Annotated in this window: 39 protein-coding genes and 1 tRNA gene (1 of these 40 running past the window's edge); 17 read left to right on the top strand and 23 right to left on the bottom strand. The window is 50.4% G+C overall.

Annotated elements, in window-relative coordinates:
• Nucleotides 1–398 precede the first annotated feature (398 nt).
• On the bottom strand, nt 399–2,846 hold the full coding sequence (locus tag AAC022_RS24115) for a family 10 glycosylhydrolase (protein ID WP_339735304.1): 2,448 nt from the start codon (nt 2,844–2,846) through the stop codon (nt 399–401).
• Between the two features lie 281 nt (nt 2,847–3,127).
• Between AAC022_RS24115 and AAC022_RS24120 the strand changes: the two genes are divergently transcribed.
• Nucleotides 3,128–4,681: a TrkA C-terminal domain-containing protein gene (locus AAC022_RS24120; RefSeq protein ID WP_339735305.1), complete on the top strand. Its 1,554-nt coding sequence runs from the start codon at nt 3,128–3,130 to the stop codon at nt 4,679–4,681.
• A gap of 87 nt (nt 4,682–4,768) precedes the next feature.
• Here AAC022_RS24120 and AAC022_RS24125 read toward each other — a convergent pair whose 3' ends face one another.
• Genes AAC022_RS24125 through AAC022_RS24135 form a run of 3 tightly spaced genes read right to left on the bottom strand, consistent with a single transcriptional unit; the run spans nt 4,769 to nt 8,667 of the window.
• A complete protein-coding gene (locus AAC022_RS24125; protein ID WP_339735307.1) occupies nt 4,769–5,773 on the bottom strand; it encodes a sialidase family protein in 1,005 nt (334 codons plus the stop codon).
• Between the two features lie 33 nt (nt 5,774–5,806).
• Nucleotides 5,807–7,492 carry a M14 family zinc carboxypeptidase gene (locus tag AAC022_RS24130; RefSeq protein WP_339735309.1) on the bottom strand — a complete coding sequence of 562 codons (1,686 nt, stop codon included), beginning with the start codon at nt 7,490–7,492 and terminating at the stop codon, nt 5,807–5,809.
• A gap of 47 nt (nt 7,493–7,539) precedes the next feature.
• Complete coding sequence (locus AAC022_RS24135; protein WP_339735311.1) at nt 7,540–8,667, bottom strand: GntR family transcriptional regulator; 1,128 nt, start codon at nt 8,665–8,667, stop codon at nt 7,540–7,542.
• Nucleotides 8,668–8,896: 229 nt separating this feature from the next.
• Between AAC022_RS24135 and AAC022_RS24140 the strand changes: the two genes are divergently transcribed.
• The 4 genes from AAC022_RS24140 to AAC022_RS24155 all read left to right on the top strand — a co-directional run bounded on the left by AAC022_RS24140 (nt 8,897) and on the right by AAC022_RS24155 (nt 14,114).
• Complete coding sequence (locus tag AAC022_RS24140) at nt 8,897–10,372, top strand: hypothetical protein (protein ID WP_339735313.1); 1,476 nt, start codon at nt 8,897–8,899, stop codon at nt 10,370–10,372.
• Nucleotides 10,373–10,505: 133 nt separating this feature from the next.
• Entirely contained in the window at nt 10,506–11,519 is a 1,014-nt protein-coding gene (locus AAC022_RS24145) for a Gfo/Idh/MocA family oxidoreductase (protein WP_339735315.1), read from the top strand.
• Between the two features lie 19 nt (nt 11,520–11,538).
• A complete protein-coding gene (locus AAC022_RS24150) occupies nt 11,539–12,342 on the top strand; it encodes an SDR family oxidoreductase (protein ID WP_339735317.1) in 804 nt (267 codons plus the stop codon).
• A 119-nt stretch (nt 12,343–12,461) separates the two neighbouring features.
• A complete protein-coding gene (locus AAC022_RS24155; protein WP_339735319.1) occupies nt 12,462–14,114 on the top strand; it encodes a Na/Pi symporter in 1,653 nt (550 codons plus the stop codon).
• A gap of 91 nt (nt 14,115–14,205) precedes the next feature.
• Here AAC022_RS24155 and AAC022_RS24160 read toward each other — a convergent pair whose 3' ends face one another.
• The 4 genes from AAC022_RS24160 to AAC022_RS24175 form a co-directional block, all read right to left on the bottom strand.
• Entirely contained in the window at nt 14,206–14,664 is a 459-nt protein-coding gene (locus AAC022_RS24160; protein WP_339735321.1) for a hypothetical protein, read from the bottom strand.
• Nucleotides 14,665–14,729: 65 nt separating this feature from the next.
• Complete coding sequence (locus tag AAC022_RS24165) at nt 14,730–15,758, bottom strand: DUF1559 domain-containing protein (protein ID WP_339735323.1); 1,029 nt, start codon at nt 15,756–15,758, stop codon at nt 14,730–14,732.
• Nucleotides 15,759–15,814: 56 nt separating this feature from the next.
• Complete coding sequence (locus AAC022_RS24170; protein ID WP_339735325.1) at nt 15,815–17,443, bottom strand: LamG-like jellyroll fold domain-containing protein; 1,629 nt, start codon at nt 17,441–17,443, stop codon at nt 15,815–15,817.
• On the bottom strand, nt 17,443–17,973 hold the full coding sequence (locus AAC022_RS24175) for a sigma-70 family RNA polymerase sigma factor (protein ID WP_339735327.1): 531 nt from the start codon (nt 17,971–17,973) through the stop codon (nt 17,443–17,445). The genes AAC022_RS24170 and AAC022_RS24175 overlap by 1 nt, the downstream gene beginning before the upstream one ends.
• A gap of 228 nt (nt 17,974–18,201) precedes the next feature.
• Between AAC022_RS24175 and AAC022_RS24180 the strand changes: the two genes are divergently transcribed.
• The gene (locus AAC022_RS24180; protein ID WP_339735329.1) at nt 18,202–18,639 is read left to right on the top strand and encodes a GNAT family N-acetyltransferase; all 438 of its coding nucleotides are present in this window, start codon (nt 18,202–18,204) and stop codon (nt 18,637–18,639) included.
• A 7-nt stretch (nt 18,640–18,646) separates the two neighbouring features.
• On the opposite strand, the gene AAC022_RS24185 is transcribed toward AAC022_RS24180, so the two are convergent.
• Both AAC022_RS24185 and AAC022_RS24190 read right to left on the bottom strand, forming a co-directional pair.
• Nucleotides 18,647–20,068: a DUF1501 domain-containing protein gene (locus AAC022_RS24185; RefSeq protein ID WP_339735331.1), complete on the bottom strand. Its 1,422-nt coding sequence runs from the start codon at nt 20,066–20,068 to the stop codon at nt 18,647–18,649.
• A gap of 7 nt (nt 20,069–20,075) precedes the next feature.
• Entirely contained in the window at nt 20,076–22,892 is a 2,817-nt protein-coding gene (locus AAC022_RS24190) for a PSD1 and planctomycete cytochrome C domain-containing protein (RefSeq protein WP_339735333.1), read from the bottom strand.
• A 266-nt stretch (nt 22,893–23,158) separates the two neighbouring features.
• Here AAC022_RS24190 and AAC022_RS24195 point away from each other — a divergent pair, with 266 nt between their 5' ends.
• The 3 genes from AAC022_RS24195 to AAC022_RS24205 all read left to right on the top strand — a co-directional run bounded on the left by AAC022_RS24195 (nt 23,159) and on the right by AAC022_RS24205 (nt 29,769).
• Nucleotides 23,159–23,989 carry a DUF1080 domain-containing protein gene (locus tag AAC022_RS24195; protein WP_339735335.1) on the top strand — a complete coding sequence of 277 codons (831 nt, stop codon included), beginning with the start codon at nt 23,159–23,161 and terminating at the stop codon, nt 23,987–23,989.
• Nucleotides 23,990–24,120: 131 nt separating this feature from the next.
• Nucleotides 24,121–27,636, top strand: coding sequence for a PVC-type heme-binding CxxCH protein (locus AAC022_RS24200; protein ID WP_339735337.1), 3,516 nt, complete (start codon nt 24,121–24,123; stop codon nt 27,634–27,636).
• A 57-nt stretch (nt 27,637–27,693) separates the two neighbouring features.
• The gene (locus tag AAC022_RS24205; RefSeq protein WP_339735339.1) at nt 27,694–29,769 is read left to right on the top strand and encodes a CehA/McbA family metallohydrolase; all 2,076 of its coding nucleotides are present in this window, start codon (nt 27,694–27,696) and stop codon (nt 29,767–29,769) included.
• Here AAC022_RS24205 and AAC022_RS24210 read toward each other — a convergent pair.
• On the bottom strand, nt 29,766–30,857 hold the full coding sequence (locus AAC022_RS24210) for a sialidase family protein (protein WP_339735341.1): 1,092 nt from the start codon (nt 30,855–30,857) through the stop codon (nt 29,766–29,768). The genes AAC022_RS24205 and AAC022_RS24210 overlap by 4 nt on opposite strands.
• 269 nt (nt 30,858–31,126) lie before the next feature.
• Between AAC022_RS24210 and AAC022_RS24215 the strand changes: the two genes are divergently transcribed.
• Nucleotides 31,127–31,200, top strand: a tRNA-Ile gene (locus AAC022_RS24215).
• Nucleotides 31,201–31,393: 193 nt separating this feature from the next.
• Here AAC022_RS24215 and AAC022_RS24220 read toward each other — a convergent pair.
• From AAC022_RS24220 to AAC022_RS24250, 7 genes are all read right to left on the bottom strand, one after another.
• Complete coding sequence (locus AAC022_RS24220) at nt 31,394–32,695, bottom strand: GAF domain-containing protein (RefSeq protein WP_339735343.1); 1,302 nt, start codon at nt 32,693–32,695, stop codon at nt 31,394–31,396.
• A 400-nt stretch (nt 32,696–33,095) separates the two neighbouring features.
• Entirely contained in the window at nt 33,096–33,653 is a 558-nt protein-coding gene (locus AAC022_RS24225; protein ID WP_339735345.1) for a hypothetical protein, read from the bottom strand.
• A 23-nt stretch (nt 33,654–33,676) separates the two neighbouring features.
• The gene (locus tag AAC022_RS24230; protein ID WP_339735347.1) at nt 33,677–34,042 is read right to left on the bottom strand and encodes a hypothetical protein; all 366 of its coding nucleotides are present in this window, start codon (nt 34,040–34,042) and stop codon (nt 33,677–33,679) included.
• Nucleotides 34,043–34,147: 105 nt separating this feature from the next.
• Nucleotides 34,148–36,739, bottom strand: a complete 2,592-nt coding sequence (locus AAC022_RS24235; protein WP_339735350.1) for a hypothetical protein — start codon at nt 36,737–36,739, stop codon at nt 34,148–34,150.
• Nucleotides 36,729–38,270 (bottom strand): hypothetical protein, encoded by a 1,542-nt coding sequence (locus AAC022_RS24240; RefSeq protein ID WP_339735352.1) that lies wholly within the window; start codon nt 38,268–38,270, stop codon nt 36,729–36,731. The genes AAC022_RS24235 and AAC022_RS24240 overlap by 11 nt, the downstream gene beginning before the upstream one ends.
• Before the next feature lie 258 nt (nt 38,271–38,528).
• Nucleotides 38,529–39,278 carry a peptide-methionine (S)-S-oxide reductase MsrA gene (gene msrA / locus AAC022_RS24245; protein WP_339735353.1) on the bottom strand — a complete coding sequence of 250 codons (750 nt, stop codon included), beginning with the start codon at nt 39,276–39,278 and terminating at the stop codon, nt 38,529–38,531.
• A 123-nt stretch (nt 39,279–39,401) separates the two neighbouring features.
• Entirely contained in the window at nt 39,402–40,592 is a 1,191-nt protein-coding gene (locus tag AAC022_RS24250; RefSeq protein WP_339735355.1) for an acyltransferase family protein, read from the bottom strand.
• Between the two features lie 485 nt (nt 40,593–41,077).
• On the opposite strand from AAC022_RS24250, the gene AAC022_RS24255 reads away from it, so the two are divergent.
• A complete protein-coding gene (locus AAC022_RS24255) occupies nt 41,078–42,100 on the top strand; it encodes a ferrochelatase (RefSeq protein ID WP_339735357.1) in 1,023 nt (340 codons plus the stop codon).
• Nucleotides 42,101–42,192: 92 nt separating this feature from the next.
• Here AAC022_RS24255 and AAC022_RS24260 read toward each other — a convergent pair whose 3' ends face one another.
• Together AAC022_RS24260 and AAC022_RS24265 are read right to left on the bottom strand one after the other, a co-directional pair.
• Nucleotides 42,193–42,426: a hypothetical protein gene (locus tag AAC022_RS24260; RefSeq protein WP_339735358.1), complete on the bottom strand. Its 234-nt coding sequence runs from the start codon at nt 42,424–42,426 to the stop codon at nt 42,193–42,195.
• Entirely contained in the window at nt 42,426–43,772 is a 1,347-nt protein-coding gene (locus tag AAC022_RS24265; protein WP_339735360.1) for a DEAD/DEAH box helicase, read from the bottom strand. The genes AAC022_RS24260 and AAC022_RS24265 overlap by 1 nt, the downstream gene beginning before the upstream one ends.
• An 859-nt stretch (nt 43,773–44,631) precedes the next feature.
• Between AAC022_RS24265 and AAC022_RS24270 the strand changes: the two genes are divergently transcribed.
• The gene (locus AAC022_RS24270) at nt 44,632–46,005 is read left to right on the top strand and encodes a DUF1501 domain-containing protein (protein ID WP_339735362.1); all 1,374 of its coding nucleotides are present in this window, start codon (nt 44,632–44,634) and stop codon (nt 46,003–46,005) included.
• Between the two features lie 1,267 nt (nt 46,006–47,272).
• Nucleotides 47,273–47,425, top strand: a complete 153-nt coding sequence (locus AAC022_RS24275; protein ID WP_339735365.1) for a hypothetical protein — start codon at nt 47,273–47,275, stop codon at nt 47,423–47,425.
• Nucleotides 47,426–47,592: 167 nt separating this feature from the next.
• Here AAC022_RS24275 and AAC022_RS24280 read toward each other — a convergent pair whose 3' ends face one another.
• Nucleotides 47,593–48,306: an SGNH/GDSL hydrolase family protein gene (locus tag AAC022_RS24280; RefSeq protein ID WP_339735367.1), complete on the bottom strand. Its 714-nt coding sequence runs from the start codon at nt 48,304–48,306 to the stop codon at nt 47,593–47,595.
• 203 nt (nt 48,307–48,509) lie between these two features.
• Here AAC022_RS24280 and AAC022_RS24285 point away from each other — a divergent pair, with 203 nt between their 5' ends.
• Both AAC022_RS24285 and AAC022_RS24290 read left to right on the top strand, forming a co-directional pair.
• Entirely contained in the window at nt 48,510–48,698 is a 189-nt protein-coding gene (locus tag AAC022_RS24285) for a DUF6435 family protein (protein WP_339735369.1), read from the top strand.
• 435 nt (nt 48,699–49,133) lie between these two features.
• A complete protein-coding gene (locus AAC022_RS24290) occupies nt 49,134–50,147 on the top strand; it encodes a transporter substrate-binding domain-containing protein (protein WP_339735371.1) in 1,014 nt (337 codons plus the stop codon).
• A gap of 743 nt (nt 50,148–50,890) precedes the next feature.
• Here AAC022_RS24290 and AAC022_RS24295 read toward each other — a convergent pair.
• Both AAC022_RS24295 and AAC022_RS24300 read right to left on the bottom strand, forming a co-directional pair.
• Nucleotides 50,891–51,736 carry a sterol desaturase family protein gene (locus tag AAC022_RS24295; RefSeq protein WP_339735373.1) on the bottom strand — a complete coding sequence of 282 codons (846 nt, stop codon included), beginning with the start codon at nt 51,734–51,736 and terminating at the stop codon, nt 50,891–50,893.
• Nucleotides 51,737–51,875: 139 nt separating this feature from the next.
• Nucleotides 51,876–53,690 (bottom strand): flagellar basal body P-ring protein FlgI, encoded by a 1,815-nt coding sequence (locus AAC022_RS24300; protein WP_339735375.1) that lies wholly within the window; start codon nt 53,688–53,690, stop codon nt 51,876–51,878.
• A 326-nt stretch (nt 53,691–54,016) separates the two neighbouring features.
• Here AAC022_RS24300 and AAC022_RS24305 point away from each other — a divergent pair, with 326 nt between their 5' ends.
• Together AAC022_RS24305 and AAC022_RS24310 are read left to right on the top strand one after the other, a co-directional pair.
• Nucleotides 54,017–55,279 carry a glycosyltransferase family 39 protein gene (locus AAC022_RS24305; RefSeq protein ID WP_339735377.1) on the top strand — a complete coding sequence of 421 codons (1,263 nt, stop codon included), beginning with the start codon at nt 54,017–54,019 and terminating at the stop codon, nt 55,277–55,279.
• Between the two features lie 30 nt (nt 55,280–55,309).
• Nucleotides 55,310–57,671, top strand: partial view of a hypothetical protein gene (locus AAC022_RS24310; RefSeq protein WP_339735379.1) — the 5' portion only. Its footprint extends 953 nt past the window's final position; only the first 2,362 of its 3,315 coding nucleotides appear in the window; it begins with the start codon at nt 55,310–55,312; its stop codon lies beyond the right edge, outside the window.

Below are 57,671 nucleotides of genomic sequence, written 5' to 3' on the forward strand. Positions count from 1 at the left end.
TATCACAGAATGGATTGTTCTCTTCAGTATTTGATTTCTCTATCAATTTCCTGCTTGCTGCGCTCGGCCCGAATTACATTCGGGCTTACCCGGTTTCGAAAACGGCGGCTCGCGCCGAACCGCTCATACTAAGGGATAATTATCTCTGTGTGTAGGGATATCGGGTCGCACCGAATGCAATTCGGTGTTGTCGTAAGGCAACGGGAAACTGTCAGAGCACTCGTACGATTATCAAGAAACTCAGCCATCCCATTTTTAATTTATCACAGAATGGATTGTTCTCTTCAGTATTTGATTTCTCTATCAATTTCCTGCTCGCTGCGCTCGGCCCGAATTACATTCGGGCCTACCCGGTTTCGAAAACGGCGGCTCGCGCCGAACCGCTCATGATGACGCGCTCATTTTCTTTTTCTGTGTGTGGGGACAGCTTTGACTTTGCCGGCGCTGCGTTTGAAATCGGGGACAATGCTGGAGAGGGTTTGCGGATTGAGACTGAAAATGGTGAAACCGCCTGCATTGAGCTGTCGAGTGACATCAATTTGTCCCAGAACACGGTCGCTGCTTAAAGACGCTTCTGTGGAGAGGGCACCGATTCCGGGGTAGATGGGAATGCGGCCGGCGAGGTGTTTCTGCTGGTCTTCAATCCAGATTTTAAACTGCGTGTCGTTGTCGGTGTAGTCCATGGGGCAGATGAAATCCAGGTAGCCATTCTTGGCCCAGAGTGGCCAATCTTGCGCGACCCATTCGCGGCAGTCGGGGTATTCGCGGAAGACGGCTGCGGAGATTTTAATGCCCGGACGAATCTTGCGTGCTTCGCGCTGGACCGTTTCGACGAGTCGCGTAATTTGGGCGGCCCGCCAGTCGCGGTATTGGCTTTTTAATTTGCCGTTGTAGCAGTCGCCGGGCCAGTTCTGAACTTTGATGCCGGTATCGGCTTCGAATTTATAGCGACTATAATCACTGTAGCAGTGCCGGTTATTCGGATAGCGGATGTAATCGAAGTGAATGCCGTCGACGGGGTATTTCTTGACGACTTCCAGCATGCTGTCGACTTCCAGTTGAAAGTTTTCCGGATGGGCCGGGTTAAGCCAGTCAGACGGTTCTCCTTTGACGCTGACTTGGGTACGGCCTGCGTCACGCATTTTTTTGACGAACGAGGCGGGGGCGGTCGACAGATTGTGATTCACTTTCCAGACATGGACCTCGAGACCGTGTTGATGCGCGGCTTTCAGGCATTGTTCAATCTGATCGCCATATTTTTCATATGTCTGGCTGCGAGGCAATACATCGCTGGGGTAATGCGCGAGTCCTCCCCAGAGCATGTTGGGGATAATCATATTAAAGCCGGCGTCAGATAGTTCTTTGCAGGTTCGATTCCAGTCGCCCGGATAAGGTCCCGTGGGAGAATGATCCCAGACCGCACGGGCTTCCCGGGGAGGGCTGGCGCGAGTCAGTAGATAAATATTGACCCGTTGTTCACGGCATTTGCGGGCAAAGGGAATCGACTGAAAGGCCTGCTTCTGTTGCAGCAGGCGTTTGGCTTGGTTGAGTGCAGCCGTGGTATTGTCGAGATCGCGGACCGCTAAGTCGCGGCTTGTTTGAGGCGTTACTGTTGAAATGATGTGACGTCTTAAGTCGGCGAAAGTTTGGAAGGGGCCGACCTGATTGGCCTGTTCAATCGTGGCAGCGGCGATGGAATCCCAGAGCTTCGGCTGGAAGTGGCCCATGATGGCGGTGAGCAGTGCCTGCTTTTGGATTGGGTCATCGGCTAAAATGAGATGGCTGAAATAGGCACCGCGGTTGCTGACAATGAGCGCCGGTTTCCGGGCTGGTTGCCCCTTTTCATCAACCCAGACGCCAACCACGCGGGCGCCGTGTCCTGAAGGAATTCCTGTGACGAGATTCCAGGAAGCCTGTTTGACTTCAGGCGGAAGTCCCTGGATTTTAGCGTCTTTGAGGCGAATGGCTGAGAGCGTCCCTGGTGTCTCCGGCTTGAAGTAGCTCCCTTTTTTGATTCCCAGGTTCTTTTCGAGGGCCGGCGGAATATGGAAATTCAGAAAGACTTTGCCTCCCTGTTCCATAAACTTGTTTAAGGTTGCACAGGCTTTGGTTGAGATGTTGGGATTAAACGGAAGAATGGCGACAGACCGTTTGCCGAGTGACTGAGTGGTCAGTTCCGGTTCACTGATGCGGTCGCATTGAATGCCCGCGGTCTGCAGAAAGTTTTCGATGCGATCTGCTGCTGAGAATGTGATCGCCTCTTTTTTTTGTAAATTGAGATCCGGCACCACAAGCACAATCTCATTAGTTGAGGCTTTCAGGTTGCGCAACTGGAAGCGCGCATCGGGTTCCGAATCGGATTCCCGCCAGATGACCAGCCGGATTGCTTCGATCTTGTCCCAGCCGGTTGGTTTATCTTCAGCGCGAAAATCACTTTTGGGGAAACGGAGCGTGTGCCAATCGTTGCCTTTGACTCGGGCGGCGGCCGAATACCAGCCGGGACCACTTTTGAAGTACAAACTGACCTGGTGATTGCTGTCGGACGCATCCGGTTTGACATCGAGTGTAAAGGTGCCCGGAGTTGTAAGGTCGAGGCTCGCACGCTTGTCCATACCTGCACGAGACATCTCGGGATTTGATGAAAACGGAGCAGAGATTAATAAAACGTTTTTTCCGTCCGACTGTTGCATGGCGAGCGGAAGCGTTCCTTTGAGTTCGGTCCATGATTTTCTGACTTCGGAGGACGTGGTGTAATGAAAATCATCGAGAACGGTTTCTGTACCGGTTTCTGTACCGGTAGAGAAACTGACTGTAAGGAGAATGAGATACGGGATTTGAGGGAGCATTATATACCTGACAATGGGATAGAAAACGAGCGTGATATCATACCGCTAGTTTTATCTGTTCGGAGAGCCAGTGACAAGTTTACTTTGAATTTGATTACAGATCTCCCCGTAGTATGTAAAACACTTGATCCTTTCTCTTCGGAGGTGCCTTCTTGAAAATATCATGTTAAGTTCATCCCCTTGCACGTAGCACTGATGCGGCTCGTTGATTATCTTACTCTGGTTCAGAAATGCGTTCTGGAGTTAAGATAAGGTATAGATCAATCGAAGATATTGTTGCGTTGTTTGCCATTATTGGGTTCGGACTGATTTTGGGCAAAATTTCGATTCGAGGCGTTTCTCTCGGATCATCAGGCGTTGTGTTTGTCGCGTTGTTGGCCGGTCACTGGGGTTACCAGATTGCGCCGGAAGTGGGGCTGGCGGGTGTGGTGCTGTTTATTTATTGTCTGGGGATCGGCGCCGGGCCAAGCTTTCTGAGGATGTTTGTCAGCCGCGGGAAAGCGCTGGCGATTCTGGCTGTCACGATGATGGGAGCCGCGGGGCTTACGACATGGATTCTGGCACGGCTGTTTCAGTTGAGTCCGGATCTGGCCAGTGGGTTGCTGGCGGGCGCGTTAACGAGCACTCCGGCTCTAGCGGCTGCATCGGAGAAACTTCCTCTGGGTTCCGATGTCGCGGTCGGTTTTGGGATTGCCTATCCTTTTGGTGTCGTGGGGGTGATCTTTTTTATCCAGTTATTGCCTCGATTGTTTTCCGGTGTCAGTAGTGAATCCGAAACCACATCGGCGGACGGGCTGGGCAAGATTGTTCGCGAACTGATCGAGGTGAAAAACCAAAGCATGGTCGGGAAGCGTTTACGGGACCTGTCTGTACTGGCGCGATCGAATTGTCAGGTCTCCCGGATTATTATCGAGGGGCAACCCCGGCCGATTCCCGCCGCCTTTCAACTGGCTCTGGGACAGCAACTCTTAATCGTAGGACGTGTCGGACAGATCGAAACTGTGATCGAAGCGATTGGCGAACGTTGCCCGGAAACGCAATATGTGCTCGATGTGGAACGACAGCGGCGGCAGATCGTGGTGACCGCGAAAGAACTGGTGGGGCACACACTGAAAGAGCTGCACTTGCTCTCTCGTTTTGGCGTCACGATTTCGCGGATTACCCGGCAGGATATCGAATTTGTTCCCGGGCCGGACGAGACGATTCACTTTGGTGATTTACTCCGGGCGGTTGGCGAATCAGAAAACCTCGAAAAGTTTGCTGCATCCGCAGGACATCGGGCACGCACTGCCGAGGAAACCGATTTCATTACCTTAGCGGGCGGCTTGGTCCTGGGGATGATTCTGGGAAGCATCAAGTTTTCACTGGGGGGCGAATCGCTTTCACTGGGAATGGCGGGGGGGCCGCTCATCGTAGGGCTGATTCTGGGGCACTTTGGACAGTTCGGGGCGATCACAGTCAGAATGCCACGCGCCGGTCGGTTGCTACTGGCAGAGTTGGGGCTGACTGTATTTCTTGCGCAGGCAGGGTGTCAGGCGGGTGATCAGTTTGTCTCGGTTGTGCAACAAAATGGCTGGACGTTATGTCTGGTGGCGTCGATTGTCGTTTTGGTGCCTCTGTTAGCGGGCTTTCTGGTGGCTCGGTTTTTCTTGCGGCTCGATCTGTCGGAAACAGCTGGTGGGATCTGCGGGGCGATGACCTCGACGCCAGGACTGGGGGCAGTCACGTCGGCCATTGATTCGAGTGTGCCCGCGACCAGCTATGCGACCGTCTATCCGGTTGCTCTGGTTCTGATTACACTGTTGGCGCCGCTCGTCATTATGGCGGTTTCATGAAGAGGTCAGGTTGAAATAAAACAGGGATCTGTAAAATCGATTCACAGACCCCTGTCTTTCGTGCAGGCCCTCAGCACGTCGTCAGAATTATTTGTAGCTGACTTTCGCAAAGTAGATCGATGTTTTTTTATTTTCGTGGCTGGAATAGTAGCTGACGTTTAACAGGCCGTCATGCAGGACCATGTTGGCGTAGCTGGTATCGCCGCCACTGGGGAGTTCCAGTAGTTCGGTAAGCGTCCCTTTGTCGATATCTATCTGGCAGATCGATGTATGCTGTTTCGGCGAATACAGACGGACGGTTGCCAGAAAGCGGCCATCAGGGAGCTGGAACAGTTCAGGGCCACCAATGCGCACGCCGAGGTCTTTCCACTGCCAGTCAGTGTAAGGCGGTTTTGAGATGCCGAGTAATCCGGTGTTGTCGCCTGTGGTGTCTCGACGTTGCAGGCAGTAGCAGGTTTTATCTTTCGTAAAGACGAGCGAACTTTCGTTGACGTAACCTTTGACGATGAGTTTATCAACGACGGTTTCATATTGTTTGCCATCGCTGCTTTTATACAGGCGGGTAAATTTCGGGACGTTTCTTCCAGTGCGATAGCCAATGCTGTAAACGTTTCCGTCGTTCCACTTCATGCCCCAGAGCCACATGTTGGGATCGCCGATTTTATGACCTTTCGACCAGTGTGTGCCATCATCCGAGAACCAGGTCATCGACTGGTGCGTTACGGGATTGGGCTGATGCAGGGCGGCAGCGCCACTCAACATGAGTTGTCCCTGGGGAGTGACGGCGATTTTGGCATCGCGCAAGTCGGCAGTGTCGGATGTGATGCGGGCAACCGGTTTCCAGGTTTTGCCGTCTTTAGACGAGAGAACCTGTAAAGCGCCGTCAGGAGAGACATGCGCTTTACCGGTGCGGAAGACGCAGAACCATTGGTCTTTGAAACGAGTGAGTCCCGTGAAGGCGTTGTGCGGGTCCTGGTCCCAGATCTTTTGCACGCTTTCCAGTTTCAGCTTAACTGGTTTCGCAGCTTCGAGGAGCATGGATGAATTGAGAATCAGCATGAGTGCTGCCATTAGCGGCGCGGCTTTTTTCATGGTCAGTTCCTTTGTGTTGTGATTTAGTTTGTGTCAGTCTGTTTTCTGTTTGATGCTTTCCATGACTTCCTGCGGTGGCTTCCAGCCGTACGATCGTTGTTCGCGTGGATTGTAGAGGCAGCTGATAATGTAGAGGTCGTTGACTTTCGATTTATCGGGTGGGATATTGACTTGCACGTGTGTGAATCCGTCTCCGTACCAGGCGAGATAACCATCAGTCGCACTTTTTTCCAGCAGGTGGCCATTCAGGCGGATGTCGACCAGATCGGGGTTGCGATAAGGAATACGCAGTTGAAAGGAGATACCGTTTTCAATGGACGTTTCATTTTCTATCGAGGTATGGCCTTTACTGACGGCCATTTTGATTTCCGGGCCGGCATCAATAATTACTTTCAAGGCACTCTGATCGACTGAGGGAATCAGTTTGATATTTTCGAGAAATTCCGAAGTGTCTGCTGACAACAGCGCGGCGCTTTTCGCGGAGGTCGCGATGAAGTAAGTGTCCCTGCCGGCGGTTTGCGGGTAGAGGATTGCTTGCGAAAAATAAGGTTGTTTCTGCCAGAGTTCGACGCGGCTTTGTCGACGAGTTTGAGGAGTGGTTCCCCAGGCGCTGACGAAGTGACCGATATAACCCTGCAATCGATTGACGGGATAGCCGGGAAAGTACTCGCTTTTCCATTTCGTGTTGCCGATTTGCATTAAGCCTTTGAGTCGCGCCAGGCCGCTTTGTTCCCAGCCGACTTCAAACGCCATGACCATCGTATGGTAGCGAGCATATCCATAATGGGCCGTATAGAATTGCGATCGACCCAGCCAGAGTTTTTTGGACAGCGCCGCCAGTTGACTTCCCCAGTAGAGCCGTTGGGCGTCTGCTTCGAAGCGATCATATCCATAGCCTGCTTTGGTGCCAGCTTCGTTGATGGCTTCGGTAATTCGCCAGTCCCAGGGACGGAGTGAGACATTCGAATAAGCGGAACCGGTGACTTCAAACATGGTTTGTCCGCGATAGCGTTCGCGCGAGCCGAGTTGATCGGGCGCGTATTCCTGAAGTCCGGTTCCATGCACGTCCACGTGGATGTCCGGCTGGAATTGATCTACCACAGAGAGGACCGCCATCACTTCGGGAGATTTTTCCGGGTGTTTGAATTTGAGTGTTTTCAAGTCCCAGTTCTTAGTGCCTCCGCCGGTATAGGGATCGATTTTTTGTGAATTGCCGAAGCGGTCGGTTTCAAAATAGGCATAAGGGTTGATGATGGGGATAATCAACAGTAGTTGGTTTTTTCGTGTTTCCACGGCCGCCGGATCATTGCTGGTGAGCCATTCGATAAAGTGCATGACGGCTGTCGTGCCACTGCGTTCGGGGCCGCCATGCAGGGCGGTCATCAGGCAGATCTGTTTCTGTTTGTCGTCGATTTTCTGATCGGTGATTTTCAGCAGCGGGATCGGAATTCCTTCCAGAGTGACGCCGATGCGATCGACCTGAACCCAGTCGGGGTAGGTTGCTTCCCAGTATTTCAGGGTTTCTTTATACTCTTTGAGTGTTAGCCGATGCAGCTTTTCCTGCCAGGGTTGAGGCAGGGCGGCCAGTTTTTGTTTAAGCGTTTTTTGTTCTTCCGCTTGCAAAACGGGAGGAGACAGCGCGCAAGCAGAGCACAGCAATAACAGTAGGAACAGCGATTTTTTATAAATGGTATTTTTCGGAGGAAATATAAGTGTCATGGTGTTGATCCTGCATCGTTGTTGAGTTCAGGCAGTGACTAATCGTGTTATTGCTGCGGCGGAGGAGCCAGAGTTTGCCCGATGCTGGCATTGATGGGCATCGGAAAGACTTCTGCGGTGTCGATGGGGAGTGTTCCCTGTTTCATCAACGTCAGCAGTTCGGCGGCTTTCTGGCCGATGGCGATTTCATCAACGGTAATTGAGGAGAGTCGGCTTTGAATCGCGCCGTGGCGTACGGTGCCTCCGAAACCAATCAGGGAGACATCTTCGGGCACACGCAGTCCCAGTTTTCCCAGCAGCAGATAAATTAATTCGGCCAGGGAATCGAAGGTGGCAAAGATCGCGGTCGGAGGATCAGGCCTTTGGAACATGTCTTCTAAGGTCGCCAGCAGATCCTGTTCGTAGTCAATGGGATGTAGTTGCGCGCTGGGTCCATGAAAAATAAACGGTTCAGGGCAGGGGGTTTCATGCGACTCCAGCGCCTCGCGCAGGCCCGCTTCGTATTCGATGGACGCTGTCGCCCGATGCGGAGAGAACATCGCCACGGATCGATGCCCCTGTTTGAGCAGGGTTTGGCCTGCCAGTAGGCCGACTTCGTGAAAGGGAATTGAAAGCAGCGGTGCCTGGACTCCTTCGACTTGCCGGTGACAGAAGACAACGGGGATGCCATGCTGCTGTAGTTGACGAATCTGATAAGCGGGAGTCGCAGGAACGGTGGCTGGGACCAGCGCGACGCCGGCGACGTTTTTGTCAATCAGTTGCAGGATTGTGTTGCCTTGCATGTCGACTTTATTTTCGGTGCAGCAGACGAGAACCTGATTTTGTGTTAACGCGGCTGCCTGTTCGAAACTGCGTTGTAGTGAAGGATAATATCCCGTGCGTGTTTCAGGGAGAACGAAGGCAAAAATATCAAGTGGTTTCGAGACGGGGAGTGGCGGGTTGGTGCTGACAAACGACCCTTTGCCATGAATGCGCGTGATCCAACCCTGTTCTTCCAACAGTTGCATGGCGTTGCGGACCGTGGTTCGAGCCAGTTGATAGGTGTTGCAGAGTTGATGCTCGGAAGGCAGGGCCTCTCCCGGGCGAATTTCTCCCGCGGTCACTTTTTGAATCAATTGATCGACCAGCAGCATGTATTTAGGACGCTGTTTGCCGGATTGTGCGAGTAAAGGCATTGAGTTCCCCTGTAGTCTGGCAGGAGTGCGTGAATTCATATTGGAAAGAAATCAGATTTGGGTTGAAATCTGGCTCAAAGTGCGTTACTTGTATTTAAATATGATACAAGTTGTTTACCTGTTGTCAATCGATTAGTATCACTGATTCAGGCGTTATAGTCTGATTTGGTGTCATCGTAATAATTAGATGAGTACAAGATGTCTTTCGTAACATTCAGAGGGGATTCAAATGAAACAACTGATGCTGGTGCTACTTGCGTTAATCGGAATTCTGGAAGCGCTCCCCCCTCTGCAGGCGGGGGATACTAAGCCACTTGAGATTGGTGAAAAGCGGGAATTATTTGTTGATGACTATCTGATCGATGAGCTAAAGGGGGCCGAACTGCGATTACATCATCCTGTGGATGAAGGCATCGTTATCAAGTTTGACAAACCCTGGGAGGGGTTGTTCTGTGGCTATTGTACAATCATTAAAGACGGCGATTTGTATCGCGCTTACTATCGCGGGCGACCAAGTGCAGGTAAAGACGGCGATGTCGGGGAAGTTTATTGCTATGCGGAATCGAAAGATGGTGTGAACTGGACCAAGCCCGAATTTTCGCTGTTTGAAAAGGCGGGTTTCAAAAAGAATAACATTGTCTTCGCTGATGCGGCACCGATGACGCATAATTTCTCGCCGTTTCTGGATACCCGTCCTGATGTTCCCAAGGCAGAACGTTATAAGGCATTGGGCGGTACGATGAAAAGTGGTCTGGTCGCGTTTACGTCACCCGATGGGATTCACTGGAAACAGCATCCCGCCGGTGCGGTTATTCCTAAAAAAATGGTGCCGTTTCCTTACATGTTTGATTCGCAGAATGTGGCGTTCTGGTCTCCGGTTAAGAAAAAGTACATCAGCTATTTCCGAGTATTTAAAGATAAGATCCGTCGGATTGCCCGCACGGAAAGCGATGATTTCATTCACTGGTCTCCCCCCGTCTTGATGGAATATACATCTCGTGGCGAAGCGGCACCCGTTGAGCATCTTTATACGAATCAGACGCATCCTTATTTCCGTGCCCCTCACATCTATCTGGCGGTTGCGGCGCGATTTATGCCGGGGCGTCAGGTATTGACGGATGAGCAAGCGAAGGAAATTGGCGTTCATCCGCGGTATTTTAAAGATACATCGGATGCGATTCTGATGACGACCCGTGGCGATAATACGTACCAGCGAACTTTTTTGAGCGGATATATCACGGGGGGCATCGGTGCGCAAAACTGGGTTTCGCGCACCAATTATCCCGCGTTGAATGTGGTGCAAACCGGTCCCAGTGAGATGTCGGTCTATGTGAATCAGGATTATGCCCAGCCGACGGCTCATTTACGGCGTTACTCTTTGCGTCTGGATGGTTTTGCTTCTGTGCGAGCCGACTATGGCGGCGGTGAGTTAGTAACGAAGCCGCTCATTTTTGATGGTTCTGAATTGTCGATTAATTTCTCGACTTCGGCGGCGGGTGGCATCAAAGTGGAAATTCAGGATGAGGCCGGCAAGCCGATCCCAGGTTTTACGCTCGCTGATTCTCGCGAGCAAATTGGCAACGAAGTGAATCGGATTGTTTCCTGGAAGGGGGGCAAAGATTTGAAGTCCCTCAGCGGCAAACCGGTTCGTTTGCGATTTGTGATGAAAGACGCCGACCTGTATTCATTGCAGTTCACGAAATAAGTGATAAAAGCGGTTTAAAAAGATTCTCCGGAAAGAGACAGTTCATGATAGACTGGTCTTTCCGGAGTTTTTTTCATAGTCTTCAGGATCAGAGGTATTTTGTTTTCCATCATTAGCAGAAGAATAGCAAGGTATGACGGACCGAAAACGATTACTGGTGGTGGGCGTTGGTTCCATCGGCGAGCGGCATTTACGCTGTTTTCAGGCGACGAATCGTGTTGATGTTTCAATCTGTGAATTGAATGACGACTTGTGCGAGAAGGTTGCCGCAGAGTATGGCGTGGAAAGACAGTACGCCGATCTTGAGACTGCTCTGGCCGATCCGCATGATTGTGCAGTGATCGCGACGCCCGCGCATTTGCATATCGAAATTTCGAAACGTGCGGTTCAGGCGGGGTTGGATCTGTTTATTGAAAAACCTTTGAGTACGAATTTTCAAGGTATCAATGAACTGCAATCTCTGCTTCAGGAAAAACAGAAGAAAGCGGCGATCGCTTATGTGTATCGGGCACACCCGGCACTGGCTGCGATGAAGGCAGCCTTAGACTCAGGCAAATTTGGCAAGCCGGTTCAACTGGTGGTCGTTTCGGGGCAGCATTTCCCTACGTATCGACCGGCTTATCGAGACATTTATTACAAATCTCGGGAGACCGGCGGTGGCGCCGTTCAGGATGCACTCACGCATTCGATGAATGCGGGCGAGTATCTGGTCGGCCCGGTGGAATCTCTGGTGGCCGACTTTTCACATCAGGTGCTGGAAGGCGTGGATGTGGAAGATACCGTGCATGTCATCACCAGGCAGGGGGGCGTGTTGGGAAGTTTCAGTCTGAATCAGCATCAGCCGGCGAATGAGTCGAGAATAACGGTGATCTGTGAGCGCGGGATGTTACGGTTTGAATTTCAAAAAAGCTGGTATCGTTGGATTACCGAACCCGATTCGGAGTGGCAGGTAGGGTATCAGGAAACACTCGAACGGGATACGCTCTTTCAAAGACAGGCGACTGCATTTCTGGATTATCTGGACGGACTCTGTCCGCCGCTCTGCACACTGGAAGAGGGAGCGCAGACGCTGGCCGTGAATCTGTCTATTCTGGATTCCGTGGAACACCGATCCTGGATCGAACCGGCACAGTTTATTTCAACCTGAATAATTGGCAGACGAACAAATGAAACCGACAGACGAACCAACGGTCCAGCAGCTATTTGATCTCACCGGCAAAACCGTACTCATTTCGGGGGCCAGTGGTTATCTGGGGGGCGCGATGGCGCGCGGTCTGGCGGAAGCAGGCGCACGTCTGGTCGTCAGCAGCCGTGATGCACAACGGGCAGAGCAGACTGCCAGCGAGATGCCGGACCCGCATCAGGTCGGTCATATCGGCGTTGCGCTGGATCATATGGAAGAAGCGTCGATTGAAGAGGGATTTGAAACTGCAGTCAAAGAGGCGGGGCAGATTGACGTGCTGGTCAACAACGGAAATGCTGCGGTAGGTGAGGACTGGCGAAATGCGACCGCCGAGGCGTTTTCCCGTCATCTGCAAAATGCCACGGGGTATTTTTTATTAGCGCGGAAGTTACGGGATCATGTTGTAGAACATGCAGCAGCCGGTAGTGTGATTATGATTGGTTCGATGTATGGCGTGGTGGGTTCTTATCCCGACGCTTATGAAGGGATTTGCAATGCCAGCCCGGTTGCGTATCACACGATGAAGGGGGGGCTGATTCATCAGACCCGGCATCTGGCCGTTTACTGGGCCAAGGACAATGTACGCGTTAATTGCCTAAGTCCGGGACCGTTTCCTTCTGAAGCGGCTCCAGCCGGTTTGGCCGAGCGATTGAGCGAGCATAGCCCGATGGGACGGATGGGTAAGCCATCTGAATTGAAAGGGGCTGCCGTATTTCTGGCCAGTGATGCCAGCAGTTATATCACCGGGCAGAATTTGCTGGTGGATGGTGGCTGGACCTCATGGTAGGTTTAAGTCACATGGAAACAGTATCAATCATTTGACTTTGTGTTAGAATGAAAGCTGTTTGCTGTCAGATGGTTACGCCTCTGATTCTTTGACTGAGATATAGCACCTGCGGATGATTCATGGATTCTGGGATACTTAATTCGATCGGTGGCCTGGGGCTGTTCTTGCTGGGCATGGTCGTGATGACCAGTGGCCTGAAAGAGCTTGCCGGCGATACGATTCGACGTATGATCGCACGATTTACCACAAGCCTCCCTTCGGGCATCGCAACGGGGGCTGTCGTGACAGCGATTCTGCAATCATCGAGCGCCACGACGGTGACCGCCGTCGGTTTTGCAGGAGCGGGCTTGCTGACGCTGTCGCAATCGTTGGGGATTGTTTTCGGCGCGAATCTGGGAACGACGATTACCGGCTGGGTCGTCGCCATATTTGGCTTTCAATTCAAACTGGGTTTACTCGCTTATCCTGTGGTCCTGTTCGGGGTCATTTTAAATCTGTTTGCCCGGAAGCGGATTGCAGCAGCCGGTCTGGCTTTGGCTGGCTTTGGTTTGATTTTTATTGGCATCGACAGTCTGCAAGGAGGGATGGCGGGTCTTGCCAATGGGGTGACGCCAGAATCCTTTCCTCAGGATACCTGGCTGGGACGCTTGCTGCTGATTTTTATCGGCGTGGGGATTACTGTGGTGACTCAGTCTTCCAGTGCCGGCGTGGCGATGGCGCTGACTGCTGTTAGTACAGGAACCATCTCGCTGGCGCAGGCGGGCGCGATGGTGATTGGCTTTGATGTGGGAACGACGTTCACCGCATTGATCGCGTCGTTTGGTGGTTCGGTGGCTGCCCGGCGTACTGGTTTTGCGCATGTGTTTTATAATGTTGTGACGGCGATCGGAGCTTATTTTCTATTACCGGTTTATATCTGGGTCTGGAATGACTATCTCAATCAAGAGAATGATCTCTCGCCGGAAATCGCACTGGTCGCCTTTCATACTCTGTTCAATTTTCTGGGTGTGCTGCTGATTATTCCGTTCACCGGGCAGTTTGCGCGTTTAATTACCCGCATGATTCCAGAAGCCGAAAATGATCAGGCGGAACGGCTGGAAGAGTCATTGATTCAGAATCCGAACGTGGCGATTGAAGCATCTCGCTCGACGCTCGTTGATGTCTTTCAGCGAGTTCTGGCTGTGCTACATCGTTTGTTTACGTCGGAATTTGATGCAGAAGAGATTCAGGAAGAACTGGAGCAGTATCATGCGACGCTGGAAACCACGTCCGATTATTTGAGGCGGATTAACGTTTCAGAAGCGGACGCTGAGACACTGCGCTGTTATCAGGAAGTGGTATTGGCGCTCGATCATCTTCAACGTTTGATGAGACGTTGTCAGGATTTGGAGCGTCTGGAAGCGACTCGCGAAGTAAAACAACTCAGTGAAATTGCTGATCAACTGACGGCTCTGGTCGCTCGAACAGAAGCTGCTTTGCAGGACCGTTCTGTTGAGTTGGATGAACGGCCACTGGAAGAGTTCTGGCAGGCGCTGGAGAAGAATCAGAAATCAACCCGGCGGCAATTTACTGAGGCAGCAGCCAGGACCGGCGCTGATTTCGATGTACTGTTGGGGCAGTTAGACGCGTATCGCTGGCTGAGCCGAATTAGTTATCATCTCTGGCGCGGCGTGCATCATTTACAGGATGCTCGGATTATCGCCAGTGTTGGCAATCCAGAACCCGCGGCAGAATTGCAGCCGGATGATTCTTCTAGTGAGCCGTCTGCGTGACGTCTTGAATGTAAAAAACTCGGTCCCTGACATGTTGTCGTCAGAGACCGAGTTCGAACAGATGTTGAAATCAGATTGTCTCGTGTGAATCCTATTTTTTCTTTTCCAGTTCAAACGTGAATTGATTCTCCTGGTCGGAGCCCACAGTCGCGGTGAGTCCGGATTTTTTGGGATCGCCGTACTTTTTAGGAATCAGAGAGATCTCCTTGATAATAACATTTGCCTCATCGAGGTTGGTGCCTTCCGGTGGTCCTTCTGTTTTGACGCAGGTAATGGAAACACTGTGTTCGCCGGCAATCGCCCCGTCGCCGTCTTCAAACGTGCGTAGTTGGAACTTTCCTGCTTGATCCGAACGTCCGACAGCTGCTTGAGGTTGCCCGCTGTTGGAGCGGAAGATGATCGTGGCGCCCTCCAGTGGCTGTCCCTCAAAAGTTACCGTGCCACTGGCGGGAAATGTTTGAGGCCGTTGCTTCGTCCATTTATCTTCACTAGAACTAGAGCAGGCTGTGCTTGTGATCGTTATCAATAAAAGAATCAATAAGTTGCGCATAAATGATTTTTCTTTCAGCCGTATGATAGGGAATAATGAATTACTGATTGCAGCAGCAGGCGTGTCTAGAATTCGCCCAGTGGTTCGCCGCCGTTTTTCGATCCCAGTGCGCCCCAGATTCCATACGGACTTTGGCCTGTAGCGACTTGAGAGGCACTGATATCGCCTGTATCGATGTTTTCGCTGACAAAACGCACGGCACCATCCGCCAGGAGAACATGCACACCACCGACATGACGGCTGCTCGGTGGTTGTATTCCCTGAGTGGTCTGACCGTTGCAGACGGGGGCATTGGGAGGCAGAACCGTATTGAAATTAATGTACCCGGATCGTCCATCAGCCCAGCGCGTTCCCAGAGAACGGTTCCGATCCAGTGGAGAAATTCCGGATGTGAAGACTCCGTTGACAAAACTGGCAGCACAAGCGGATGGGTTTGATGAATTATTGATAGCGTTCATTCCAAAACCGTTCGTCGGTGTATTCCCTGAACCGGGAGGACGAATGCATTCTGAAATCATCAGGGTATTACTTGTGCCATCGATAATATCTCGCATGCGTACGCTGGACTGGAAACCAAAAATTCCGCGCAGGTTTCCCGGTGAAGTGGACTGAAAGTTGGTGTATTGATCACCGATACAAAACAGATAGTTATGCTGGCCCAGAGGTGTGATACCATCTGTATTGATATCAGAAGGGCAAGTGATAATGGGGAGTTTGGTTTTGTAGGCAGTGAATCCTATATTCCAGACATAGGAAGTCGATCCCAGGTTGCCCGTAATTTCGTTATAGAGCGGCGCCTGATCGATATAAGGGAGCAGAGGGATATACGTACTGAATCTCGAATCAAGTCCACAGGTAGTGCAGGTACTTTCATAAGGTCCAATGCGGCTGGCGGGGAACGTGCCATAGGTGGAGTGGTAATTGTGTAGCCCCAGTCCCATTTGTTTCAGATTATTCTTACAGGTGCTGCGTCGAGCCGCCTCGCGTGCCTGTTGTACGGCGGGAAGTAAGAGAGCGATTAGAATGGCGATGATGGCAATCACGACTAATAATTCAATCAGTGTGAAGCCCCGTTTGTATGTTTGTTGTCTCATTGGATTTCTACTTTTAATAAAAAGAATGAAAGGGTCTCGGGAACCGTTCCCGAGGATCAGTTATGTATTCCCTGGCGGGATTTCAGATGAATGTTGGCATGCCTGTCTGGAATGCCATTGATAAAGCGGACATCGGCTATATCGCCTCCCCAATGTCGGGAAATATCGGTGAGTGTTGAGCCGCCAATTGCCAGAATGCCTCCTGGGACCAGCGGAGCAATGTCTTCGATCTTGGTGAAAGTTTGCTGTATGTCGGGCTCTGAGGCATACTCGGGGGTGCGAGTATAAGTGACGATACTATCGTGGGACGCAGATGTGTTTGCATCGTAAGTGAAAACAATGTGATACCAGCAGTCCTTCTGCCATTTGGTCGCTTTGTCCAAAAGGTGCGAGACGTATTTTCCGTTTGTGGTTAAAAAACCGAAACCAAGCCGGCCGGAATGATCGTTAGCAAAGAGATTGAATTGTGAGGTCGTATGTTGTTCGACATTTCGATAATGGAATAAGGTATCTGAATCTCCCTGGCGGTCGTTGTTAGGATTACGCGCCCAGAGTTCGATTGTGAAGCGGTCCATGTGAAACAGCCCGGCTTCTGCCGCAGACAGCCGACGATACAGTTTATAGAGTTGCGAATCGAACGGTCCGGCGGCAGTGGTCGTGTTTTGTGGTGCCTGTTGTCCGCGAAAAGGGGACTTGCCTTTTGCTTCTATGATTTTGAGGTTCAGACGATGATCCCCTGAATCACGGGCGATTCGGGAGGATTCCTGATCCGATAATTTCCAGTGCGTCACAAGCTCTGGTGCTTTGTCATTCAAATTTTGAACAAAACATTCGGGTGTGGATTCGATTTTCTCAATATGGCGCGAATGCGGTTGGACACGAATCGCTGTTTTCTCAGTCAGGTTTCTGGTCACCGTAACTTCCCGGTCGGCATTGACGAGATTGAATTCAACCAGCCCTTTGAGCACATGGACTTCGGTTTCCTGGCTGGGATTCACGATCAGACCAAAGCGGGTGCCTAAATCGACGATACGTGAGGTGGCTGTTTCTACCGTGAGTCCCTGCGATTGCGGGGGAACGTTTGCAAACAGATTTCCGAGGTCGAGTTTGAACCGATCTGGTTCGATTGGAATCAGACGGGATGTCCCTTTGAGAATCAGATGCGCGCCCGAAATGGTTTCTAGCTCAACGACTCCGCTGGAAAGGTGCAATTGATCTCCTGCGTGCAGTAGATCTTCGTGAGACCAGTGGCGTTTGCCATCTTCCCAGATCGCGTGTTGTGTATTGATCACGCGGACCAGGAAGCGGGGGGGATGGTCTAACCAGAACTGAAAATAAAGCAGTAAGGCAGAGCTGATGATCAACAATGTAAACGCCAGAATCGCAGACATGACTTTCCATCGCGCAGGAGTTGATCTCGTGGCAGAAAGGTAATCTGGAAGCGTGCGCAGCTCAGTTGAGGACAAGGGGTCATAAGCGGTCGATCGCCCTAATGGTCCGGGATCAACAATCCCTTCCCATTCCAGGTTGGCGCACATGCCGGAGTATTGAATGAAAATATCTCTGGCTCCATCATGATTTAGAACCAGTTTTTCCAGGCGTGCGGCTGCTTTGGGTGAGAGTGTTCCATATTGGTACTCCCAGCAGAGGTGTATTAACTCTTCCTGTAATTCGGGGGTGAGCATCAGAAAAGATCTCCCGCATGCAGACGTCGCTGGATACAACTGAAAAGCAGTTCATGTGCGCGACGTAACGTTTTGTAGATGGCATTCGGAGATCGTTTTAAAGCATCAGCGACCGATTTGGTATTGGCGTCTGGTTCGTAAATTTTTTCTAGAACTTCTTTTTGTCGTTCTGACAATAATTCGTAGCAGACTGAAAGAGCCGCTTGCTGCTGGTCTAGTTCGTCTACAGTGACCATGGCCTGTTCGGCCACCCGATTATAAAATTCATTACTGAAAATATTTCGTTCGAGATTTTGACGGCGGCGGTAATTGAGGACTTCATAGCGCACAATCTGGCAGCTCCAGGCCCAGAAGTTGGACCCGGTCTCAAACAAATCAAACTTCGACCAGAGTACGGTGCACGTGTTCTGGTAGATCTCTTCCGCATCGGTCCTGTTATCTACCAATGATCTAATAAATCGGTAGATTCTTTGACTATGCTTGGAGAATAGTACGATGAATTCTGTTGTTCGGTCTGTGGCAACCGCCATTTATGGTATCCTCTACTGAGACGCAACGAGAGAAGCCCTGATTAATCACAACCCTTAATGAATACAGCCTGAGCCTGCAGGGATTAGCCTTGGAAAAATGACAATGTTCTGAATTTTTGTCGATTTGTATGTGTCTTTATGAATACCAGTTTTGTGGTGCATCGCTGATATCGGGTTTTGAAGACTGCCCGGTCTGAATCTGAAAATGGAACAGGGAACGAGAAAAGCATGAAATTTGAACGGATTCCGTTTCGATCTGACTGGTATGAACAGGCGTGTGAACTTCGCAATGAATTACTCCGCAGGCCTCTTGGTCTCGATTTATTCACAGAGGATCTGGAGGCGGAAGCCGGGTATCGGCATTTTGGTATGATTGAGGAGGACCGGGTTGTGGCCTGTGCGCTGGCGATTCCAGAGACTCCGGATAAAGCAAAAATCCGTCAGATGGCGGTTTCTGTCGAGTATCAAAATCAAGGAATTGGAAAGCAGTTAGTGCGAAACATGGAACTGGATCTCAAGCAGCAGGGAGTTGAGTCACTCGAACTGGAAGCCCGATCGACGGCCGTCGGTTTTTACGAAAAGCTGGGTTATGATGCGGAGGGGGAAGAATTTCTGGCTGTCTCGATTCCGCATGTGCGGATGGTGAAATCGCTCGTTCAAGAGTGACTGCTGATTAACCGAGGAGTTCCTTAATCACAGCGCCGCCTGTTTGACTGAGGACTTTGAAGCGGCCTTCATGGAAATAGGTGAGCTGGTTGTCATCCAAGCCCATAATGTGTTCCAGAGTGACGTGCAGGTTCCTGATCGGGTTGACGACTTCGACCGCGTGATCGCCGATTTCATCTGTCGCACCAATGCGATGGCCGGCTTTGACGCCGCCTCCCGCCATCCAGAGTGACATGCCTTTCGCGTTATGATCGCGGCCGGCAGCCTGTCTGCCACTACGGATGCCGTTATCGGGAGAGCGACCAAATTCGCCCGTCCAGACGACCAGCGTTTCATCCAGGAGGCCTCTGCCTTTCAAGTCTTTCAAGAGGGCAGCGATCGGTTTATCGACGGCCTGCATGCGTGCTTTGTGGGAACGATCCAGATAGTCGTGCGAATCCCAGCCAGCAGCGTAGATCTGAACGAAGCGGACTCCTTCCTCGACCAGTTTTCTCGCCAGTAAACAGCGTCTGCCGAAACTGTCGGTTTCTGGTTGCCCCAGGCCGTACATTTCCTGGGTCTGCTGCGTCTCCTTATCCAGGTTGATAATATCGGGGACCTGTGCCTGCATGCGAAAAGCCAGTTCGTAGGATTCCATGCGGGCGGCGAGCAGGTCTTCGTGCGGATGGCGTTGCATGTCGGCCTGGTTCAGTTTGGCTAACAGATCCAGATTTTTGCGTTGGGTCTCGCGCGTGACGTGGGCGGGCGGGTTCAAATCGAGAATCGGCGAACCTTTGGAACGCAGAGCGGTTCCCTGGAAGTAAGCGGGGAGGAAGCCGTTTGACCAGTTGGCAGAGCCCCCTTGTGGGTACGCGACTTCGGGCAGCACAATGAACGCGGGCAGATTTTGATTTTCGGTACCCAGACCGTAGGTCATCCAGGAGCCGACTGCCGGGTCGCCACCGAAGCGGTTGCCGGTATTCATGTGATAGCAGGCGGTGGGGTGATTGATTGATTCCGCCTGTAGTCCGTGATACACGCAGAGATCATCGGCGACTTCCGAGAGATGCGAAAAGTGTTCGCAGAGTGAAATTCCCGATTCGCCCGCCTGTCGATGTTTAAAGGGACTCTTGATGTAATAGCGTTTGCCGCTGGCCATCGCGGAGACCTGTTTGTCTTCGCGGACGAACTCTTTGAGGTGCAGTTTTTCCAAAGCCGGCTTGGGATCGAACGTATCGATGTGGCTCGGGCCGCCTTCCATGAATAGAAAGATGCAGGCTTTGGCGCGGGGCTTGAGATGCGGATCACGCGGCGCCAGCGGTTTTTCAAATACCGGGTTGGGCGAATTCTGTGTAGATTTTTCTTCTGCCTGGAGCAGGGCGTTTAAAGCTACGGTGCCGAGGCTGGCACTCATGCCGTATAGAAAATCGCGTCGTTGTAATCGGTGCATAGGATTCTTACCGCAAATAAACAAACTCGTTGGAATTCATCAGAACAAGGCACAGCTCCGCGAGAGCGCGGGTTTCGGCATCGACGTCCCAGGGTTTTAAGTCTTGGATGTAGTTGTCTGTCAGATCCAGTTTTTCGGTCCAGGTAAATGACTCGCCCGTTAATTCTTCAATCATTTCCCGTTTGACTTCACGGGGCAGCGAGACCTTTTGAGGCGGATGTGCCTGGTGATAACTCTGCATGTCAGCGACATGTTTGAGTGTGACGGTTAACTCAGCCGGTTCCGGAGTTCGCAGCACGACTGCCTGGAAAATTTGTTTGATGGCTTCCGGCGTTGATGCTGTTTCCTGTTTGATTTTGTGAGCCAGGGCAACCGCACGGTCATGTGTGAATTGTCCGTTAAACAGGGCAAAGGCCTGCGGGGTGACGGTCGTTTCATCCCGGCGTTCGCACGAGGATTCACTTCCCGGTCGATTGAAGACTTCGAGCATTGGGTCGGAGAGCGTGCGATAGCGAAACGCATACAAGGTCCGTCGATTCCGTTGTTCGGGACGCGGCATCGGTTGGTAAGCGGGAGCGACTGACCCCATAATGTGCCGTGGCTGCAGTGCGACTTCCCAGTTGATTTCCGGAAAGACGCCGGGGCCTCCCATTTCCGGATTCAGTTCGTTCGTGATCAACAATAGCGAATCACGGATTTGTTCGGCTGTCATTCGACGAGTGGGGTAGTGCGACAGAAACTGATTGTTCGGGTCCTGTGTCTGTGTCTGTTCCTGATTGGCCGGGTGACTGCTCTGCTGATAGGTGTTGGAAGTCATAATCAGATGGTGTAGTTTTTTGATCGACCAGCCGTGATCCATAAACCAGGTCGCGAGCCAGTCCAACAATTCAGGGTGTGACGGCTTGGCTCCTTTTTGACCAAAATTATTCGGTGTGGCGACCAGACCCGTGCCGAAATGGATCTGCCAGATGCGATTCACAATTACGCGTGCGGTTAGCGTGTTATTCGAACTGGCAATCCAGCGGGCGAGCGCCAGTCGGCGGCCTTCCTGGGAGTTGGGAATCGTATTCCAGGCGTTGGGTTCCTCGACGTTATTAGAGCCGGCGACCGCACTCAGCACGCCTGGCGTGACTTTTTCGGTCGGGGCGGTAACCGCACCGCCGGCGAGGATGAAGGTCTGCTGGATCTCGCGTTGCTTTTTCTTGGGGCCGGGGATGAGATTGACGGCCTTCGTTGAGCGATAGTTGTTAGGCGGACCATTATACACACTGAAGGCGTAAGGTTCGTACCGTTTGAGTTCCCGCTCGAAATAGTCAATGCGTTTGTTGTTGATTTTGAGCAGACTTTTTTCGTGTTCGGTTAAGCCGAACCATCGGAGCGGCGGTCGTTTGTCGGCGGCCACCTGTTTCAGGTTTTTAAAACCTTCTTTTTTCAGCCAGGCGGCGATAGCGGCGTTGGTTTTCTGTTTGAATCGCTCTTGCTCCGCGCGGGATTCTTCAATTAACCTTTCGGTTCGAACTTTCATCTCGGCGAAGCCGGAAATATTTTCATGCGACTGGTAAGCGACTTTCCGGTCGGCAAACTGCACCGGGGCAAAGACGGCTTGAATGCGGTAGTAATCACGGGTGGGAACGGGATCGAATTTGTGATCATGGCATTTCGCACAACGGAAACTGTGGGCGAGGAAACTGACGCCGACACTTTGAGTGATATCATCCAGAAAGAGTTGACGGGTGATGGCGGCGACGCTCATTCCCGTATGCTCCCAAGGGCCGCTGCGTAGGAAGCCGGTGGCGAAAAGCATTTCTGGATCTTCCGAGTCCAGTTCATCGCCCGCCAGTTGCTCAATGATGAACCGATCGTAGGGCTTGTCGGCGTTGAAACTGCGCACGAGATAATCACGGTAACGCCAGGCGTTGGGGCGTTCGTAGTCGTTCGCAAAGCCACTGGTGTCGGCATAGCGTACGACGTCAATCCATGTTTGTGCCATCTGTTCGCCGTATTGCGGCGTTTGTAACAGACGTTTGATAAAAGACGACCAGGCTGCATCCCCGTCAGAAGTGAAAAATTCTGTGACCTGCTTTGCCGTTGGCGGGAGTCCGGTTAAATCATAGGTTGCACGACGGAGCAGTGTTTTACGGTCGGCAGGTTTTGAAGAGACAAGTTGCTTCTGCTGGAGTTTCTGTTGAATGAACGCATCAATCGGATGACGCTCGCCAGACTGTTTCACCGTGAGCGCTTTCCAGGGAACAGCCGGGCGTTGGATCGATTGATAGGCCCAGATGTCTTCGGGCTGATAGGTGCGACCGGTCCAGGTCGGGCTCTGGCCGCCTGAAGTGGACATCGCGAGTTCTGTTCCAGAGGCAGTGCCTTTTGTCTCAGAGGGAACCAATTTCTGATCGGACCAGACGGCGCCGTCAGCGATCCACTGTTTCAGGTCTGCGATTTCGGCGGCGTTCAGTCGGTTGCGCTCCTGGGGAGGCATCTGAATGTTTTCGTCCTTCCAGGTGACGGCATTCCAGAACGGGCTCTGTTCGGGTTTACCTACGATGATCGAAGGCTCTCCTGATTCGCCCCCTTTGATCAGGGCTTCGCGGTTCAGCATGATGTATTCGCCTTTGATGTCGTCCGGCGTTTTACCGTGACAACCCAGGCATTTTTGTTCGAGTAGCGGGCGAATCTTCTGGAGGAAGAATTGTTCCATTGGAGAGATTTTTGTCTCTTCGGAAAACAAGAATCCGGAACCGGATTGAATCGCGATGATCATACCGAAGCAGATCAAGAGAGAGAGCTTTCGAACCGGCTGGGAAGAAAGAACGCGCATGAATGAAATCTTTCGAATTCAAGTGAGACGAGTGGAATGGATTGATTCCCGGTCAGCGTATCAAGTTAATCGGCGAGGGGTGATAAATCAATTTCATTTGATACGAAATCGTTTAATGTCACAAAGATACACTGAGTTCTAGTAACAATGTTACGTATTTGGGTGGGAAGGCGATCACTGATGCAGTAGGATGGAATGCAATGATCTTCACAGCGCGTACTTGCTGCACGCTGATTTGAGAATCCGTTTTTGAGAAAAGGTAAACCATGAATATTGGGGCTAAGAAATTCTTACTGAGTCTGTGTGTTGTCGCCGTATTACCCGTTTTGAGTCAAGCTGATGTTTTTGGACAAAAGAAAGCGCTGCAGAAGGAACCTGGTGCGGTTACCGATGGGGCGATTGTCAGTGAATCAGCCGAGGATGCATTGCATCCGGGTTACACATCGCTGTTCAACGGCAAAGATTTCACCGGTTGGATTGTGCCTGAAGGGGACAACGGTCACTGGAAAGTTTTCAAGGGAGTGATCGACTATGATGCCCAGAGTGAAGCCAAAGGGGATAAGAATCTTTGGACGGAAAAAGAGTACGGCGATTTCATTTTAAGTCTGGAATGGCGGATCAAACAGACAACGGGTTTGTATAAGGTGCCCATCGTTCTCGCCGACGGTTCGGAGCTGAAAGATGCGAAGGGGAATGTGATCACCGTTGAACTACCCAATGCCGACTCGGGTATTTATCTGCGAGGCACTCCCAAAGCTCAGGTCAATATCTGGTGCTGGCCCCTTGGTTCCGGCGAAGTCTATTCTTACCGTCGCGATCAAAGTATGTCGCCTGAAGTCCGCGCTGGTGTGACACCGAAAGTGAATGCCGACAAACCGGTAGGCGAGTGGAATAAGTGCATTATCATCATGGTTAAAGACCGGTTGACGGTGATTATGAACAACAAGATGGTTCTCGAAAATGCGCAACTGCCTGACGTGCCTGAGAAAGGGCCGATCGCGTTCCAGCATCATGGCGGTAAAAGGAAAGACGGAACTTTTAGTCCTGCCAGTAGTCTGATGCAGTTCCGTAATGTTTATATCAAAGAACTTGAATAGGTTCTGATTGATTCCTCCTGGTTGATCCTTTACGATTGAACCCGTCTCCTGTTTCATGAAAAGTGAACACGGCAGACGGGTTTTTCTATTTCTTCACCTTTAGGTGATTCAACAATGTAGGTGAATCAACAATGAAACAAACTTCCGGTGCGCTCTACCTGTTGTTCCTGGCGATGGGCTTTTGTCTGTTCACGACTGACTCGCTTTCTGCTCAAAAAAAAGATCCGTTTCGCGAATTCATTCGTCCCACCGAGCCACTCTCACCGCAGGATGCATTAAAGGCATTCACGCTGCCACCTGAGTTCGAAATACAACTGGTAGCATCCGAGTCCGAGATTCAAAAACCGTTGAATATGGCGTTTGATATCAAAGGTCGACTCTGGATTACCGATTCTTCCGAATACCCTTATCCCGTCAAGCAAGGAACCAAGGGGCGGGATACGATTAAAATTCTGGAAGATACCAACGGCGATGGACGGGCCGATAAAATTACTACATTCGCGGAAGGGCTCAATATTCCGATGGGCTTGTATCCGTATAAGAACGGCGTGATCGCCTTCAGTATTCCTGATATTAAATTCTATGAAGATACCGACGGCGATGACAAAGCCGACAAGGTGACCAAACTCTTCGGACCGATGGGCTTTGAGCGTGATACGCACGGTATGAATAACTCGTTTCGGCGGGGCTTTGACGGCTGGCTGTATGCGAATCACGGGTTTAATAATCAGACCAGTGTGAGTGGCAGCGATGGTCATAAAATCGAAATGCATTCGGGGAACACATATCGGATGCGGCTCGATGGATCGCGGATTGAACATTTCACTCACGGACAGGTCAACCCCTTTGGTTCGACGTTCGATGAAAAGGGGAATCTGTTTACCGCGGACTGTCATTCCAAACCGATTTATCAAATCTTGCGCGGCGGATACTATCCGAGCTTCGGCAAGCCCCATGATGGCTTAGGCTTCGTCAAACCGATGATGGAGCACCTGCATGGCTCGACGGCAATTGCGGGCGTCGGAATTATTTCCGGTGAACAGTTTCCACCGGAATATCAGGGCAACTTCTTTAGCGGCAATGTGATGACCTGTCGTCTGAATCGCAATTCACCCGTGTATCATGGTTCGACGATTGTTGCGAAAGAAGAACCCGATTTTCTCTCAACCACCGATCCTTGGTTTCGACCCGTCGATGTCCAACTCGGGCCCGACGGCGCCCTGTATGTCGCAGACTTCTACAATAAAATTATCGGTCACTATGAAGTTCCACTGGATCATCCGGGCCGGGACCGGCATCGAGGACGTATCTGGCGGATTGTGAGTAAAGGCAAAGATCACGCACCCGTCGATTATACAAAACTGAGTCTGCCCCAATTGATTGCGTTACTGGGTTCTTCAAATTTGACGACGCGGATGCTGATTACCGATTATCTTTCGGATCAAAAGGGACAGGAAGCTGTAGCTCCTTTGCAGCAAGCTGTCCTAGAAGCGAAACAGCCGACGATTGTGGTGCATTCACTGTGGGTCTTGTATCGACTGGGCGCGTTGACTGATGAGTTAATTACTCAGGCCGTCTCAAGTCCTTCAGGACTGGTGCGGATTCATGTGGCGAAAATTCTGGCCGAACAAGCTTCCTGGAACGAACAGAACCGTTTGCAGATGGTACGTGATCTGGAAGATGAAAATGCGTTCGTACAACGGGCGGCCGCGGAAGCCCTCGGTTTGCATCCGCAGCTGGAAAACATTCAGCCTCTGTTTGCATTACGGCAGAGGGTTCCTGCGGAAGACAATCATCTGGACTATGTCGTGCGGCGCGCTTTGATGTTGCAGATTCGTGATCCGCTGGTGTTTAAGCAGTTGGATTGGGCGTCGTTAAAATCGCCGCAGCACAAAGAATTGGCGCAGCTTTCTCTGGCCGTACCGACGGAACAGGCGGCGTTGTATTTGATTCGATATCTGAAATCAGAACAGGTTGATCAGCGGGAATTCCCCGACTACTTCCGGCACATCGTCCGTTATTTACCAGCAGAAAAACTGCCGCAGATTATCGAGTTGGGCCGAACTAAATTAGCCGGTAATCTCGATCTACAAGTCGAAATTATCAAGGCGATTCTGCAGGGATATCGGCAAAAGGGATTGAAGTATGACCGTGCCTTAACAGAATGGGCGGTTGCCCTGGCGGATAGTTTGCTGGCGTCGAATGCCGACCAACCGCTGCAATGGATCAATGTGCCTGTAGGGAAAGAGGCGACTGGTAACCCCTGGGCGTTGCAACAACGTGCGTCTGCCGATGGCAATCAGGCGTCTCCCTTTTTCTGCAGCTTACCGGCGGGAGAACGGGCTACCGGTAAACTGGTTTCCGCTGATTTTAAGCTTCCCGCCCAATTGGAGTTTTATGTGGCGGGCCATGTCGGCTTTCCGGATCAACCCGATCATGGGCAGAATTATGTGCAATTGAAACGATCGAATGATCACAGCGTTATCACACGTGTCTCTGCACCGCGGAATGATCTGGCGCAAAAAGTGAGCTGGGATCTCAAGGAGTATGCAGGCGAATCGGGTTATCTGGAAATTGTTGATGGTGATGCCGGCAAGGCGTTTGCCTGGTTAGCCGTGGGGCGATTTGAGCCAGCCGTAGTTTCTGTTCCTCAACAGAGTTTGCAGCAACAGATCAATCACTTATCGGCGGCTGCGTTTCTAGTGCGGGAATTCCAGATTGGTGCGGCACGCGAGGAACTGGTGACACTACTGTCAGAAGCACGCCTTGATCCGAGTCTGGTGAATGAACTGGTGCTGGCGGTGATCACTCTGGATGGAACTGATGCCTTTCGACCACTGTTTCCGCTCCCCGTCAGTCCGGTTCCCGGCAACGACGCTTTTCAAAAAACGGTAATACAGGCAGTCATCCAGCGGCAGGTGGATCAGCGTGATACATTGTTTCAACAGGCGTTTAAACGTTATCCTTCTCGTTTGCAGACACAACTCGCGCAAGCGTTATCCAAACAGCCGCAGGGAGCCGAACAACTGGTGGCGTATGCAGAGAAAGGCATCGTCTCGCCTCAACTGTTGACCGAGCCGGCGATTCAAAATCAGCTTCAACAGGCGGCTGATCCCCAATTGAAAATACGTCTGCAGAAATTAATCAGTGCGTTGCCACCTCGTGAGAAAAAGACGCAGGAGAATATCGCCACGCATTTGAAATCACATGCCTCGTTTCAAGTCTCGCTTGAAAATGGAAAGACTGTGTTTGAGAAGAACTGTGCCGTCTGTCATCAACTGGCGGGCAAGGGGGCCGTGGTCGGGCCGCAGTTAGACGGAATTGGCAATCGAGGGCTGGAACGATTGCTGGAAGACGTGCTCGATCCGAATCGGTCGGTGGATATCAACTTCCGTACGCTGACGATTCTCACTGATGAAGGGCGCGTTTTTTCGGGCCTGAAGCGGCGGGAAGAGGGAGCCGTGCTGGTGTTCGTTGATAATAAAGGGAAGGAATTTACGATTTCCAAAGAGGAGATTGAAGAACAGAAACAGTCGCCGCTCTCCTTGATGCCGGCGAATCTGCTGGAAATTTTATCGCCGCAGCAATTACATGACCTGCTGGCGTATCTGCTGCAAAGTACCAAAAAAGAGACCGCCGGCCATTAATGGTTTGGTAGTCGTGCAGCCGCATTCAAACTACTTTTGTGAAAGTTGCTCTGTGTTATGAAACTCCGAATATTACTGACGGCGATGATTTGCCTGCTCATTCAAGGAACAACCATCGCCGACGATTTGATTCGCGTTCGTTCGAAGATGTTCCATCTGCGGAGTTCAGGCGATCGCGAATGGGCTACCTTTCCGGAGACATCGTCGCTGAAAGAACTGGTGCTTCCCGTGCAGGCAGGCGTGAATAAAGAGGAAGGCACGCTTTTATTACGACAGCAGGATGTGAAGCAGACCTGGAATGTCGAACTGAACGGCACCGTGCTCGGCAAACTCGTTCCGGACGCCAATGATCAGCAACTGTTGCTGACGGTTCCTCCTAAAACTATGCAGGCAGAGAAAAATCAGCTACGCATCTATCAGGCGGGCAAGCAGATCCCCGATGATATTCGCGTGGGAGAAATCGTCTACTTTGCAGAGCCGAAACGGGATGTGTTGTCTGAGTCGTTTCTTGTGATTGAAGTTGTGGATGGAGCATCGAAGCAGCCACTTCCCTGTCGGATTACGATTATGAATTCAGACGGGACACTGGTGGCGACGACGGCTGAGTCGAATAAACAGCAGGCGGTTCGGACGGGAGTGATTTATGCCAGTGAGGGGAAAACCCGGTTTCGCTTGCCGGCTGGTGATTATCTCATCGCAGCCGGGCGGGGTTTTGAATATGGCGTTGATTTTCAGCGGGTGAAATTACAGCCCCGCGATATGAAAAAAATCCAGCTCAAGATCAATCGCGAAGTAGATACCTCTGGGTATGTAAGCTGTGATACGCACATTCATACGCTGACGCATTCGGGACACGGCGACAGTTCAATGGCCGAGCGGATGATTACGCTGGCGGGCGAGCAGATTGAATTCCCGATCGCCACCGATCATAACAAGCAAATCGACTATGAACCGTTATCCCGAAAATTAAAAGTGCGGCAGTATTTTACGCCCGTCATCGGGAATGAAGTCACCACGAAGTGGGGGCACTTTAATGTGTTTCCCGTTCAGGCAGAGGGGCCGATACCCGATTATAAACTGCCCAACTGGGACGGGATATTTGAAAGCATTTACGAGACACCAAACGTCAAAGTGGCGATTTTGAATCATGCGCGCGATATTCACTCGAAGTATCGCCCCTTTGATCGCAAGAATCATCTGAGTCAAACCGGCGAGAACCTGGATGGCTGGCGTTTGCGGGCGAACGCGATGGAAATTATCAATTCGGGCGCCACGCAAACCGATTTCATGCAACTGTATCACGACTGGTTTGGTATGTTGAATCGGGGTGTGTTCTTAACGCCGGTGGGCTGCAGCGATTCGCATGATGTGAGCCGTTATATCGTGGGGCAGGCGCGGACTTACATTCAAGCAGAAGATAAAGATCCGTCCAAGATTGATGTGAGTCAGACCATTCAAAACTTCGTGGACGGCAAGGTGCTGCTTTCTTATGGACTCTTTACGCAGATCAAGGTAAACGGCAAATATGGGCCGGGAACTTTAGTGCCTGCGTCTGAAGATCTCGAAGTAAGTCTCACCGTATCAGGTCCGGGGTGGGTGGCGGCGGATCAGATCAGCCTGTACGCGAATGGAGAGTTGATTCGTAGAGAGGACATCGATGATTCAAAACCGCAGAGAGGCGTGAAATGGCAGGGGACCTGGAAGCTCAAGCAGTTTCCGCATGATTGTCATCTGGTCGCGATTGCGACGGGCCCCGGCGTAACTTCGCCGTCTTGGCCGCTCGCCAAACCGTATCAGCCGGATTCTCCGGAATATAAATCACATGTGGTTGGTTCCACAGGGGCGGTCTGGATTGACGCGGACGGCGATGGTAAAAAAACGCCCGCATATGTCTATGCGGAACGACTCGTGAAAGAGCACAAGGGGGACCTCAGCGCACTGTTAAAGAGTCTGGCGAACTATGATCTGGCAGTTTCACAGCAGGCGGCCAGTCTGCTCAGGGCAGGCGGGAAATCTCCCTTTGATCCTGAAATGACAAAATTATTGCAAGACGCCGCCAAGCAGGTTCAGATCGGATTTGCCCTGTATGCGGAAGCGTGGCGGTCGAGTCAAATTGCCCGCACGACGAATTAGTCTGTTACGCTCGGCTGAAACGCGGCGAGAGGCGTGCGAACAAAAAAGACTCCCGGGCCTCCTGGCTGTTTGGGATCGAGATCATAGAACAGCGTACCCAGTGTGCGCTCATCAATTTGAACCGTGCGTGGCCAGCCGCGACCTTTGATGGGACGCCCCGGATTATAGATGATCACCGAATTCGTTTTGTCCCAGGTCTGACCCGCATCGTGCGAGAGTGTCAGTTCAAACGCCCATTCGTCGTCGCGGCCGACGCCGTACAGAATTGAAGTCAGCACAAGGGTTCCGTTTTTCAGAACCGTCAAGTCATAACCGGCGACGCCGAAGTAGGGGAGATTGTTCAACGCCTGCCAGGTTTGCCCCTGATCAGTGGAACGCAGGCCATACACCATCTGTCCCGGCTTGCCGACGGGGACGGGGGAACGGGCTTGCGGCGCGCCGCTGATGAATGTTCCCTCGGTTGTCCGCACAAGCGGCACCATTCCATGATTTCGGCCATCACCAAACGGGAAGACGGAATTTGTTTGGCGGTGATAAATGACCGTACGATCATAAAAGGGACAGACCCAGCGGTCTGCATCGAGTTCGAGAATCGGATGTCGCAGGCAGGTATAGTTCGTCAGATCAACCAGGGGGATTTCTGTAACGGGGGACCAGGTGACGCCGTTATCTTTCGATGTGCAAAACTGGGGCACGCGCCAGCGGCGTTTGTCTTCAATGCGATAGCAGGACCAGTGTAAAACAATTTCACCACTCTTGAGTGTGGTGAGCGAGCCGGGATAGATCGAGCAGTCTTTGATGCTGGGAATGGGTTTGCTGGTTGACCAGTGTAAACCGCCGTCGGTCGAACGGGAAAGCAGCAGTTCTTTACCGCCGCCCCCGTTTTCGTTGTAGACCGCCAGCAGATCGCCGTTGGCCGCGCGACACAGGGCCGGGTGAATGTGCCCGCCGATGACGGTGCCCACACGAATGGGAGCGGAGGGGATTCGTTCTGCAGTCTGATTTTCTGCCAGTGCAGGGGAGAGGCACGCGGGCAGGCAGCCGATGTAAAACAGGAGCAAGTGCATGAGTGAGCGGCGATGCATCATCGAAGCAGGCCTCCGTCAATAGAAGGATAATTTCGGAAGAAAACAGGTGTGCCCACGATCCTGTTTACCGTGTCGGGTGTCAGACTGCAACAGAGGCGTTAAATTGGCGGAAAGTTAGGCTGTATTACGCCTTTCCCGTCTCAATGCTTTGACAGTCAACGGGGTCTGCATTAAGCTATCGCCTTTCACCTCACGAATATTCCGAGGCCGGAATTCATTTCAAACCGCCTTGGGAGTGTGTAAGATAAACGATGACCAGAAAACAACTTGGGGCCGTAGCTCAATCGGTTAGAGCAGCAAACTCATAATTTGTTGGTTGCAGGTTCGAGTCCTGCCGGCCCTATTTTTTCTGGTACGTTTTATTTGATTATAGCGTCTCTCATTCTGTGAATCTCATCCGAATGGTTCTGGAGACGCTGCAGTAAATCTAGACACAGGCTGTATGCACTCTTTCTTCAGCGTGCTCTCTATTTTCTATCGCTTTGTCGGGATTCTTAATGAGGTCATGTAGACTTTGATTCACAAGGCGGAAAAAATCAACGAGCCGCGGAACAGAGATTTCGGCGGTCTCGCTTCGGGCCACGCAGCTTACTCTTGGTCGCAATCTCTGGTGGGCATGTTACCAGTAACGGTTCCATGACGCGCATACCATTGTTTCCATAATTCTCCAGGCGTTCCCTGATGTGCCCGTTCACGATGTGGTGAGAGGAAACGAGAATCGCACCATCGGAAGCAACGACATGCTCCTTGAATATCATGCCGTCAACCAGCTCTTTAATTGAGACTCGTTGGGTCGTTTCACTAACCGACGCGATGATAGCTTGTTCCAATTCATCGACAATAAAAGGAGCAAAGACTTCTGGTTGCCTGCGTAAATGTTCGAAGGGCAAATGGTTTGATGAATGGGTGTGTTCGAGATTTTTGTATTCTTGGACTGTTCTGATCAGGTTGGCGGCAAGTGAAAGTGGCTCGTTTCGAATGCTGTCTATTTTGAGCGACAACAGGTCATTCTGATTATCGAACAGCTCGATAATTGTGGAAACGGTTTCCAATTCCGAGATTTGATTAATGATTTCTACGATGTCTTCGTGTTCGCGATCATTAGTTGTAGAAATAAAATCACGAGTTTCAATCAGGATTGCCGCAGTTTCATAGTGTTCGATGTGTTTAGGACTCAGCCCTGGTGCTAAATCACTCACTAACTGAACGACATGTTCTGAGCGGGGAGAGGCAGAGCTGATAAGTCGATTGAGCAGAGAAATGTATTCGTTATGTGATTTGGTCGTTTGTTTCCGCTGTGATGCAATCAGAATTGCCAGCGACAGCAAACCTGCGATTTCTTTGAATAAGGCAAGGTGCGCTTTGGAATATGCATTCGTCTCGATGCTCGAAAAGAACAGGAACCCAATACCGTGCCCTTCGACAGTCAGTGGAAATGTGAAAGAAGACCGAATTCCTTCATTCACAATCAAACGCGTTGATACAGAGTGAGGGTGTTTTTGAAGGTACTCTTCAAGGTTATTCAGAATCCTGGGGCGGTTTTGTTCCAACACAAATTGAAGTGAAGAGCCTTTCAGTGGGGCACTATAATTTTTGCCGAGTATCACTTTTTTCTCGGAACGGCACCAGCGTGCAACGACTCGTACTCCTGATTCGTCGACCAAGGCACATCCGATTCGATTGAATGGCAAAATCGAGTTGAAATTGTCGTAAACTGAATTCAACACGGTATCCAGTGTTGCCCCTTGCGTGACTTGCTGCATCAAACCAGAAAATAAGTTTGCGTGCATGTCGTTTGAAGGTTCATCGAGCTTACGATTTCGTTCGAGTTCAATCATGATTAACTCAGTTCTACTTTCACTCTCGAATCAGAAAGGAAAAATTATTTCACCACTCCCTTATACTTTGCATCGCTGGGAGAGCCTTTTTTCGAAGCTGCTTAGTTGCTTCGTATTCGTCTCATGTTGGCTTCTGCATGTCCGTCAGGCATTGGGAGAACTTTTTTACGGAATAACAAAGTATAGGTTGCGTACTTGCAACATGTGGTGAGGTAAAACCCTGAAAGAGTAGGTGGTTTTACCGCAATTTCGGGGGATAGAAAGGTGAGAACTTCTATAACAGGCACAATCAATTTTATTGTTGTGCACAACCCATTGATGAATTTTTTGGTGTCCCTACCGCCAATTTTTGATTTGCCCCTGATTTTTTCTCAGGTGTATTGTGTGGCATTGCAGGTGACTAACGGAATAGCCGTGAAGTCCCAAACCGCACGCCAGTGATTCCCGCGTCCTCAATGGCAGTTCTCAGATCTTTCTGCACGAAGCAGTAGGTAAAACGCGGTGGTCGATACAGGCAGAACATAGCAGCATCGCGAAGCGTGTTGCACGATTGAATTATCTCTTCTGCTTCTGCAGCTGATGCGTCTGGCGGAATAGTTATATTCGGGTGTGGCAGTTGTAGCCACCAGTAATCGGGTATCTTCTGTCCGCGATGTACAACAGGCACCGCGTAGTACCGATGAAGGGGCATTGAGAACGAATCAATGATGGCCCGGAATCGTCCACTGATAAGCCAGCCGCAGTTACGGATTGGCGCAGAGCTGATCAGATCGGTAACGATCGCGCGATCATCGAGAAAGATTGTGTTGAAGTCGGGTTCAAAATCGGGAAGACCATCGAACGGAAGCTGATACACGGAATCGGGCGCGTCGTAGTCGTATGTGCTACCCATGGTCTGATGTTGGGGCGCAATTCCTACGTCGAAATCGTTGTTAAACGTGTAGTACTTAGCCTTCATGGGTCCCGGTTTTCATTCCAGCTTTACTTGCTCTCAACCGGCTTCGATTCCAGTACTTCGTTTTTTTCGGGGTCGTAGGTGACGATGTATTTGATTTCGTCGCAGTCAACGTCGTAGCGCAGGCTGGTTTTACTTTCGAATTTGTCGTCTCGTTTGATGCCGCACTTTTCGCAGTCCAGTTTGGCTTTTATTGTTTCTAACGCTGCAGAGTCGACTTTCATGTTTTCCGGAACGGGAAGATCTGCTGTGCTGAGATCAACGGCTGATGCTTCGCCGAGCGCGACGGTGGAATCGACTTCTGCCTGCTTGACTTCTTTTTCCGCTGCTTTCTCAGCCGCTTTATCGGCGCAACCTGCGATCAGAATGGTGAAGAGTAATACGTATTTCATCGGGTCAGTCTCCTTACTGTCTGTGAACCAGATTAAGAAAAAGAAATATTTGTAGTGAAAGCAGTATATGTATTTGTGATCTGCGATTGAAGTAACGGAGGCTGATTATGGTGTATATCCCATTGATTTTAATCCCTTTCTGGCAGAGGTTGCAGCCGCGGCGTCAGTACCATTGATAGCCTTTCGGAACCACTTTGTCGCTTCGGCTTCATTTTTTGTGACCCCCTGACCATTTTTGTATTTATATCCAAGATTGTTCTGTGCCCATGCGTGACCTTGTTCCGCCGCCTTGCGATACCATTTGACGGATAGGGTATAGTTTCGTGGCACTCCTTTTCCTTTAGAAAAACAGATACCAAGGTTGTTCTGTGCATCTAAGTGACCTTGCTCTGCAGCCATGCGATACCATTTTGCTGCTTCGGTGTCATTCTGGGGGACTCCCTCACCATTTGCGTATTTCTTTGCGAGACTGAACTGCGACAGCGCAAAACCTTGTTCTGCTGCCTTGCGATACCATTTTGCTGCTTCGACAGAATTCTTTGTGACTCCTTCTCCACTGGAGTACATCCAACCAAGGTTATGTAGCGATTCTACCTGACCTTTTGCCGCTGACTTACGCCACCACTTTAACGCTTCTCCATAATCCTGTGGAGTCCCTTTTCCATGGTAGTATCGATAACCCAAATACATTTGCGCATCTACATGGTCTTGTTCCGCAGCTTTAAGGAACCATTTGAATGCTTCAGAATCATCGACGCTGACTCCTTCGCCATTTTGATACGCTTCGCCAAGAATATTCTGCGATTTTGAGAGACCTTGCTCCGCTGCCATGCGATACCATTTCATCGCAGTCGTATAATTCTTGGTGACACCTAAGCCATGATAATACATGGTTCCCACATTGTGTTGTGCATCAGCGTGTCCCTGCCTGGCTGCTTTCTGGAACCACTCCATCGCTTCACTGTAATTCCTGGTGACTCCTTCGCCAGACTTGAAGGAATAACCAAGATTGTATTGTCCCCCCGCATGATTTTGTTCGGCGGCTTTGCGATACCATTTGAGCGCTTCTATGTAATCCTTTTTGACTCCTTTTCCAGAGGTGTATCTCAAACCAAGCTTATTCTGAGCAGAGGAGAGTCCCTGTTCTGCCGCCTTGCGATACCATTCGACTGCTTTGGAATCATTTTTTTCTACTCCTATTCCAGCAGAATAGCAAAATCCCAGTTCGTGCTGTGCTCTGGCATAGTTTTGTTCTGCCGCTTTGCGATACCATTTGATCGCAGCCGCTTTATCCTGTGCGACGCCTTCGCCTGCCATATAATTTCGGCCCAGGGCATACTGCGCCCTGGCATATCCTTGTTCGGCTGCCCTACGGTACCACTTGACTGCTACGGAAAAATTCTTTTCCACTCCTAATCCCATGTCATAGATCTGTCCATATTGAACTTGCGCGACAGGGTTACCTTGTTTTGCCAGAAAACTGAGAGCAGGTCTTGCTTGCTGATACCAGCGAATCGCCTCGTCTTGATCCAGGGGAATACCCCAATCACCGTTATTATAACTGTCACCAACAAAGGTTTTAGCCAGTGCATGGCCTCGGTCGGCGGCTTTGCGAAACAGTTTGTTGGCCCGGCCTTCATCTATGGTGACACCATCACCAATATATAACTTGAGCGCCAGATCATAGTCAGGGTCTTCAAGCTTTAGTTCTGCCTTGTATTCTTCAGTAATCCGTTTCCGCTCACCCGGGCCGTACATTCCTTCAATCAGCTTCAAGTATTCGGGGGTCCCCCAGAGACCTATTAAGGCATCCTTATTGAGCACGCGTTTGGGATCGCGATCACCGTATCGGATTGCCTGTCGTAATGCTTTCAGGGCCTGTTCTTGCTCATCTTGTTCAAGATAGAATTTGGAAAGTTCATAATAGGCGTCTGGGCGAAAGGGATTGATTTCAATCGCTTCCATCCAATTATTTTCAGCCGCAATGATGTCATTGGCTTCAAATTGCTGCGCTGCATTGTCCATTCGCTCTTTGTAAATGGTTTCAATCAGGGCATTGATCTGCTGTAATTGTTGATCCGCCTTCGCAGCAACTTTGTCATCGGGTGAGAGTGCTGCTTCTCTTAACAAGGGGATTCCCAGCAAGTATTTTTTGATTTCCAGGTAAGCGAGAGCGGATTGAAGTCCCCAGGCTGTTTCTTCAGGATTGATTCGCCATGCTTCCTCGAATTGCTGGGCCGCTTGAAAGGCTAACCCATCTGCGTATGCGGAAGTCCCTTTATCCGCACGCACCTGCGCGGCTTGCTTGGCACCGTCTGGATCAATTTTTCGCCAGATCGGGAACAGCTTCAGTCGCTGCTCTCGATTGGCCAGTCCCACGGCCTGACTGATTGCCGTTGCTGCGATGTCTTTCTGTCCCAACTGGGTGGCAGCGATCGCGAGCAGGCTGAATGCTTCGTACTGTGTGGGATCTTTCTCAATCGCGTGGTCTGCAAATTTCATTGCCTCAAGGGACTGCTTGTTCTTGAGTGACTCCTGCACCTTGTTGATGAGCGTTTCGTAGTTTGAGCTCTGCTTTTCATCGGCAAGAAGAGGAGCGGTCTGAAGGGAACCCACAGTGATCGACAGGATGAGAAGGAGTACGATTACTGGCGCTGGGTTTGCAGGTGACTTGAAACGTCGTTGATTATTCGTCATTGGAAGTATCCGCTGGAGTGTCTGGATCGGCCTCTAGTTCCTGCAGGAAATTGTCAAATGAGTCTTCAAGCGAATCATTGGATGCATCTTCTTGTTCAGACTTGCCATTCTTCCGCTTTAATAGATCTGACTTCTTTTTCTCTAATCTTTTCCTGGCCTTTTCAATCAGTTCATCAAGTCGCTTGTTATATTTTTCCAGATAAGATTCGGATGTCTTATCGTTTGCCGCGTCCTCTTCCCTAGGGTCGCGGAGCAGCTTATCCAGTTCTTTCTGTTGGGCAGCGCGTCTGAGTTCCGTTTCTTTTCGTTTGAGTTCATCGACTCCTTCTTTCAGATCCGAGCCAAGTTGTGAGGCTTGTCCGCCCGCACGTTTCAATCGATCTCTGACAGACTGCATGAAGTTTTTAGTTTGAGGATCCTTTGGGGTGGGAAGTGGATCGCGAACACTGCGGATGTTGGCGGCGTTCGTTGACTGGTCGAAGAGTTTGGCGTAGTCGATTTCGTCAACAATCCCGTTTAGCCCTTCCAGTTTTAGATCTTGCATGCTGCGTTGCAGGTCGCGCCGCTCCCGGGCAGTCATCTGCTTTGTTGGCACCTGGCTGGGCTGCTTCTGTTGCGACTGAAAGGGAGACTCCTCTATTTTGGCAAGGGACGTAGCGGAGGAGCCACGTGCAGCAAAATAGCGACGTTGCTCACTCAATTTTCGTTTGTTGAACTGACTCAATTCATTAGCCAGACTGGAGCGTGCTTTTTCCAGTTCGGAGTCCAATATGCGCTTGCGGCTTTTTTCTAGGTATAATTTGCCACGGGTTCTCCGCTGTTCGGCTCTGATTATATTGAGACGTTCCATATCGTTGTCGGCTGCTTTAGCCTGCTTCCCAGATTCGTCCTTTGCCTCTTGCAGGTTACGAATAGTCTGCTCGATTCCCGTTACTCGACTCTCTTGGGCAATGATTGCTTTATTGCTTTCTCGCTGATAAGTGGCCCATTCGGTTTTTTCATTTGAGTCCAGCTCGCGAAATTCCGACTCCGCTTTTTCGAGTTGGACTTCATATTGTTTCAGGTCTGTTTGGGATTTCGAATACTTGTCGCTCGCGCGATCATACTTCTTCTGGAGAGAGGCGATCGCTTTTTGGTACTTACGTTCTTCAGCAAGAATGCGGGAGGGGGCTGCAGGAATTGATCGTCCGGAAACATCATCCAAATGTTCCTCAAACGTTTGCTTTGTGTCTTTCAAGATTTGACTGGGCGTTCTGTTACATTTGCTACAGTAACGCCCGCTCTTGAGGTCGTTAATATCTCGATCGCGCTGAATCTTTAATTGCTTGAGCTCTGATGCCAGATCTTTCAGGTCGGACTTTTGCTCAACGATACGTTCTTCCAACTGAGGGATTCGCTTGCAGCATTGCTCGATCTTTTCGATCGCACTGTTGATTTCCGCGCTGTGTGAGCGGAATGGTTCCAGTTCTGCAATTAAGGCAGTCGGAATCAATGTGAGAACAATGATGCCCAGTAGTGTTGGCTTTTGCATTTGGAATTTCCCCATCTGCCTGAAGCCCAAAAAGTGAATCGCTCTTTATTCAACACTCAATTCCGGGCCATCTGGATTGACTCTAACGTTGGATTCAGAGTACTTGAAATCTGTAAGAGTACGATGATACCCGTCAGGTATGATCGTTGCAACCTGATGAGAAATCAGAGGAAAGGCCAGTTGAAAACAGCTGTTTTTCAAACGATCCGGTTACGGAGGCCCGAAGGTTATTGTTTGTCTGGTCGGATGAGCAGTGTGCTATTTTTCTCCACTCTCCTCTTTCTTCAGCTTGTCGGCGAACTTGCTGCGGAATTTTTCCAGTTTGGGGCGGATGACGTACTGGCAGTATTGCTGGTTCGGATTGAGCTTGAAATAGTCCTGATGATAATCTTCGGCGGGATAAAATTTCTCGAAGGCCGTGATCTCGGTGACGATCGGGCTTTTGAACTGGCCTGATGCGTCGAGTTGTTTTTTGTACGCGGTCGCTTCTGCTTTCTGTGGATCATTGTGATAGAAGATGGCAGAGCGGTACTGGGTGCCGACGTCGGCTCCCTGGCGATTCAACGTCGTCGGGTCGTGCGTTTCCCAGAAGGCTTTGAGAATATCGGTAAAGGGAATCACTTTGGGATCGAAGGTGACCTGAATCACTTCGGCGTGGCCGGTGGTGCCGTTGCAGACCGCTTTGTAGGTCGGGTTTGGAACCGCGCCGCCGGAATAACCGGAGACGGCTGACTTGACGCCTTTGAGTTCGCGGAAGAACGCTTCGGTACACCAGAAGCAGCCTGAGCCGAGGGTGACCACTTCGAGACCGGTGTCTTCCTGGGCAGCGGGGGTGGTTTTTGATTCTGTCTGTTCCACGAGGGCCGTCTGTTGTTGGGGCTGTTCGTCGGCGATGGAGACGGGGCGGTCTTCCTGTGTGAGCGATTTCTCACAGCCACTCATCAGGGTGAGAATTGTGGTGAGTGAGAAACCAACGAGAACCAGCAGCGGTAATTGCGAGAACGTCATGACACATTTTTCCCTAATCAGGCATGTCAGAAAATCAGAAACAGTCAGTTTGAATAACAACGGACTGTTATTTTAGACAATCGCTGTGATGAGGGACAGGGGGAATCTGTTTCGCGAGCGACTTCATTTCCCGTTAAACAGGAAACGCAGCGGTTTGAAGCGGAGGATCAGGAAATGGTGGATGGCCAGTGTAATTGAGATTGTGGCGATTTCGACGGCCAGAAATTTGTAGCCGATTGCGATACTGACATTCAGCAGGAGATAGCCGAACACAATCACGCAGATATGATGCAGTAGATAGATCGAATACGAGGCATCGGAAAGATAACGAAAAAATTGGGAATTCTGATTCATAAATCGATAGAACAGGACATAACAGATATGGCTGGAGAGGGCGCAGGTCAGGCTGGCGGAATAAATGCGTAACACACTTTCCGGGTTCAAGCCGTGGGCATTTGACTCGACGTATTGTGCCACGAGAGAAAGGGCCAGTGCGTACCATTCCCAGCGGGCGATCGAATGAAAGGCCTGTTGCAGTTTCTTATCTCGATACAGCCAGAGGCCGACGAGGAAGTAGGGGAGAAAGACAATGAAATCTTCGGTGTTGAACAGCCCATGGAAATGCGATCCATGTGAGAGTTCCGGAACAATTTTGTCGAGAACGCTCCAGGCGAGATCAGAGAAGGGGAGTAATAATAGAAAATAGCAGTTTTTTCGAAATGGGGTGAGAATGCGATTGAGTCGGCCCGTTTCCGAAACGCGGCTGCAGAGCGCAAAGAGTGCGATGCCGACGGCGAAGAACTGGAGCAGTGTCAACAGAAACCAGAGGTGCGAGACCCAGGCCCCGGAGATCCATTTTTGTGGGAGTTCGTAGATCACAAAGTGTGTGAACGACATCGGCTGTTTTTGAATGACGGTGGTTCTGAAATAGAGCTCAAGCGTGTTGATGAAGAGTGCGGTCGAGCATAACGGGACCAGAATACGAACGAGACGGACTTTGGTAAACGTGCCGACGCCATATTTTTTAAGGCCCATCATCGAAAAGAAGCCGGCGATGATAAAGAAAGTGGGCATGCGAAAAGCATGGATAATAGCGCCGAGTACGTTGAAAAATTCGGACTTGTGCGAATCGGACACAATCCAGTGGTCGCCGGTGGAATAGATCAGCGCACCGTGCAAGACGACTCCTAGCATCATTAAAATCGAGCGCAGGGAGTCCATATAATAAAAGCGGGTGGTGCCAGCGTTTTCCGGGAGCGTCTCCAAACTTAGAGCGGGTGCTTCCGGAGTTACTAAAGCACGGGGGGGATTCATTATTGGTTTGCCTGAAAGTGGGAAGGAGCCGCTGTCTCAAATTAGTCAAATGATGCGCTGATAACACTTCGCTATGATAATATATATCCGTTGGCTTAAATTCGGATCGGTGAAATCTGGTGAGAAATCTGGTTCGAGAGTAGTCATCACATTTCCGTAATCTACAATCATTAAAACCGGACGAATATGACTTCTGATCAAGTGATATATGCAGTGATGTTTCGAAAAAACAACAGGGACAGACTGATTCCCGGACCGGCAGAACTTTCTGGTTGCATTGAACATTCAAATAGTCTTTGAGAGTGCTAAATGCTTAGCTGGTCGGGTATTATGAATATTTTAGAGTTTAGAGTGGCAATTTGTGATCTGCAGACTACAAAGTATCATGTTGAACCCAATCAACAGTTTTTCGACTGACCCAGTCGTTATCAGGATTGAAATCAGAACCCCAGCAAGATGAATGTCGCCAGGAAAGAAAATCTTTGATGAACGATGCTTATGATGCCATTTTGGTTGTCTCGTTTGGTGGTCCGGAAGGCCCCGCTGATGTGATTCCGTTTCTAGAAAATGTGCTGCGTGGGAAAAATGTACCACGCGAACGGATGTTGGAAGTCTCCGAACACTATCAACAATTTGGAGGCGTGAGTCCGATCAATGCGCAGAACCGGGCGTTGATCGACGCGCTGGAGCAGGAACTGGCTGCACACGGGCCGCATCTCCCCATTTATTGGGGAAACCGCAACTGGACTCCTTATCTGGCGGATACACTGGAGGAAATGAAACAGGCAGGAGTCAAGCGGGCGTTAGCGTTTTTTACGTCTTCCTTCAGTTCCTATTCAGGCTGCCGTCAGTACCGCGAAGATATTCAGCGGGCTCAGGATCAGGTCGGAGCAGGGGCGCTTGAAATTGATAAGTTGCGCGTGTTTTTTAATCATCCCGGATTTATTGAAGCGACCGTCGAACGTGCGGAAGAAGCGTTGAACGAGATTCCCGCAGCGCGACGCGATACAGCAACGATTCTGTATTCGGCGCATAGTATTCCGCTGGCGATGTCTGCGGGATGCAAATATGAAGTGCAGTTAAAAGAATCTGCGCGGCTGGTCAGCGAACGATTGGGAGGGCATCCAGCCCATCTGGTGTATCAGAGCCGGAGCGGCCCGCCGCACCAACCCTGGTTAGAGCCTGATATCTGCGACTTTATCAAAGAGTTAGGAGCAGGGGGAGGCGTCGAAGATGTGGTGATTGTTCCCATCGGGTTTGTGTCGGACCATATGGAAGTGTTATTCGATCTGGATACGGAAGCGAAGGATGTCGGGAGCGAATTGGGAATCAACGTGGTGCGCGCGAAAACGGTGGGCGTGCATCCCCGCTTTATCACGATGATCCGTGAATTGATTGAAGAACGCAGCAGTGGAACAGACGAGCGACCAGCGCTCGGTGCGATGGGGGCCAGCCATGATGTCTGTCCGGTTGACTGCTGTCTGAGAGTGACGGAAACCAAACGCTAAGTTTGTCTTGCAGTTGTGAATCTCAATGCGCAAAAAAAACACCGAAAGCCAAACGGCTTTTGGTGTTTTTATTTATAGTGCGAAATTCACAGTCAGTTCGGCTCGTCCGACTCGTTTATCGGCTCGCGATCAATTTCGTGTTGAAAGTGCGGGTCAATCACGATCTCACCTTCCTTCAGCTTATTGCGACGAATTCGCTTGGCTTCCGCTTTTGCTTTTTTGTCTGCTTCACGTTGACGTTTGGCGAAGGTGTTTTGATTTTTTGCGATAGTGACTCTCCTTAATGAGTATAGAGGGGGGGAACTTGATTTCAGCAGAATGATCATTAACTTGAACTTGCTTGTTTCGCATTCGGCTTAAGATGTCGCCACTTGGTTCGTTTCTGTCCCTGTTTCGGTTTGGCTTTTGCGGCGGCTGCAGAGGCGGAACGACGACGCGTGGTTCTTCGCTCTGGACGTGCGCCTTTTGCGCCGGCTCGTTGTTGTCCGGGGGAACCTTTGCGGGTGCGTGGTTCTAAGTCACCTTCGACGGCCTTCACATCAGACTGTCGATGTTCGGCTGAGACGGGGATTTTATGACCGATCAATCTTTCAATGGACCGCAGTTCATTACGTTCGTTACCACTGCAGAACGAAATGGCAATTCCATCTGCTCCGGCGCGTCCGGTGCGGCCGATGCGATGCACATAGGATTCTGCTTCTACGGGGAGATCGAAGTTGATTACATGCGTGATGCCATCAATGTCAATTCCTCGCGCGGCGACATCTGTGGCTACCAGAACCTGCACTTTTTTGCTGCGGAATGCTTCCAAAGCCTGCTGCCGTGCGTTCTGTGATTTGTTGCCGTGAATGGCGGTTGCTTTGAACCCTGCTCGCATGAGCCGTTGGGCAAGCATGTTTGCCGTGCGTTTGGTTCTGATGAAAACCAGAGCCCGTTCTACATTGTCGCTTTCGAGAATCTTCTGTAAGAGTGGTTGTTTTCTGTTGTATTCCACATGCATCAGTTGCTGCTTGATTTTTTTAACGCTGGAAGTCTTGGGTGTCACGTTGACAGTGACCGGGTTTTTCAGCAGACTTTGTGCAAGTTCGGTGATCTTAGGAGCTAACGTCGCTGAAAAGAACAACGATTGACGCTGTGCCGGCAGTTGGCTGATGATGCGTTTGAGGTCGGGAAGAAAGCCCATATCGAGCATGCGATCGGCTTCGTCCAGCACGAACGTTTCCAGTTGGTCGAGTTTGATGTGGCCTTGATTCATCAGGTCGAGTAATCGACCCGGTGTCGCGACCAGAACGTGGGCGCCCCGATTCAATGCCCGAACCTGATTTCCCTGGCTGACGCCGCCATAGACGAGGACGTGTCGTAATCGGAGATGCCGACCGTAGGTCTCGAAGCTTTCGCCAATCTGAATTGCCAGTTCCCGTGTCGGAGCCAGTACGAGTGCGATGGGACGATTGGGGGCCGCTTTGCGGTTGTTTTTTCCCAGTCGGTTGAGAATCGGCAGCGCCAGTGCTGCGGTCTTCCCGGTGCCGGTCTGAGCACAGCCGAGGATATCGTGTCCTTGAAGAGCGGCGGGAATGGTCTGCGCCTGAATAGGCGTTGGTGTTTCGTAGTTTTCTTCGGCCAGTGCTCGTTGTACTGGCTCAATTAATTCGAGTTCTTGAAAAGTATTCAATGGTTTTCCTTGTGGGAGTGTTTCAAAAGTTGGGCTGCCAGAGTGTTGATTTCTCAGAATCAATTGAGAAGGAGTGCCTTCTTTGTGTCTGTCAGCCGCTGGTTGGTGTTTTCAATATTATTTGCGGGAGATCCACTGTGGAGTGGTATTCGATTCCGCCTGGTAGCAACAGCGCAGTATTTAATGTATTGCGCGAGCAGGCAAACAGTTTACCGGCTCCTCAGGTATTTACTCAGGTAAAGCAGGTTGGACCGGCATGACCAAAAGCAAACGTCGCTTCTGTGGGAACTCTGGATAAACAAGAAAATCACAGAATTCAGTGCGTCCACAACGACGCGGTTGCTTTCGACAGCGGTTAACACAACCGATGACTGGTAGCATTAGTGTGTAGCAAACACGCTACACAAGTAGAAAGGGTTACAAGAGGATCCAGCTCTGCAAAAAGACCCTTTCTGGTCAGAAAATGGATCCTACTCAGGGGACCACATTACTCGCTTGGTTCCGACCGTTTTGACGCAGCTTCTAAAAGAATGGCCCACGTCTAGGGGAAAGTATACTCTTGCAGACTATCTTTGCCAAGCCTAATTTTTCAGAAAGGCTTTAGATGGCCTGCGGCAGCTTGATTTTCTGCTGAAATGGGAAGTCATCTAGGGATTGATTCTGTGCAATGGGGTTTTGACTTTTCTACCATAAAAAGCACGAAAGACACGAAAATACACACATGTCAGAAGTGGCTTAGTGTACACACGGTCTTTGTGCGATTGCATTTGATTAAAAAAACAAACTCCGTTATCATATCAATGTGTATTTATGTTGATTCGATGGTGCTTTGTTTCATTGTACCCAGGGAATAGATTCTATGCTGACGATTCTTGGAAAACCGACCGCGAAGAACGGTCAATTTTGTGATGGTGTTTCCCGCCGCAGCTTTCTGAAAATCGGGGGCATGGCTCTGGGCGGGATTTCGCTTCCGGGTGCGTTACAGGCCGAAACCGCAAACAAGACGGGCAGCAATCACAAAGCGATCATCAATATTTACCTGCCTGGCGGGCCGTCACACATTGACCTGTGGGATCCCAAGCCAGAAGCGCCGACCGAAATTCGTGGCGAGTTCAACGCGATTCCAACCAACGTGCCCGGGATTCAGATCAGTGAACTGTTCCCGCGGATGGCTGCGATGATGGATAAGTTCATTCCGGTGCGTTCGATTTCCGACGCCGATGGCCGACACGACGCATATCAGTGTATGACCGGGCGAAAGTTTGGCAGTCGCCAGCCTCCCGGAGGCTGGCCGGCAGCGGGTGCGTTTGTCTCGAACCTGCAGGGCCCCGTCAACGCGGCGGTCCCGTCGAATGTGGCGCTGATGTATAAAACGGGGAACGGCACTTGGGGCGAACCCGGTACAGGAGGCTTCCTGGGAGTGCAGCATGCGCCGTTTAATCTGGTGGGTCGTAAGGCCCGCAGTTCGCCGGAAAATATGGTATTGCAGGGGATCACGCTCGAACGATTACGCGATCGGGTGAAGTTGCAGCGTGCTTTCGATACGTTCCGTCGCGAAGCCGACACCTCGGGACTGATGGAAAGCATGGACGTTTACGCGCAGCAGGCGATGAATATTCTGACCACGCCGCAACTGGCGGATGCGTTGGATCTATCGAAAGAAGACCCGCAGATTCTCGCTCGCTACGGCAAGAGTGATGAAACCTTCCAGCGTGACGGTGCGCCGCGGATGATCGAAAACTTCTGTCTAGCCCGACGTCTGGTCGAAGCAGGGGCGCGGTTTGTTTCGCTGAATTACAGTCGCTGGGACTGGCATGGTCCAGACGGCATGAATTTTCCTAAGTCGCGTGAAGAGTTTCCGCTGCTCGATCAGGGCTTGTCTGCGTTGGTGACCGACCTGCACGAACGGGGTCTCGACAAAGATGTTTCCGTCGTGGTTTGGGGAGAGTTCGGACGGACGCCGAAGATCAATCAGAATAACAGCCGCGACCATTGGCCGAAAGTTTCGTGTGCGATGCTGGCGGGCGGCGGCATGCATGCCGGTCAAGTGATCGGCAAGACCAACCGCAAAGGCGAGTACGCGATCGACCGACCGATCAAGTTTCAAGAAGTCTTCGCGACGCTGTATCACAACATCGGTCTGGACCTGAACGGCACCCGCATCTTCGACACCAGCGGCACGCCGCAGTATCTGGTGGATCAGGGAAATGAACCGATCCGCGAGCTGATTTGAGCCTCTTTGATGTTTGGAATTAAGCTAGCGTCAGGCTACTCGTGCCAAATTCATGCGTGTTATCAAACCACATTTCTTTTTCGCGCCTTGAGACCTGCCTGAGAGGTCCTGATTTCTCTATCGCGTGCATGATATTGAAAGAATTTATTTTCGTTAAAAAGCATAGCTGTTGCATCTGCAGTCTAGTTACTCTGCTGACACTCTCTCCTGCGAAAGTGATTTGAGTTTCATGCCTGTCGGTGATTCCTGTTTGCATCTATGGTGCACCATGCCATAAGGATATGTTTGATCCCAAACCGATTGCTTAGTTAGTGATTCTCATCTGTTTTGCTGGCGGCCCAACCCATCAGGACACATACGATCTCAAAACAGAAGCTACGCTGGAATGTCATGGTGACTTTGAGCCGATCAAGACGCGAATTTTCGGTATCAATTTCTGAAAAGGTATTCTGGCGAGTATTTCTTGATCTCTTCGGGGCAATTCCAACATTCATAGAAATGGGATGGAGTTTAGAAATGTATTGGAATACTAGTGCGGATGTTAAATCAATCACGGGTTTTCAGAAAAAAAATAGGATTGAAGATGATGAATCGACAACACTTCAATTTTGAAAACAACACGATCCTATTGAATGAACGGAAATTTTATGCGATAATGGCTTTCATTGGAGAGCAATAAAAAACCCTCGGACGGGCAAACGTCCGAGGGGGGAGGTGCCTCTCGCCTAACTAATGTTTTTCATCCCACATCAGCTATTCAAAAGAATGCGAGGATCACCCTATGCGCATATTCTATCACAAGAAAAATGATAGTGAAAGTGAAAATCTCCCCAGACCCGGTTCACTATGGCCACCAATCCTGATAGTGCTGGCTACAGCCGTAGTAGCGACAGGGCTTTCCATTATCACGGGAAACACTTTACCTGTCGTATTCTGGACCCTGCTCACAGGGTTATTCTGGTCTGATAGAATGTTAAGAAACCGCCAGTAAGCGTGGTAATCTTAAATCCAGAGGTCAGATTCGCGGCTAATAAACTAAAACATTTCATCTTCTGGACTTCCCAAGAGGGGAAACCCAGCAGGATAGGAGGGGCACCCCCTCTATGTTGCTTCCATGGTATTTTTCTGGCTCGCTCAAATGAGTGATTTGGGTTTATTGGTGTCGATCGGCGAGTTTGTTCGAACTCCACAAATCAACAGGAGACCAGGGCAAGACTGTAGGTGAACTCTTGTGATCTGAGTTTTGCCCAAAGGCGGAATGAAAAGTATGATCAGCCCAGCCAGAATTCGTAAAGTGATCATCAATATCTACATGCCCGGCGGTCCGTCACACATTGACTTGTGGGATCCTAAGATGGATGCTCCTATTGAAATCCGTGGCGCGTTTAATCCGATTCAAACCAACGTTCCCGGGTTCTAGTTTTGCGAACTGTTCCTGCGGATGCCTGCGATGATGGATAAGTTTACTACCATGCGGTCCCTCTCCAACGCCGATGACAGACACAATATTTTTCAAAGTATGGCAAACCAATTCATTTGCTGACTTGAGAGCGTGTTTTTAAAACTCTTCGAGTCAGACTCTTTAATTTACGGCTTCGTAGGATTTGCCAGGATCTCTCTGAGGTAGGCTGGATAGTTCACTTTGGCGGAGCCTTGCGTCAGGCTGTCGCCGAAGCAGACGATTTTCGTGGTCTCCAGTTTTTCGGCTGTCAGCTTTTCGGCCACGAGTTTTGCTAATAGTTGATAGCCGGCGGGCGTCAGGTGTACGCCGTCTTTGATGCCGCTGTTGGCACGGTTGCGGAGGACGCTGGTTTTCTTTGTGTCTGCGATGTTGTGGTCGATCAGATAGTTATGGAAATCGATCAGGGGGATTTTCCGTTTCTGGGAAATCTCAAGCAGAACGGAGCGGACTTCTTGCATTCGCTCGACGGGAGACTGGTCTTTATACTTCCTGGGATTATGGCGGCTGAACAGCAACTCCGGGATGCACGGCGGTGGTGTCATCAACAGGACCTTGACGCCGCTGGTCTGGATTTTGTCAATCAGCGTGTTGACGTTTTTTCGGTAGGCCTTGATGTCGATGAAGCCGCCCGAGTTGAGGCGGTCGTTGGTGCCAACCATTAATACGACCACACTTGGTTTGTGTGCGAGCACATCACGGTCGAGCCGCTTTAACAACTGGGAGCTGCGATTTCCGCCGACGCCAGCATTGATGACTTCGGCAGCGACTGCATTTGCCGGAAGAGAGAATAGACAGACGGTTAAGTACAACAGGCAGTATTTGAACATGGTATTTCTCACAACGGGATTCATTAAACTGTTTGAAGAGAAGCGGGAACCAGATATTCTAACAGCGAGCCCTGTCTCTCGATTCTTTTCTACCACGAAAAATACGAAAGGTAGGAAAATTATTGTTGGAAAAAGACGCGTGGTTGTCAAATAGGGTGCAGCGTCTATAGTTCTTTAGTACATGTTCTAGCGAGTTTTTTCAGGGAGTCCTTAAGATGTTTGGCTGGTTGCGTCGTGACCCGAAGAAAAAACTGGAAACCCAGTACGCTCAGAAACTGGAAGCGGCCCGTGATGCCCAGCGTAATGGCAATATTCAAGGTTTCGCCGCGTTAACTTCCGAGGCTGAGAAGATTTTAAATGAAATCGACCGGCTGGCGGAGGCAGGGGAAAACGATGCTCGTTGAATCGAGCTGGAAGGCGATGCCGCGGTGAGGGATTTGCTGCTGTGTTGATTCATCTTTCAAGCCTGACGTGATGTGCAGGCCTCGTGTGAGTGTCTTGCAAGCAGATTGGTGGCAACTGCGACTAAGTCGATTCGTGGAAAGTTGATTGTTTGTTTCATCCGACATATTGTATCATGGTAGTTGAGCCGGGGAGATCGTGATCAGGAACACGATCTCGATTTCTTGATACCAATTTCGTGCCTGAGGATTGGGTACTGGAGCCCTGAGGGTTGGGGACTGGAACAGATGCAGAATCATAGCAATCGTCGGTGGAATTCATTTTCCGCGAGTCCCGTTGGAAGAGGGATTTTTTCTTTTCACTGCGCACTAATTCTACTTGGTGGTATGGTTGCCTCCGGAAACGCGCAATCGGAGAAATCCATAAAGAAGTATGTTGTGGCAACAAGGGAAGTTCCCCCGTTTGCGATGAAGGGTGAGCATGGCGAGTGGATTGGCATCACGATCGACTTACTACGCGAGGTGAAGTCTGAGTTGCAAAACGCTTCTGAGCAGGAAATTCAATTCGAATTTCGCGAAATGAAACTTGAAGCGATGCTTGATGCTGTGGCACAGGGCAAGGTCGATCTGGCGGCAGCCGCGATTACGGTGAACTATGATCGTGAAAAACGAATGGACTTCACTCATCCGTTTCACAGCTCGGGACTCGGCATTGCAGTCAGGGCGCATCCACGGAACAGTGAATGGTCGCGACTCATGGCGGCGGTATTTTCTACCATGTTTCTCAGGATTCTCGCTGGTCTGTTTGCCGTCATGCTGCTGAGTGCGATCGCCGTTTATTTCTTTGAACGAAAACGGAACAAAGAGCAATTCGGTGGTGGTCTGATTCGCGGTATTACTTCCGGTTTGTGGTGGGCAGCGGTGACCCTGACGACTGTGGGCTATGGCGATAAGGTGCCGAAAACGATCCCTGGTAGACTGATTGGTTTTGTCTGGATGTTCGTGGGATTGTTCATTATTGCCAGTTTCACTGCAGCAGTTACTTCGGCGTTAACGGTGACGCAACTCAAATCACGAGTTATTGGGCCCGCAGACTTGTCGCGGGTTAAAGTCGCGACCGTCCAAAGCTCGACTTCAGAAAAGTATTTGCGATCGCGTCAGATCGTGTTTAAGAAGTATCCTGACGTTCGGGTTGCATTGGAGGCGTTGAAGAAAGGGCAGGTCGAGGCCATTGTGTACGATGCACCCATCATGCGCTATGAAACGAATCGTCACTTTGAGGGGGAGATCCAGGTTCTGCCTGTTTTGTTTGAGCGGCAAAACTATGCCATTGCGCTGCCGAATGACAGTCCGCTACGTGAACCCATCAACCAGGTCATTCTGCGTTTAAGCGGCAGCCCGGAGTGGAAAAGTGTCCTGGCGGATTATTTAGGCGAGGGGTTCGAACAATAACCGTTGGCGGCCCTGATGAATTGAAAGCTCTCATATAATGATGGCTTCAACGTGCCTGCGTTGGTTCTCTTGCTTTTTATCTGATTCTTCTACCACGAAAAACACGAAAATTTACCTTAAGTGATTTTGAGTTTTTCGTGTCAGGGAAGCACTGTTGGATTTTCATCTGTGGGTTCTCGGGTTACATCGGGTACGATTTTGGTCTGTGTGTTTTGTGCCGTCTGTTTCTTTCTGGCTTTATGTCTGAGACGAATGACGAAAAACGGCGGCTCGCGCCGATTCGCTCACCTTGGGGAGACTGTTATGGGAAACGTATTTGCTTTCGATGGGAGTCATCATCGTTGGTGGCGTGGGGGTGTCAATTCGGGTTTGTTATTTTTGATGCGGGAACTGCTAATGAAGTGCTTGCGAACGCTTTTGATCACGGAACGAAGTTCTCTGATTGCGGTTCGATGTCGTTTGAAGATTGGTGCTTATTTTGAACCATGGGGCAAGGCATTGAGTCAAATCGGTCTGAGACGAGCGAGTTTTATGGGGAGCGGATTCACAGGGGGTGCCAGTTTCCAGTGCATAAACTGTTTTCGCTCACGCGCGCGATGCAGGAAACGCATGTTAGAGATCGGGACGGCGGAGTCAAGAGGTGAGAAAAGGCCTTGTTTTTAGGGGCTTATTCAATATTGGAATCAGTACAGCCGTTTGAAACATTAAAACGGCGGCTCGCGCCGAGCCGCTCAGGTTTGTGATCACTTTTGGTGGGACTGTTGATTCTGATCTTGTTTGGTTGGTGGCTTTTTTAAGAAGGGGGTTTTCCACATGCCGAGGAGTGTTTGCCACTGTGGTTGGTCGAAGTCGGGCAGGCCAAAGTGAATGTTTTTGAGATCATTTCGCATGCGATACGTGCCTGCGATGCGGTCCCAGATGGAAAACACGGTGGAGTAATTGGAATTGGTTTCTGATGGGATTTGCGAGTGATGAATTTTATGCATGTCGGGCGAGACGAATAGCCAGCGGAAGAAACGGTCGGCCTTGCCGATTGAAATGTTGGCGTGATGAAATTGCGTCGATAAAAAGACCAGCAGGCCATACACGATGAGATACCAGGCTTGGAGACCGAGCAGGGGAATTAAGAGCAGGCGGAACAGTGTCGAGAAGATGAGTTCGCCCCAGTGAAAGCGAGTGGCGGTAGAGACATCCATGTAAGGATCACTGTGATGCATGCGATGAAATCGCCAGAAGAAGGGGATGCGATGATTCATCCAGTGCCAGCAGTAGGTCCAGGCGTCGAGCAGGATGACGGCGAGGATGGTTTTTCCGAGAGTTCCCAGCGGCAGATGATTGAGCAGCCCCCAGTGATTGTCTCGCGACCATTGAGAGGCCAATTCTACAGAGGCGCCAAAGAGCAGTCCCAGAATCAGGGCATTCAGAATTGCCAGAGCGATGTTGTGCAGGGCGTGTTGATAGCGTGTTTTTTTTTCAACTGGTTTGAATGCAAACCAGCTTTCCCAGCTCCAGAAAATCGCGAGTAGCAGGACAGGGAAGATGCGATGCGCGAGTGAGAGAATTTGTAATCCTGAGAGTTCAGAAAACATAAGCGCATCAGTTTATTGTGAGAGGAGTGAGAGTCGATCGCGGCGATCGGGCAACAGTCTGGTACGGGCACTGTTTTGTGAGTGCCTGTTTGATCTGACTTCATTTTGTCAGATGACTCTCTGGGAGACAAGGGCCGGATTATTGCTCGTGGTAAGCGGCTTTGATTTTTCCCTGCTGTTGCAGTTCTCGCAGGAATTCGATCTGCCTTGCCTTGGGAAATCTTAAATGATGCATTAGAGCCAGCAGGTCATTGAGTTTGGGGGTTGCTGAGGCTGCGGATGAGGAGATCTCCAGTATCAGGTCGCTTTGTTCGACTTGAGTCGGTTGGAGCAGGACGTTGCCTCTGGTTTGAATGGTGGCTGTTGCCTGATCAATCATCACTTCCGGTGTCTGTTGCGATGCCAGGGAAGATTGAACCCGGGAAGATTGGATGGGAATCGAAAGTTTCAGTAAATATGCCGCCAACTGTTGTGCCACTTTCGGGTCTGAATGAGGCAGGGAGATCATGATCATACTGGAAGACTGCAGGATGGCTTTGGCATTCAGGTTTTGTTGTGCCGTCAGGCGTTGGTTCATGGATTGTGTGACGAGTTGTCCGATGGCAGGCAGGCTGGCGGATTCGTTCAAGAAAAACTTGAGATATGGGATTCCGGAACCGGAGACCAGTTTGGGAGTGAGGTCTGATAAGATTTGTGCACCCTGGTCGATGCTGGCTTGGGATTTGTTTTTTGTTTGACCGGTCTGGAGTGCACCCATGACGACGGCGCCAGCGGTAGGAGAACCTGTTTGTTGAATGGTTGTGGGAAGCAGATAACCGCCGTTGAGTTTCACGTCCGAATTGGCGGCGGTGATGTAACATTCAATTCGCTGTCCCTTTGTGACGCCTTTGTTGGGGATATATGCGATGAGAGAGACATTGGCCAGATTACCGGCGCGGAGAGGCGTTTTAATCTGTTTGAGATTGATATTCATGGAAGTCATAGACGACTTCAGTGCCTGGATTGCTTCCGGAGAATAATTGCGTTCTCCCGTTCCATTGAGTCCTACGACGAGGCCGGTACCTGTGAGTTTGATGATTTCAGCCGGCTGGAATTCTCCCAACTGTGACAGTTTCAAAACCGGTTGTGCACGCATTTCTGCGGGGACAGGGAGTTCGGAGTTGAGGTTGAGTTGTACCAGGTTTTTGCTGAGCACGGTGGCCGGCAGCATGGTGTTTGTGACAAAGGGAATGACGGGGATGGTCTGATTCACGGCAGCATCGAGAGTGGGGATGCCTGTGGTTTTGAACGTGATTCCTCGATAGGCGGCGATGATGTGAACAATTCGTTCTTTCTGAACGAGGAATGGTTCTGGAGCCGGTGCCTGTTGCATGGCGTTTTGCGGGACGGCATAGCCGGCGGAAACCGTCTGTTGTGGAAAGGGATTGGTCAACGAGATCTGCTGTACGGTTTTGACTTCACTGGCCGAGATATCCTGCTGACTGGTAGGTTTCATTGCCACCCGTCGCACCAGGTCGGCATCGATGCGGACTAATTCTTCGATCAGAGTGGTACGTTGCTCTTTGGTCGTCTGTGAGAGGAGCAGAATATTTAAACCGGGTGGAGAGTTAGCTGGTTGGAGTGAAGCGGTGACGAGATTGATTTCAGGTGCGATGTTTTCCGGAAGACTTTTATTCAGACGTTGATTCTGGGACAGTCCCTGCTCAGTAGCAGAGTTGGATTGTTTGGGGGTGAGGACTGGTTTCGAGGGACTCTGATTCGGACCAGCCGGAAAATCGAGGCTGAGATCGGGAAATTCGTCCGGTTCGGAAAGGGAAATTTCGATGTCCGTTTCCGCGGCGGTTTGCTCAGCGCTATTAATACTGAGAAAGCCTTGAATGGATTGGGACAGGAAGAACATGGCCAGTGCGAACAGGCCGACTCCTGAAAGGATCGAAAATTTAAAATAGCGCATGTTTCCCTCAGCCTGGAAAATGGGGCTTCGTGAAATGAAATGAAATTGAAGATAGAATCTGGAGGCGCATCGTTTTGAGAGAGGAGCGGGAACCTTATTGCAAATCGGTTTATGTGTCAATATGGGTGATTTGCATGAGGGGAATCCCGTTTTGAGACTTTCGATTGTTGCGTAATCTGTTCAGATCAAGGTTCTTGAATCTTTGAATAACGGTGCCTGAAATAGAGATGTTTAGCCCCGGCGATTCAGGGGCAGCTATATTGGAATTGACCCTGATAGTCGAGTAGTCGTACTATTCCCACATTTCCATAGTGGCGGGGCAAGAGATGCCGCAAACAAAACGGCTTAAATACATACTATTATTTATCTTACTGATTTCCGCATCTTTGCGGTGCGGCGTGGCGGTTTACGTTCAGCGCCAACTTGATCGACAACCTGAACGAACATATGTCATTGAAGGTGATGCTGACGGTTATTGGAGGCTGGCACAGTCGCTCGTGCATGGCGAGCCGTATTCGATTTATACGCCGCCGCGACGTGTACTGCGGATGCCCGGGTTTCCATTGTTTCTGGCTGGTGCGATGTCGGTTGTTGGCGAAGATCATTTTCGTGTGCGATTGATTTTGGCGCTGTCGGGAGTTGTCGCCTGCTTTGTTGTGTTTTTACTGGGAAAAGAGCTGGTCAATGAAACGATTGGCCTCATCGCAGCGGCGCTGGTTGCTGTTTCGCCGGTGATGGCAGGGTTTAGTGTTTTGTTTTTAAGCGAGACCCTGTTCGCGGTTGCGATGCTGATTTCATTATGGGTACTTGTCAAATTATCAAAAATTCAGTTTGGAATAGAAGATCAATTTCGAGGCAGACGATGGTCGGTGCTGGCTGGGATTTCCTTAGCGGTCGCCTTTTATGTGAGACCAAGCTGGCTGTTAATTCTGCCTCTGATTGTTTTCATTTTGTTTTTGAGTGCAAAGGAGCATCGAATTGCGGCACTGCAGCGGGGCCTTTTGATCGTAGTCGGTTTTGCTGTGATGCTGGTGCCTTGGGTTTATCGTAATTATCAAGTCACCGGACATTTTGTCCCAACGACATTATGGGCCGGTCCCAGTTTGTACGATGGATTGAATCCCCAAGCGACTGGTGACAGTGATATGACTTTTTTCGATGAAGAGAACGTGTTGAATACGATGAGTGAATACGAAATGAATCAGCACTATACGCAACGGGCGGTCGAGTATGCACGACAGCATCCCGGTCATCTGTTTGAATTGATGGGCGCTAAACTGTTGCGGTATTGGAAGCCTTGGCCGAATGCGTCTCAGTTTCATTCCTGGTGGATGATGCTTGCTGTTTCTATCATTTTTATTCCTGTCGTGATCTTTGCCGTGTATGGTGCCTGGATTTCACGTGATCAGTATTTGCTGCTGCTGATCACGCTGGGGCCGATAATTTACTTTTCGATGATTCATCTGATCTTTGTCAGTTCGTTGCGCTATCGGCTGCCTGCGGAATACAGCTTGTATATTTTGTCTGCGGTCGGGCTTTATCAAATGTGTTTTTCTTCTCGTAAAAAGAAAGAAATCAATCCGGAATAATACCGGATCTTGTCTGGTTTTTTTGTCGTTATGGTCATTCGTAAAACATTTCAATGGTGTCTGCTGATCCTGATTTCGCTGGTGATTACCGGCGGAAGCTTTGGGTACTATTACTTTATGCGCAGTGACGAAATGGTGAAGGCTGGTATTCTCGAGAAAATTTCCAAGCAAATTCCGAATTTGATGATCGATATCGACCGGGCGCAATTTGATTTCAGACGGCGGGTACGTATTGAAGGTTGTCGCGTTCAGGTTGTGAATCACCCGGATACGATTATTGACTTACCAGAAGTGGTCGTCACTTTAGATCAGGAGAAACTGGCTAAGCGGCAAGAGATTGATGTTCAGAAAATAGTACTTATCAGGCCGCAGCTGGTTCTGGTTCGCATGGCTGATGGAACCTGGAACTGGGAAGGGTTACCGGAACCGGTTAAGAATGATAAACCACTACCGGAACTGGTGATTGAGCGGGGCAGTCTCTCTTTAAAGTTTGAGCGAGGCGCCCAAAGCGTACCGACGGCTGTCACTTTTCAAAATCTGGATTTACGATTGATTCCGTCCGGTGCCAGCCGCTATGAAATTGAAGGGCATACTTCGATTCCACAAGCGGGCAAATTGGAAATCTCTGGTTATTGGGACATAAATTCGAAAATCGGGTCAGTGGAAGGGACCTGGAGCCAATTGGAATTCGGGCCGAATCTGGTGCGAATGGCAACCGGGATCTCGCCTGAACTGACGGCGCGATTGAAGTCGGCGTTTCCTTCGATGCATCTGAAACCGGATCAGTCAACGGGCATGTATGATCTGGGTGTGAGCGCGCAGATGGATATCAATTTCAGTCTGTCTAAAAGCAGTCAGGAACAGACGCCTCAATTTCAGGTGGTGACTCATTTACGCGAAGGGAAGCTGAAACATCCCTTATTGCCGTTTCCTTTACGGAATATTGTCGGCAAAATCTACGTGAACAACCAGCGACTGTTGATCGACAAACTACAGGCACATAACGGCGAAAGCAGTTTTTCTGTCGGTGGGGAATATCGTTTTGAAAGCAGTATGTCGGAAGATGCTGCTCCTGAAATTGAAAGTTACTTTTCATTTCAAGCCCGGAAGTTACCGATCGACGATCGGCTCCGCAGTCGATTGTCGGGAGGACTGGCGCGAACCTTTGACACACTGCGTCCTCATGGAAATATGGATCTGGAAGTGACGTTGAGTCATCCTCCTGGTCAAGGGAAGTGGCGGATTCAGGATTTGGTCGTGTCGGTCGTCGATGGCGAGGCGATGCCGATCCATTTTCCGTATCGTGTAGGTCACATTAAAGGCAGCCTTAAACAAAAGGATTCTGACCTGCTGGAGCTGAAATTTGATGGGATGGCGGGGAATCGGCCAGTGACTGCTGTGGGTTTGATTCGCCATCCCGGTCCGGCATCGAAAATTGAGATCCTGGTAAAGATTAATGATGCAGCCGTGGATGCTGCGGTGCGGTCTGCTGCTCCGGAAGCAGTCAGAGAGGTTCTGGATCAACTAGATTTGCAGGGCAATGCGGATGTGACGTTGAGATTGACCCGTGAACCGTTATTGAACCAACCGATTCATCTGAACTTCGTCGCGGAAATGGATCGGGGCTCATTGCAGTATCAAGATTTTCCTTATCGGATCAGTAATCTTAAAGGCAGAGTTTCTTATTTCAGTCAAACCGGGATCACCCGGTTTGAGCAAGTGACGGGGAATCATGGAAATGCGAGCTTATCAGCGAACGGCTCTTATGCCCGGTTCGCCAACGATGGCAAATTAGAGTTAAGCGTGATTGCAAATAATGTCTCCTGCGATTCCAATTTGCGTTTGGCGCTGCCTGTGTCCTTACAGGAATTGTGGGGAGAACTGTCGCCGACCGGAAAAATTGGTTTGGAAACAGACATTGTCTGGGAACGTGGTCAGCCGTTAGATATCAGTATTCCCAGAGCCAGCCTGCGTTCGGGGAGCATCTATTTGAAAGACTTTCCGTATCCGATCGATAATCTGGATGCGAACTGGAGCTATGTCGTCGATCCGCGAACGCAAAATAGTGAAGTTCGCTTGACCGAAATTTCCGGGAGACATGATGAGACTCTGATCAGGATTGGGAAGGCCATCGCCGATGTGACCCCGCGCGAAGACTGGCGGGTGAAACTGGAGAACATGAATATCGACGATTTGTCGACTGATCGTGCTTTTCAGAAAGCGTTACCTGAAGAAATGGCATCGGCATTGAATACCTTAAATATTCAACGGCCGATTTCTGCTAGTGGCTGGATCGAATTTCGCGGTTCGAATCAACCGGGAACGGCGATTACCGCTGCCTGGGGATTGGATTCCATTCTGGCGGAAAATACAATCACGGCGGGCGCCGATA

The sequence above is a fragment of the uncultured Gimesia sp. genome (assembly GCF_963976445.1).
Taxonomy (GTDB): Bacteria; Planctomycetota; Planctomycetia; order Planctomycetales; family Planctomycetaceae; genus Gimesia.

Excerpts from the sequence above, each read along its gene's own strand:
- AAC022_RS24115 (WP_339735304.1), bottom strand. The coding sequence starts at position 2,846 with ATGCTCCCTCAAATCCCGTATCTCATTCTCCTTACAGTCAGTTTCTCT.
- AAC022_RS24125 (WP_339735307.1), bottom strand. The coding sequence starts at position 5,773 with ATGAAAAAAGCCGCGCCGCTAATGGCAGCACTCATGCTGATTCTCAAT.
- AAC022_RS24130 (WP_339735309.1), bottom strand. The coding sequence starts at position 7,492 with ATGACACTTATATTTCCTCCGAAAAATACCATTTATAAAAAATCGCTG.
- AAC022_RS24135 (WP_339735311.1), bottom strand. The coding sequence starts at position 8,667 with ATGCCTTTACTCGCACAATCCGGCAAACAGCGTCCTAAATACATGCTG.
- AAC022_RS24140 (WP_339735313.1), top strand. The coding sequence starts at position 8,897 with ATGAAACAACTGATGCTGGTGCTACTTGCGTTAATCGGAATTCTGGAA.
- AAC022_RS24145 (WP_339735315.1), top strand. The coding sequence starts at position 10,506 with ATGACGGACCGAAAACGATTACTGGTGGTGGGCGTTGGTTCCATCGGC.
- AAC022_RS24150 (WP_339735317.1), top strand. The coding sequence starts at position 11,539 with ATGAAACCGACAGACGAACCAACGGTCCAGCAGCTATTTGATCTCACC.
- AAC022_RS24155 (WP_339735319.1), top strand. The coding sequence starts at position 12,462 with ATGGATTCTGGGATACTTAATTCGATCGGTGGCCTGGGGCTGTTCTTG.
- AAC022_RS24160 (WP_339735321.1), bottom strand. The coding sequence starts at position 14,664 with ATGCGCAACTTATTGATTCTTTTATTGATAACGATCACAAGCACAGCC.
- AAC022_RS24165 (WP_339735323.1), bottom strand. The coding sequence starts at position 15,758 with ATGAGACAACAAACATACAAACGGGGCTTCACACTGATTGAATTATTA.
- AAC022_RS24170 (WP_339735325.1), bottom strand. The coding sequence starts at position 17,443 with ATGCTCACCCCCGAATTACAGGAAGAGTTAATACACCTCTGCTGGGAG.
- AAC022_RS24175 (WP_339735327.1), bottom strand. The coding sequence starts at position 17,973 with ATGGCGGTTGCCACAGACCGAACAACAGAATTCATCGTACTATTCTCC.
- AAC022_RS24180 (WP_339735329.1), top strand. The coding sequence starts at position 18,202 with ATGAAATTTGAACGGATTCCGTTTCGATCTGACTGGTATGAACAGGCG.
- AAC022_RS24185 (WP_339735331.1), bottom strand. The coding sequence starts at position 20,068 with ATGCACCGATTACAACGACGCGATTTTCTATACGGCATGAGTGCCAGC.
- AAC022_RS24190 (WP_339735333.1), bottom strand. The coding sequence starts at position 22,892 with ATGCGCGTTCTTTCTTCCCAGCCGGTTCGAAAGCTCTCTCTCTTGATC.
- AAC022_RS24195 (WP_339735335.1), top strand. The coding sequence starts at position 23,159 with ATGAATATTGGGGCTAAGAAATTCTTACTGAGTCTGTGTGTTGTCGCC.
- AAC022_RS24200 (WP_339735337.1), top strand. The coding sequence starts at position 24,121 with ATGAAACAAACTTCCGGTGCGCTCTACCTGTTGTTCCTGGCGATGGGC.
- AAC022_RS24205 (WP_339735339.1), top strand. The coding sequence starts at position 27,694 with ATGAAACTCCGAATATTACTGACGGCGATGATTTGCCTGCTCATTCAA.
- AAC022_RS24210 (WP_339735341.1), bottom strand. The coding sequence starts at position 30,857 with ATGATGCATCGCCGCTCACTCATGCACTTGCTCCTGTTTTACATCGGC.
- AAC022_RS24220 (WP_339735343.1), bottom strand. The coding sequence starts at position 32,695 with ATGATTGAACTCGAACGAAATCGTAAGCTCGATGAACCTTCAAACGAC.
- AAC022_RS24225 (WP_339735345.1), bottom strand. The coding sequence starts at position 33,653 with ATGAAGGCTAAGTACTACACGTTTAACAACGATTTCGACGTAGGAATT.
- AAC022_RS24230 (WP_339735347.1), bottom strand. The coding sequence starts at position 34,042 with ATGAAATACGTATTACTCTTCACCATTCTGATCGCAGGTTGCGCCGAT.
- AAC022_RS24235 (WP_339735350.1), bottom strand. The coding sequence starts at position 36,739 with ATGACGAATAATCAACGACGTTTCAAGTCACCTGCAAACCCAGCGCCA.
- AAC022_RS24240 (WP_339735352.1), bottom strand. The coding sequence starts at position 38,270 with ATGCAAAAGCCAACACTACTGGGCATCATTGTTCTCACATTGATTCCG.
- msrA (WP_339735353.1), bottom strand. The coding sequence starts at position 39,278 with ATGACGTTCTCGCAATTACCGCTGCTGGTTCTCGTTGGTTTCTCACTC.
- AAC022_RS24250 (WP_339735355.1), bottom strand. The coding sequence starts at position 40,592 with ATGAATCCCCCCCGTGCTTTAGTAACTCCGGAAGCACCCGCTCTAAGT.
- AAC022_RS24255 (WP_339735357.1), top strand. The coding sequence starts at position 41,078 with ATGAACGATGCTTATGATGCCATTTTGGTTGTCTCGTTTGGTGGTCCG.
- AAC022_RS24260 (WP_339735358.1), bottom strand. The coding sequence starts at position 42,426 with ATGATCATTCTGCTGAAATCAAGTTCCCCCCCTCTATACTCATTAAGG.
- AAC022_RS24270 (WP_339735362.1), top strand. The coding sequence starts at position 44,632 with ATGCTGACGATTCTTGGAAAACCGACCGCGAAGAACGGTCAATTTTGT.
- AAC022_RS24275 (WP_339735365.1), top strand. The coding sequence starts at position 47,273 with ATGATCAGCCCAGCCAGAATTCGTAAAGTGATCATCAATATCTACATG.
- AAC022_RS24285 (WP_339735369.1), top strand. The coding sequence starts at position 48,510 with ATGTTTGGCTGGTTGCGTCGTGACCCGAAGAAAAAACTGGAAACCCAG.
- AAC022_RS24295 (WP_339735373.1), bottom strand. The coding sequence starts at position 51,736 with ATGTTTTCTGAACTCTCAGGATTACAAATTCTCTCACTCGCGCATCGC.
- AAC022_RS24300 (WP_339735375.1), bottom strand. The coding sequence starts at position 53,690 with ATGCGCTATTTTAAATTTTCGATCCTTTCAGGAGTCGGCCTGTTCGCA.
- AAC022_RS24305 (WP_339735377.1), top strand. The coding sequence starts at position 54,017 with ATGCCGCAAACAAAACGGCTTAAATACATACTATTATTTATCTTACTG.